This is a genomic window from Burkholderia sp. SR8 (assembly GCF_052851275.1).
This window is the reverse complement of record NZ_JAULUC010000003.1, coordinates 169,869-226,842: the sequence shown is the minus strand read 5'-3', so window position 1 is coordinate 226,842 and position 56,974 is coordinate 169,869. Positions and strand designations below refer to the sequence as shown.

Here is a 56,974-nt window from a genome sequence, read left to right as displayed (position 1 = left end):
AGTGGCGCGCGAGCGCATCGCCGAGGCGCACGTCGCCGATGCCCGCGATCGACACCGGCGCGTCGGCTTTCAGCGCGGTAACCGACAGCAACTCGTCGACCAGCTCCGGGCAGTTGGTCGGCCACACGCCAAGCGCGTCGCCGGCTTCGTATTCGAGATTTGCGCCTTCGGTCGACAGCGACACGTAGCGCGTGTCCTTCGCCGCGCCCGGGCGGTTCAGCCGCAGGTTCGCGACGAGCTTCGACGGCGCCGGATGCGCCTTGGTCGGCAGCAGCCCGGACGGGCTCAAGCCGGTGGACGGCACCGCGTGCAGCGCCGCATCCGCTTCCTTGATCCGCGCGACCACGCGTTCGAGCCACTGGTCGGCGTCGCGCTGGAATTCGACGTCGCAATCGACGCGCGCACACAACCGCGCCGCGCCGAGTTCGGCGAGCCGCGCATCGAGCCGGCGGCCGTGTCCGCAGAACTGGTCGTAGTTGCGGTCGCCGAACGCGAGCACCGCGAAGTGCACGCCGTCCAGGCGCGCGGCGCTGCCGGCCTGCAGCGCGTCCCAGAACTCGCTGCCGTTGTCGGGCGCATCGCCGTCGCCGAACGTGCTCGTCATCAGCAGCACGTACTGCGCGCCGGCCAGCGATGCTACGGAATAGTCGGACATGCACGCGGTGCGGATCTCGAAGCCCGCGTTCATCAGCTGCGTCGCGTAATCCTCGGTCAACGATTCGATGTTGCCCGTCTGCGATGCCCACAACAGCGTGACCTTCGGACGCGTGCGCACGATGCGCACGCCGCCGGGCGCCGCGGCCTCGGCCGGCAGCGCGGATACCGCGCCATCCGCGGCGGGCGCGGGCAGCGAGCGGCTGAACAGCCCCGCGAGCATGCCGTCGAGCCAGAACCGCACCGGCGGCGCGAGCGGCGCGCCGGCCGGCAGCACCGGCACGCTGCCTTCGCGGCGGCCGGCGCTCGCCTTCAGCCCGCTGACGAGGCCGGCCACGTACAGGCGCTCCGCGTCGGAGAGCGGCGGCGGCGCGAGGTCGGCCACGCCGAGCGCGGCCGCGAAAGTGTCGAGGTCTGCCATGTCGGTTTCCTGTGATGCCGCGCTCGGCACCGTTGCGGGCGCGGGCCGCGCGTCGGCAGCGGACGCATCGGGTCGCGCCGCGTCGTCGTCGGCAGACGCGAACGCGTCCGTGTCGACCCGCGTCAGTGCGACCGCGCAAAATTTCAGTTCGGGTTGCTGCGATTCCGGATCGATCGCATCGTTGGTGACCGCGTTGATGCACAGGTCGTCGCCGTACACGTCGTTCCAGTGCATCGGCGCGAAGCAGTTGCCGCGCTGCACGCGTTCCGTCACGACGGCCGGCAGCACCGCGCGGCCGCGTGCCGAGCGGACCTCGACGCTGTCTTTCGTCGCGATGCCGAGCGCGCTCGCATCGTCCGGATGCAGTTCGACGAACGGGCGCGGATTGAGCTTGTTCAGCACGCCGACCTTGCCCGTCTTCGTCATCGTGTGCCATTGATGCTGGAGCCGCCCGGTGTTCAGCACGATCGGGAACGTGTCGTCCGGCAGTTCGGCCGGCGCGACGTGCGGCCGCGCGAAGAAGCGCGCCTTGCCCGACGGCGTCGGGAACGCGAGCCGCGGCACGTCGCGCCCGTCGGCAGCCGCGCGCGGCGTCTGGCTCACGCCGTCGTTCAGGTAGCGGATCGGGTGCCGCTCGCGCGCGGTGCCCGGCGCGACCGGCCATTGCACCGGGCCGTCGCGCAGCGCCGCGTGGCTCGCGCCGCGCAGGTCGTAGCCGGTCGCCGGATTCGAAAAGCGCACGATCTCGTCGAACACGTCGGCCGCCGACGCATAGTCGAACGCGTCGCCGAAACCCATCGCGCGCGCGACTTCCGCGACGATGCGCCAGTCCGGCAGCGCATCGCCGGGCGGCGCGATCGCCGCGCGCATCAGCGTCATGTTGCGCTCGGAGTTGATCATCACGCCGTCGCCCTCGGCCCACAGCGCGCCGGGCAGCAGGATATCCGCGTAGCGGTTGGTCTCGGTGTCGAGGAACGCGTCCTGCGCGATCACGAGCTCCGCCGCCTGCAGCCCCGCGATCACGTTCTGCCGGTTCGGCACGGTCGCGACCGGGTTCGTGCAGACGATCCAGCACGCCTTGATGTCGCCGGCCGCCATCCGTCCGAACAGGTCGATCGTGCCGTTGCCGGTTTCCTTGCGCAGCGTGCCGGCCGGCACGCGCCACAGGTTCTCCACGAAGCGCCGGTCGTCGTCCGAGGCCACCGAGCGCTGGCCCGGCAGGCCGGCGCCCATGTAGCCCATCTCGCGCCCGCCCATCGCGTTCGGCTGGCCGGTCAGCGAGAACGGCCCGCTGCCGGTGCGGCAGATCTTGCCGGTCGCGAGATGCAGGTTGCAGATCGCGTTGGTGTTCCACACGCCGTGCGTGCTCTGGTTGAGCCCCATCGTCCAGCAGCTCATCCACTCCTGCGCATCGCCGATCCATTGCGCGGCCGTGCGGAGGTCGGCTTGCGCGAGCCCCGTGATCTCGGCGACGTGCTCGGGCGTGTAGTCGGCGAGGAACGCCGGCATCGCGTCCCAGCCCTCGGTGTACGCGTCGATGAACGCGGCATCCGTGCGCCCGTTCGCGTGCAGCAGGTGCAAGAGCCCGTTGGTCAGCGCGAGGTCGGTGCCCGGACGGATCTGCAGGAACAGGTCGGCCTTGTCGGCAGTGCCGGTGCGGCGCGGGTCGACGACGATCAGCTTCGCACCGGCCTTCACGCGATCCATCATCCGCAGGAACAGGATCGGGTGGCAGTCGGCCATGTTCGCGCCGATCACGAAGAACAGGTTCGCGCGGTCGAAATCCTGATACGACCCGGGCGGCCCGTCCGCGCCGAGCGACTGCTTGTAGCCGGTGCTCGCGCTCGCCATGCACAGCCGCGAATTCGACTCGATGTTGTTGGTGCCGACGAAGCCCTTCGCGAGCTTGTTCACGAGGTATTGCGCCTCGATCGACATCTGCCCCGACACGTAGAACGACAGCGCATCGGGCCCGTGCGTGTCCAGCACCGCGCGCAGCCGCCGCGCCGTCTCCGCGATCGCGTCGCGGGCCGGCAGCGGCACGAGGTCGTCCTCGCGTGCGCGCCGCACGAACGCGCGGTCGAGCCGGCCCGAGCGGCGCAGCGCGACGTGCGCGGACGAGCCCTTCGTGCACAGCCGCCCGAAGTTCGTCGGATGGTCGGAGTCGCCGGACACCTTGACGACCTCGCCATCCTCGACGTGCAGCACCATCCCGCAGCCGACGCCGCAGTACGGGCACACACTTTTGACGGGGGTGGCGGTCATGCGCGTTCCTCGACGGTCAGGCGGCGATCCACACGAAACCGTCCTCGACCCGCGACGGATACGCGCTCACCGATTGCTCGGGCGATTCGAGGCATTCGCCGGTCCGCAGGTCGAAATGCTGCTTGTACAGCGGCGACGCGACGACGACGCGCTCGCCGAGGCTGCCGATCAGTCCGCGCGACATCACGGCCGCCTGCGACACCGGATCGACGTTGTCGATCGCGAACACGCCGCCTTCGGCATGCGCGACATGAAACACGGCGACCTGCTCGCCGTTGACGAGCGCGCACACGCCGGTGTTCGGCACGATGTCGTCGAGCGGGCACACGCGGGTCCAGGACAGGGGAAGACGATCGTTCATGATGGGCTCCTTGGAAAAGACGCTGGTGTCGGTCAGGGTCAGACGGTTGCGGGTTCGGCGACGACCGGAATCGCCACGGGCTTGCCGCCCACGCGCTCGTCGGGCGTCGCGGGACGGATCTGCCCGCGGGTCTCGACGAACGCGATGGTCGTGTCGGGCGCGTCGCTGTTCACGAAGTGGCGGAAGCGCTTGCGCGTTTCCGGATCGGTGACGGCCTTCTTCCACTCGCATTCGTACGTGTCGACCACGTGCTGCATGTCGGCCTCGAGTTCGGCCGCGATCCCGAGCTTGTCGTGCACGACGACGTCGGTCAGGTAGTCGAGCCCGCCTTCGAGGTTGTCGCGCCACACGCTGGTGCGCTGCAGCCGGTCGGCCGTGCGCACGTAGAACATCAGGAAGCGGTCGATGTAGCGGATCAGCGTGTCGCGGTCGAGGTCGGATGCGATCAGTTCCGCGTGGCGCGGCTTCATCCCGCCGTTGCCGCACACGTACAGGTTCCAGCCCTTCTCGGTCGCGATGATGCCGACGTCCTTGCCTTGCGCTTCCGCGCACTCGCGCGTGCAGCCCGACACGCCGAACTTGATCTTGTGCGGCGCGCGCAGGCCCTTGTAGCGGTTCTCGATGTCGATCGCGAGGCCGACCGAATCGTCGACGCCGTAGCGGCACCACGTCGAGCCGACGCACGACTTCACGGTGCGCACCGACTTGCCGTACGCGTGGCCCGATTCGAAGCCGGCCGCGATCAGCTCTTCCCAGATCGCCGGCAGTTGCTCGACGCGCGCGCCGAACAGGTCGACGCGCTGGCCGCCGGTGATCTTCGTGTAGAGGCCGTACTTCTTCGCGACCTGGCCGACCGAGATCAGCCCTTCCGGCGTCACCTCGCCGCCCGGCATCCGCGGCACGACCGAATACGTGCCGTCGCGCTGGATGTTCGCGAGGTAGTAGTCGTTCGAGTCCTGCAGCCCCGCATGCTCCTTCTTCAGCACGAACTCGTTGAAGCACGACGCGAGGATCCCGGCGACGGCCGGCTTGCACACGTCGCAGCCGAGGCCTCGGCCGTGCTTGTGCAGCAGTTCGTCGAAGGTCGTGATGCGCTCGACGCGGATCAGGTGGAACAGCTCCTGGCGCGAATGCGGGAAGTGTTCGCACAGATGATTGTTGACCGCGAGGCCCTGCTTCTTCATCTCGGCCTTCATGATCTGCGTGACGAGCGGCACGCAGCCGCCGCACGACGTGCCCGCGCCCGTGCACGACTTCAGTGCGCCGAGGCTCGTCGCGCCGTCGGCCACCGCCGCGCAGATCTGCGACTTCGACACGTTGTTGCACGAGCAGATCTGCGCGCCTTCCGGCAGCGCGTCGACGCCGATCGCGGGCTTCGCCGCGCCGTCCGACGACGGCAGGATCAGGAATTCCGGCGACTCGGGCAGCTCGATGCGATTCAGCATCATCTGCAGCAGCGTGCCGTATTCGGTTGCGTCGCCGACCATCACCGCGCCGTGCAGGAACTTGCCGCAGTCCGACACGACCAGCTTCTTGTAGACCTGGCGCCGCTCGTCCGCGTACTGGTACGTGCGGCTGCCGGCCGTCGCGCCGTGCGCGTCGCCGATGCTCGCGACGTCGACGCCCATCAGCTTCAGCTTGGTGCTCATGTCGGCGCCGGCGAACGCGGCGGCCGCCGCTTCGTCGGCATCGCCCGCGAGCTGCTTCGCGACCACGCGCGCCATGTCGTAGCCCGGCGCGACGAGGCCGTACACCATGCCGTTCCACGCCGCGCATTCGCCGATCGCATAGATGTCGGCATCGCTCGTGCGGCATGCGTCGTCGATCGCGACGCCGCCGCGCGGGCCGATGTCGAGGCCGCATGCGCGGGCCAGTTCGTCGCGCGCGCGGATGCCGGCCGAGAACACGATCATGTCGGCGTCGAGGTGCGAGCCGTCGGCGAACGCCATCCGGTGCACGCCGTCTTCGCCGTCGGCGATCTCGAGCGTGTTCTTGCCCGTATGCACGGTCACGCCGAGCGCTTCGATCTTCGCGCGCAGCATCCGGCCGCCGCCGTCGTCGACCTGCACGGCCATCAGCCGCGGCGCGAATTCGACCACGTGCGTATCGAGCCCCATGTCGCGCAGCGCCTTCGCGCACTCGAGACCGAGCAGCCCGCCGCCGACCACCACGCCGCGCTTCGCACGTGCGCCTGCCGCCTGCATCGCTTCGAGATCCTCGATGGTCCGGTACACGAAGCAGCCTGCGCGGTCGTGGCCCGGCATCGGCGGCACGAACGGGCGCGAGCCGGTCGCGAGCACCAGCTTGTCGTACGCGAGCGTCTCGCCGGACGCGAGCGTGACCGTGTGCGCGGCGCGGTCGATCGATGCGACCTGCGCGTTCAGGCGCAGATCGAACTGCGGATGCCGTTCGAAGAAGCCCGGCTCGACGAGCGACAGGTCGTCCGCCGACTTGCCCGCGAAGAATTCCGACAGGTGCACGCGGTCGTAGGCCGGGCGCGGCTCCTCGCCGAGCACCGTGACCTGCAGCGTCTCCGCCGTGCCGACTTGCGCCGCGACGCATTCAAGGAGCTTGTGGCCGACCATCCCGTGGCCGATGACGATGAGTTTCATGGTGAGGTTCCTTCGGTCGATCAGTTCGCGGCGTTCGCGGCAGCCAGCGCGCGATCGCGCAGCTCGGCCTCGCGTGCCTTGTGTTCTTCGCTGAAGCGCACGGCCATCGCGCACAGTGCGGTCGCGGTGACGACCAGGCCGAGCACGCTGAGCGTGTACTGCACGTCGCCGAGGCCCTTCAGCAGGAACGCCGCGGCCACCGCGCCGACGTTGCCGCCCGCGCCGACGATCCCCGCGACGCCGCCGAGCGCCTTGCGGTCGATGAACGGCACGAGCGCGTAGGTCGCGCCGCAGGCCATGTGCGTGAAGAGGCCGAACGTCAGCATCGCGACGAGCGCCATGCCGATGCCTTGCGCATGCGAGAACCAGATGAGCCCGAGCCCTTCGCCGACGATCAGCGCGCACAGCAGCATCGCGCGCACGTCGAGACTGCGCCGCGCGGCGACCTTGTCGGACAGCCAGCCGCCGAGCGCGCGGGCGAACAGCGCGAGCAGGCCGAACAGCCCGACCGCGAAGCCGGCATCCTTCAGCGACAGCTTGAAGTGGTCGACGTAGTACAGCGCGGCGATGTTGTGGATGAAGACCTCGACGCCGAAGCACGCGCCGTACGTGACGAACAGCATCCACACGCGATAGTTGCCGCATGCGGTGAAGAAGCTCGCCCAGCCGCCCTTCTTGCCGCTGTCGACCGTCACGCCCTGCTTGCGCAGCGCGACGAAGTCGCCTTGCGGGCAGTCCTGCGTGAAGCGCCAGTACGCCCACGCCATCGCGAGCATCGCGACGCCCGGCACGATCAGCGCGATGCGCCACGATGCGTCGTCGCCGAAGCCGAGCATCACGCCGGCGGCAACGAGCAGCGGCATCATCGCCTGCGTCGCGCCCGCGCCCGCGTTACCCCAGCCGGCCGACGTCGCGTTCGCGGTGCCGACGACGTTCGGCGCGAACATCACCGACGTGTGGTACTGCGTGATCACGAAGCCCGCGCCGATCGCGCCGATGCCGAGGCGGCAGATCAGGAACGACAGGTAGTCGTGCGTGAACGACACGGCGAACACGGGAATCGCGCCGACCAGCAGCAGGCACGCATAGACGCGGCGCGGGCCGAAGCGGTCGCACATCGGGCCGACCAGCAGCCGCACGGCGATCGTCGCGGCCACCGCGGCGATGTTGATGTTCGCGACCTGCGCCGCGGTGAGATGGAATTCGCGCGAAATCAGCGGCATCAGCGGCGCGCACGCGAACCACGCGAAGAAGCACACGAAGAATGCCATCCACGTCATGTGGAACGCGCGCATCGGCGCGGTGCGGAAGCTGAAGAGATCGATACGGGTTGCTTTGTCGGTCATGTCATCCGCCAAACGAAAAACGGCGTCCTGCGCACCCGGTCTCGTCGAGAGACCCGATGCGTAGGACGCCGTTGCCCATGAAGCCCGTTGCCGGGCACGTCGGTATTCGGTACTGCGGACGGATCGCCGTTGACCCGTCCGAACGAGCTAATGCAAGCACCGTGCCATGTCGACGCAAATCGCTCGGAGAACCCCGCCGCACAAGGCCCGCCGTCGAACGACCGCGCCGGCGAGGTGCGCGCGCTGCCACGCGTCGGAATGCAGCGAGGCACAGATGTGGTGCGCTGCAGCACTGTCGCCGTGCGACATCGCGGTGCGCGCCGACGGGGCGCGATGCACGCCGATGCGGCATCGCGTGCGCCGCGGCCTGCCGGCTGCATGCGCATTTGCGGCCGACGCGCCGCTCGCACGGCCCGTGGCGCGCCGCGCGCTCACGGTTCGCGCAAGTTGGCCCGGATATTGCTGAATCTGCTGCATACACCGGCAACGGCGCCGGTGGGCAGTCCCCCTCGATGCAGGCCCGCCGTCGCAGGCGGGCGCAGCAAACCCGGACAACGACGTCCGCCCGTGCACGCACGGCCGGATGCCGCGGTCGCCTCGACCGCCCGCCAGCGCCGCGCAACGACACGCAATCGACCGCCGCACGCACGCGGCACTGGAACACGACATGACGACAGGCAAAGTCACGCTGCTGGGCGCCGGCCCCGGCGATCCCGATCTCCTCACGCTGAAGGCCGTGAAGGCACTGGCGGCCGCCGACGTGCTGCTGCTCGACGACCTCGTCGCGCCCGGCATCGTCGAACTCGCACCGCAGGCGCGCGTGATCCGCGTCGGCAAGCGCGGCGGCTGCCGCTCGACGCCGCAGGCGTTCATCGAGAAACTGATGCGCCGCTACGCGTTGCGCGGCGCGCACGTCGTGCGCGTGAAAGGCGGCGACGCGCTGCTGTTCGGCCGCGCCGGCGAAGAACTCGCGACGCTGCGCGCGGCCGCGATTCCGGTCGACATCGTCAACGGCATCTCGTCGGGCTTCGCGGCCGCCGCGAGCCTCGGCATCTCGCTCACGCATCGCGAGCACTGCCAGGGCGTCACGTTCGTGACCGCGCACCGCCAGGATCACGGCGAGCCCGACTGGGCCGCGCTCGCGGCGACCGGCACCACGCTCGCGATCTACATGGGCATGAGCCGCGTCGACAGCATCGCGGCCGGCCTGCTCGCCGCGCTGCCCGCGTCGACGCCCGCTGCCGCCGTGCAATGGGCCGGCACGCCGCACGAGCGCCGCTGGACCGGCACGCTCGGCGGCCTCGCGCATGGCGTCGCGGCAGCCGGGCTCGGCAGCCCGGCCGTGATGCTCGTCGGCGGAGCGATCGGCGAAGCGTCCGTGCAAGGGACCGATGCCGCCGGCGACGCGATGCTGTCCCGGGCCGCGTAATGCGGCACGTCATGCGCGATGCAATGCGCGACGCCAAGTCATGCCTTTCGCAGGCCCTTTCCGTTCACCGCAGTCGCGCCCGCGCGCGCTGCGGGGGCGCCGGACGCGATGTTCCGCCTGCGCGGGCATCGGTCCGCACCCCGCCGACATCGTTCAACCGTTGCATCGAAGCCAGTCCGTCCCCGTTCGCGTCATGAGTTCGTCCGCCCCGCCCGCACGCCTGCGCGTGCTGCTCGTCACCGATACCGACAAGCCGATCGGCGAACTCGGCGACGCGCTCGCGCGCCTCGGCTACGAGATGCTGAACGACGTCGCGACGCCCGCGCGGCTGCCGGCCGCCGTCGAGGAGCAGCGCCCCGACGTCGTGATCATCGATACCGATTCGCCGTCGCGCGACACGCTTGAGCAGCTGGCCGTGATGCATGCGACCGCGCCGCGCCCCGTGGTGATGTTCAGCCACGATGCCGATCAGGCGCTGATTCACGCGGCGGTCGGCGCGGGCGTCAGCGCATATCTCGTCGAAGGTCTGTCGGCCGAGCGTCTCGCGCCGATCCTCGAAGTCGCGCTCGCGCGCTTCTCGCACGACGATGCACTGCGCCGCCGGCTCGCCGACGTCGAGCGCGAGCTCGCCGAACGCAAGCTGATCGATCGCGCGAAGCGCCTGCTGATGGACCAGCGCCGCCTGTCCGAACACGATGCGTATGCGCTGCTGCGCAAGCGTGCGATGGATCAGGGGCTGCGCATCGTCGACGTCGCGCGGCAACTGCTCGACGCGCCACCTCATTGATCGCCATGAACATTTCATCTCCCGCCGCGCCGGAACGCGCGCATCTTCGCCTCGGCTTCGTCGCGCTGAGCGACGCGGCGCCGCTGATCGTCGCGCAGCGGCTGAACCTCGGCGCGCGCCACGGGCTGACGCTGCAGTTGAGCCGCCAGCCGTCGTGGGCCGCCGTGCGCGACAAGCTGCTGACCGGCGAGCTCGACGCCGCGCACGCGCTGTACGGGCTCGTGTGCGGATTGCAGCTCGGCATCGGCGGCCCGCAGGCCGACATGGCCGCGCTGATGGTGCTGAACCGAAACGGCCAGGCGATCACGTTCGCGCGCGGCCTCGCCGACGCATACCGCGCGAGCGGCGACGTGCGCGCGGCGTTGGCGACGCTCGGCCGCAAGCCGCTGCTCGCGCAGACCTTTCCGACCGGCACGCACGCGATGTGGCTGAACTACTGGCTCGCGTCGCACGGCATCGATCCGCTGCGCGACGTGCGCAGCGTCGTGATCCCGCCGCCCGAGATGGTCGCGGCGCTCGCGAGCGGCGAGCTCGACGGCTTCTGCGCGGGCGAGCCGTGGCACGCGGTGGCCGACGCATGCGGCGCGGGCCGCACCGTCGCCGTCACCAGCGAGATCTGGCCCGATCATCCGGAGAAGGTGCTCGCGACGCGGCGCGAGTTCGTCGCGCTGTATCCGGCCGCCGCCCGCGCGCTGATCCGCACGCTCGTCGATGCCTGTGCGTGGCTCGACGATCCCGCGCACCGTCGCGACGCGGCGGGCTGGCTCGCGTCGCCCGATGCGCTCGGCGTGCCGGCCCGGCTGATCGCGCCGCGCCTGCTCGGCGATTACGGCGCGGGGCCGTTCGCGCAGCCGCCGCTGCCGATCCGCTTCCACGACGGCGGCGCCGTGAACCGGCCCGATCCGCGCGACGGCCAGTGGTTCCTGTCGCAGTACCGGCGCTGGGGCATGCTCGACGGCTCGCACGACGACGCAGCAATTGCCGCGGCGATCGCGCAGACGGCGTTGTATGATGCTGCGGTCGCCGCAGGCGGTGCAGCGGCCGCGTGATCCCGACCCGGGATGCCGGGGCGGCCGCGCAGCGCCATCTTGCGCGCTGCGGAGGGCCTGACGCGACGTGGCGCCCCGCACCGGCGCGCCGCGCCGCATGGATGCCGTTGCGTCCGTGCGGCCATTCCGTCCCCGTTCAGAATCGATGCCGAAACGACCGCGCACGCCGCTCGACGTGCTGCTCACCGAAATCCGCGCGTGCCGCGCATGCGAAGCCGACCTGCCGCTCGGCCCGCGCCCCGTCGTGCGCGCGCATCGCGACGCGCGCATCCTGATCGTCGGACAGGCGCCCGGCGCGCGCGTCCACGCGAGCGGCATCCCGTGGGACGACGCGAGCGGCAAGCGGCTGCGCGACTGGCTCGGCGTCGACGCCGACACGTTCTACGACGAGACGCGCTTCGCGATCGTGCCGATGGGCTTCTGCTACCCGGGCCGCGGCGCGAGCGGCGACAACCCGCCGCGGCCCGAATGCGCACCACTGTGGAGCGCGCGGCTGCTCGCCGAACTGCCGTCGATCCGGCTGACGCTGTTGATCGGCCAGTACGCGCAGCGGTACTTCCTGCGCGACACGCGCAAGGCCACGCTGACCGACACCGTCGAGGCGTGGCGCGACTACGGCCCCGGCGTGCTGCCGCTGCCGCATCCGTCGCCGCGCAACCAGGCGTGGTTCAAGCATCATCCGTGGTTCGACGCCGAGATCGTGCCCGAACTGCGCCGGCGCGTCGCGCCGCTGGTCGCCCGCTGACCAAGGCGAGCGCCCCACTCCGTACCCGAATGACTCAGAACGACATCGATTTCTCCTGCACCGGCTGCGGCCGATGCTGCCATGACCTGCGCATTCCGCTGACCGTCGCCGAGGCGATCGCTTGGCTGCAGCGCGGCGGCCACGTCGAGCTGCTGTGCGACGCGATGCCGTGGCCCGTCGAGCCCGCGCCCGACGACGCATTCGCCGCGTACAAGCGCGCGCGTTCGTCGCCGGCGCTCAGCGGCTCGCTGCCGATCCGCGTCACCGTACTGCTCACCGCATCCCATGCCGGCCCGTGCCCGAACCTGCTCGACGACCTGCGCTGCAGGATCTACGACGAACGGCCGCTGGTGTGCCGCGTCTATCCGGCCGAAGTGAATCCGTTCGTGCCGCTGACGCCGGACGGCAAGCAGTGCCCGTCCGACGCGTGGCAGCACACCCCGCTCACGCGCGGCGGCACGATCGTCGATGCGCTCACGCGGGAGAACATTGCGCGCGCCCGAGCTGCGAGCGAGGCCGAGACGCCGTTGCGCATGCGACTTGCCGCGGCGCTCCGAATCGATATGGCGGCCGTCGCGAACGAAGGCTTCGCGATTCATGCGCCACGAGCCGACGCGTTGCTGGCCGCGCTGCACGCACTCGGCGATGCGCGCGACGCGACGGCGGCCGGCGAATCCGCGCCGATCGCATGGACGCTGCTGACGAATCGCACCGCGACCGACGACACGCTCCGATCGGTCGGCGCGTTCAGCCGGGTCGCGACCGACGACGCCGGCGCGCGCTGCCGCTATCTGGGTTTCCATCCGGCCGCCTGATTCCGCGGCCGGCGCGCCGCGCGCACCGCGCCGTCCTCGCTCGGTTGCCGCGCGCCCGGCGACCGCGGATCGCCCGTCGGATTCCGGCCGCGCGCGGTTCGCTGTACCATCGCGGCTCAACCGCGTCACGACCAGCAGAATCCTCCATGCCCTCCACCGCCCCGCCGCGCCTGTACGGGATGCCCGAACGCAGCGACCGGCTCGACTTCTACATTCGCGACCAGGCGTCGCGTCACGCGATTACCGAGCCGCACCGGCACGCGTATTTCCAGATCCAGTTCAACCTCGGCGGCGACACCGAGCAGCGGATCGGCGGCGTCACGCGGCCGTTTCCGCGCGGCGCGCTCGCGTTCGTGCTGCCGCATCGCGAGCATCTGATTCCGCATCCGGCAGGCGCGCACTTCATCGTGATCAACTTCAGCCAGGCGTTCCTGCGCGCCGATCTCGACGTCGATCCGCTCGATCTCGAGGATGTGCCCGCGCACCGCTTTCCGGAGCTGACGCCGTTCCGCTTCCAGGAGCATCTCGACTTCATCCTGACCGGCGACGCGTTCGACGAGGCGCGCCGCCTCGCGCTGTGCATGCTCGACGCCGACCGCGTGCGCACCTTCGGCTCGACCACGCTGCTGCGCGGCTACCTGCTGCAGTTGATCGGGCTCGTCTGCACGCAGTACGCCGGCGCACTCGACAAGCTCGCGCAGCGCGGCGCCCAGCGCGCGGGCCGGCGCGACGCGCTCGCGCGCGTGCTGCGCCACGTGCGCGCGAACCTGACCCGCGAGGACCTGACGCTCGCGGCCACCGCCGAGGCGGCCTTCCTGTCGCCGAACTACCTCGCGCACCTGGTGCGCAAGGAAACCGGAAGCACCTTCACCGATCTCGTGACCGAGCGCCGGATCGCGCTCGCACAGTCGCTGCTCGCGCATACGAGCCGGCGCATCGCGGACATCGCGCGCTCGGTCGGCTTCCGCGACGAAGGGTATTTCGCGCGGCGCTTCCGCGCGCGGGTCGGCGTGTCGCCGAAGGCGTACCGCGATGCCAACGCCGCGCTGCCGGACACCGCGGAAACGCCGGCGGCCGGCGACGCGTAGTTTTGTCCGGTTAAAGCGCAGTTGCGTCGCATCCCGGCCGGCCAGCGTCGGGTATCGTTCCATCCATGCCGGCCCGCGGTCCGTTGCGCGGGCACCGGCATCCATCTTCCTGTCGAACGAGGCCTTCCGATGTCCGCATACGTCATCGACGCTTCCGAGCGTCCTTCCGTCGAAGTCGAACAGTCGTCCGCGCGCTTTCCGGTGCGCCGCGTGTTCTGCGTCGGCCGCAACTACGCCGATCACGCGCGCGAAATGGGCGCCGATCCCGACCGCGAACCGCCGTTCTTCTTCACGAAGCCGGCCGACGCGATCGTGCCGGCCGGCGGCACCGTCCCGTATCCGCCGCTGACCGGCGACCTCCATCATGAAATCGAGCTGGTCGTCGCGATCGGCAAGGACGGCCGGTCGATCGACCCGGCCGATGCGCTCGCGCACGTGTGGGGCTACGGCGTCGGCGTCGATCTCACGCGCCGCGACCTGCAGGCCGAAGCGAAGAAACTGAGCCGCCCGTGGGACTGGGCGAAGGGCTTCGATGCGTCGGGCCCCGTGACCGCGCTGCGCGCGGCGAGCGCGACCGGCCATCCGGCAAGCGGCCGAATCTGGCTCGCGGTGAACGGCGAAACGCGCCAGCAAGGCGATCTCGCCGACATGATCTGGCCCGTGCCGGACGTGATCGCGTACGTGTCGCGCTCGGTCGAGCTGAAGGCAGGCGACCTGATCTTCACCGGCACGCCGGCCGGCGTCGGCGCGCTGCAGCCGGGCGATCGGGTGACGGGCGGCGTCGACGGCGTCGCGGCGTTCGAGTTCGTGGTGGGGGCGAAGCCGTAAGGATCGTGCACGCGCACGCGACGGGCGGGTCGTTCATCGGGCGGTCGTCGTGTCGTGTCGACTACTGTCGAGTGTGGACGGCGCCGCCGCGTTCGAGTTCGCGGTGGGAGCGAAGCCGCAAGGATCGAGCACGTGCACGCGAGGGCCGGGTCGTTCATCGGGCGGCCGTCGTGTCGATTGCTGCCGAGCGTCGACGGGCCGCCGCGTTCGAGTTCGTGGCGGGGGCGAAGCCGTAACGGACGAGCACGCGCTCGCGACGGGTGGGTCGTTCGTTCGGCCGTCGCGTCGTGTCGCGTCGACTGCTGCCGAATCCGGCGGCAAAGCCGTCGCGCGGAAATCTGCCGGCCATTCTTCCTGTCCGGTCGATCGCATGTGCTCTTCACGTGCGTCGAAGCCTCGCACCCACACCGTGAAAGCCAGCGCCATGAGACCGGACAGCATCATCATGACGAGCGGCTGCTGACCTGAATCCGCGAGCGATCGGCACCGCCGCACCAACGCACTACCGTGCCCGCACCGACACGAACTTCCGCGCGTTGTCGCGCTGGATCAGCACGGCGATCACACCGCCCTTCGCTTCGAGCATCGGCACGTCGTCCGGCGTTTCGAGCAGCGTGTCGTTGAGTTCGAGCACGACGTCGCCCGGCCGAATACCGGCCTTCGCCGCCGGCCCGTGCACCGCATCGACCATCATTCCGACCGCAAGACCCGTCGATCGCCGTTCGGCATCGCTCAGCGGATGCATCGTCAGCCCGAGCCGGTCGCCGGAGTCGGCCGGTCGGGCGGCAGCCATCGTCACGCCGGCGGCAGCAGCGGTGCCGACCGTGCCCGCGGTAGCCGCCGTACCTACGGCGCCCGCACTGCCCACGCCACCCGCGCCACCCGCTACGGCCGCGTTGTCGATCGCATCGCCGGTCGCCTCGCCCGTTCCGGCCCCCGTGACCGTCAGCACCATCGGTATGCGATTGCGAATCAGCCGCAGCGGCACCTTCGCGCCCGGCGGCAACGCGGCGGCCAGGTCGTTCAATTCGGACGACCGGCCGATCGGTTTGTCGCCGAATTTCACGATCACGTCGCCGGCCTTCACGCCGGCCGCGGCCGCGGGCGAGCCGGGATCGACGCCGTTGACGAGCGCGCCCGCCGGACGCGGCAGGCCGAACGCGGCGGCCAGCCCCGCCCCCACATCCTGCACGTCGACGCCCAGCACGTTGCCGGACGATGCGCGCTGCGCCTGCGCATTGGCCCGCATCTGCGCCTGTACCTGCGCTCGCACCTTCGTCGCGAGGGCGATCGGAATCGCGAACGTCGTGCTCGCGTAGCGGTCGGCGCCGGTGTAGACCTGCACCGCGATGCCGATCACGTCGCCCGCGCGGTTGAACACGGGGCCGCCCGAATTGTCCGGATTCACCGCGATGTCGGTCTGGAAGAACGGAAACGCGCTGCCGTCCGGCAGCGGATGCGCCGTCGCGCTGACGATGCCGGCCGTGACCGTGTTGCCGGAACCGTCCGGCGCACCGAGCGTCATCACCGGTTCGCCGGCGCGCACCCGCGACGAATCGCCGATGCGCACGACCGGCAGCTTCGTCGCGTCGACGTGCAGCACGGCGACGTCGGTCTGCGGATCGACGGCCAGCACCGTCGCCTTCAGGTCGCGACGATCGGCCAGCCGCACGGTTACGTCGGTTGCATCGGCGACGACGTGCGCGGACGTCAGGATCAGCCCGTCCGCACTGACGATGAAGCCCGAGCCGCTGCCCGCGATCGCGCGCGGCGACGCATCGGGCGCCGGTGCCTGCGGGCCCTGCATCGACGGCGGCGGCGCGCCGCGCCGGAAGAACGCGGCGAGCGGATCGTCGGGATCGAGGATCGCAAAGGACGGGCCGCCGGCCTGCTGATCGGGCGCGGCGGTCATGACGGTCACGACCGCCGGGCCGTAACGGTCGACGATCGCCGGGAAGTCGACCGGCATCGCGTAACGCGGGGCGACCGGACGCTCCTTCGCGACAGGCGGTGCGGCGGGTGGCGCGACGGTCGCGGCAATGGTGGATGGCGGCAACGACAAAAAGGCGGCAAACACATTCCCGATCAACGCGGTGCGAAGCACGGCGCGAGCAAGCGTCTGGCGAACCACGGCGCACCTCCCTGGGCAGTCGCGGCGCCAACCGGCGCAACACGCGCGGACGCCCGACAAGCACTGGTACACCTCTCCATTTATAGTCCACGCCGCGTCGCGGACGATACGACTCGAAACCCGCATGCCGCGCCGCCGCGCGGCGGCTGAACCGCGAGCGCGCGCCTTCCGGACAAAGTCCGCGGTTCGTCAATCCGAACATCCACTGCACGGCGAACGCAATTCCTCGTGTTCACGTGCGCCGATCGACATGACGAAACCGTCTGCGTGAAGCGCGCGTTTTACGGGTCAATGCCTGTTCAGCGGAGCGACCTGCTCGACCGATGCCGACACGACGCTCAGCACGTGGCGCACGACTTCCTCTTCCGTCATTCCGGAATCCAGGTACGCGCGCACGCTCATGGACCGGGGCTGACGGGACCCGTATTCCTCGTCGACGATGTAGATCTTCGCCGTGTCCGTACCCTCCGGCAAAAATATCTGGACGGTTCGATTGCCGACGACCCTGCACATGCTCAAGGAACCCATCTTGCGTCTCCGGTCATTTGGTAATGGACAAAGTATGCGCGGGAACGACGGGCGTAATTCACCTATAAGCGCGTACTTTCGGCTTCCCTGTCGGTAAATTCGCCCTCGTGCCGTACTTTTTGACTTGCTTGCCCCGGCCAGTATCCGCGCGTCCTGCCGCACGCGCGGCATGGCGTTCGGGGCCCGCCGAGCATCGCGGGCAGGTCGACGAGGGGCAGTTCATCAGCCATGCTGACGGTCATCCCGCTGTGCCGGCGCACGGAATACGCTTGACAGCAGCAACATCGCCGCGTATCGTGCGCCACTGAAGTTTTCAAGAAGCGCGATAGCTGCTCGTCACCGACCGCCCCGCCGCGGTACTCGTTGTTCTCTCCCTCCTTGACCTTTTCCGTGCCCCGTCCGGCGGCTCGTCACTCTGCACGCGTGCTCGATGGATCTTCGTGAATCGGCTTTTCGGCCGCATTCCGAACGTCCGACGTAAAACCGCGTGCTGCGTCTGCGAGCCAGCCTGCCGGGCCGACCGCTGTTCGGCGACATTCGCCATAACAAAAGGAATCCTGACTATTTGTCGGCCGCCGGCTGCGCGTGCGCCATTGCCGCCGTCCGTGGTCGAACCGTTGTAGCACCATGCAAACACTTACTATCAAACATTACTGCGGCTATGCCGTGTCGCCCTCCGCCCATCGCCTTCCGGATGGCAGTTTCTCGTCCAACCTGACACTTCGCCGCACCGGGCCGCGCACCGACGACGCGCTGTACGAGTTTTATTCGCTCGATTACTTCAACAACGAGGAAGCGGCGCTGCGTCACTCCGACGCCTGGGCGCGCAACTGGATCGACGCCCGCGGCTGAACGCCCTGCCATTCGGGTCGAGACATCGCACGCCGGATCTTCGTCCGGCACAGCGACACGCGCGGCCAACCCGCGCCCGCCACACCTGCCGAGACACGTCGCCGTGACACGTCACGGCAACCGCAAAGAAATCGGCGCGCAGCGTGCAGATGCGCGTATGATGAATTTGACTTGCCTGCCAGCGGCCCACTACCGCGCCCGCTATCGCCCCTTACCGTATCGCCCCCGTCCTCTCGCTCACCTCGACGTTCGTTGCGCGTCGCCGCGAGCCGGAATTCAACCGTAACTGGAGACGAAAAACATGAGCCGGTACTGCGATGTGGAGCGCGAACTGATCCATATTCGAGGCGCGATCGGGCAACTCGAGCAAGCGCAACACGCGTTCACCAACAGATCGGCGGTCAGCGATCCTTCGTATTGGCGCGTCAGGCTCGATGGCCTTCGTGCACGATCCGAGCGACACGCGGGGCTCGAAAGGCAGGTCGACGAACTGGTCGTCCGACTCGAGCGCATCCGCGATTCGCGCGTTCGCAAATAGGGATCCTCAAGTCAGCACGTCCACAACCAGATCGATCCGGCATCCCTGTCGCTTCGGCGTTGCGCATTCGGCACGTCGCGAAACGAGATCGCCCCGGACGTTGGAGCAACATCATGATCGACACCGGCCCGACCAGCACGTTTCGGCATCTGCCCCTTACGCTCGAACAAGACGCGGAAATCCGGCACTACATCAAGCGGAAAAAGCAACGCAGCGAGCCCTGGGACACCGCCGAGCTGGCGACGATGCTCGCGGACATGCTCGATCCTCCCCCGAACGACGACGAGGAGCCGGTAGCCGACGTCGACGGCGCGAGGCTGGCATGCGAATATGCATTGGCGTCGGTCGACGAGGCGATGGAGTCCTTTGCCGCGAGCGAAGAACGACTTGCGGCGATGGAAGCCGAGGCAATGAAACGCCCGCAGCGATAGTGCGGCATGCGCGCCGAGCACACGACTCGATACCCAACCGCATCGCGTTGCATCCGTTCCGCGCGGATGTCCGTCTTGACGGAAGATCGAGCGCCACAGGTTTCACCGGCTCAACACGAACACCCCGAACAATCGGAGCCCGCATGGAAATCGATCGCCATTCCGTTCCCTGCTATCTCGTCCTTCGGGCTGGGTGGCCGCCGTATGTGCTGAATGCGGACCGTCTGGTGCTCCGTCGCGATGCGAGCCCGCTGCTGCGGGCGTTCGCGCGAGCGCGCGGCAGCTTCGCCCATGTCGACGATGCCGACTGGAACCTGTTCTCCGCTGCGGAAGGCCTGTCGACCGTGGAGCGTCGGGAGACGGGGTGTTATTCGTTGATCACCGGAACCGAGACCGAGCATCAGTTGCGCTTGCTGTCGGCGCTTTGATGCTTCATCGGAAAGGGCGATGTGCGCACGACGCGCATGACACTGCGCGAACGCCGCATGTACCGACCCCGGATCAAAGCGCTTGACGCAGTCATGGCCGAGGCGTAGCGTCGGTCAGTGAAGTATTCAAGAAGCGATTGCTGCTCATCATCGACCGCGGCCCGCGGTATTCGTTGTCCTCTCCCTCCTTGATTCTTTTCCCGCGTCCATGCGACGCGCACATGATCGTCCATCGGCAGGAGCGCTACATGGATACCGGTACCGTCAAGTGGTTCAACGACGCCAAGGGCTTTGGCTTCATCACGCCCGACAGCGGCGGCGACGACCTGTTCGCACATTTCTCGGAGATTCGCGGCGACGGCTTCAAGACCCTCGCCGAAGGCCAGAAGGTCAGCTACGAAACGAAGAGCGGCCCCAAAGGCCTGCAGGCGTCCAACATCACGCCGCTGTAACCGCGCGCCTTCCACCGGCGCGTTCGCGGTGCGGCACGTCATTGCGGTCGCTGCGTCATTGCACACGCAGCGCCGCGCCGCGACAGTCGCGCGGCTCGATCGAGGCGACGGATCGCGGTCCATTCACCGTCTTCGCGAGCGAATCCGGTCATTGCCCTGCGGCGGGCCAGCACACCCGGCTACGCCAGCAACAGGAAATTCCGCACCACCGCCGACGGATCATCGCGCCGCGATGCAATCGCGAGTTTCGCGCGCAGCGCGTCGCCTGCGACCGGCCGGTACACGACGCCCGCGACCTGCACCTGCGTGATCGCCTTCGGCACGATCGACACGCCGAGGCCGGCCGCGACGAGCGTCACCGCCGACGCGATCTGCGGCGCCGGCTGCGCCATCCGCGGCTCGAAGCCCGCGGCATTGCATGCGGCGACGATATCGTCGAACAGCGCGCTGCCCGCTTCGCGCGGCACCTGCACGAACGCCTCGTCGGCGAGCGCCGCCAGTGCGATCCGGCGCCGCTGCGCGAGCGGATGCGCGACCGGCACCGCGACGAACATCGGCTCTTCGTCCCAGTCCGCTGCCACCAGCGTATCGGCGATACGACGCTCCGGGCGCACGATCGCGACATCGAGGCGCCCGGCCTCGAGCGCTTCGAGCAGCACGCCGGAGGTTGCCTCCTGCAACGTCAGCTCCGCATCCGGAAACGCTTCGCGAAACCGGCGAATCAGATCGGCCACTTTCGAATTGAACGCCGCCGTGCCGGTAAAGCCGACGCGAAGCTGCCCGATTTCGCCGCGCGCGGCGCGCCTGGCGGCTCGCGCTGCTCGCTCCGCGTCGTCGAGCACGCGCCGCGCCTCTTCGGCGAACACTTCGCCGGCCACGGTCAGCTCGGCGCCGCGTGCGGTGCGCTTGAACAGTTCGACGCCGAGCTCGTTCTCGAGCGCCTTGATCTGCTGGCTCAATGGCGGCTGGCCCATGCCGAGCGTCTCCGCCGCCTTCGTGAAGTTCGATGTGGCGGCAACGGCCAGAAAGTATCGGAGATGCCGAAGTTCCATGCGCGAAGTGATCTCGATTCAAGGGGATGAGCGGCAGCAGCGGCCCGCGACCCAGTGGAAAAACGTATCGCTACGGTTTCTTTCATATATTGGACATATGTTTGCGCGTGCGCAAGAATTCGGGTATTCCCTGACCCAACGGGTGCATACCATGTCTTCTCCTGCGATTTCGCCCGCCGCGACGCGCGCGGCCGGCGCCGCCGCCGACGCGCTGCCCGCCGGCGTGTCGCCGCGCTCGGCCGCGTACAAGCGCATCGCGCTCGCGCTGTTCCTCGCCGGCTTTTCCACTTTCTCGCTGCTGTACTGCGTGCAGCCGCTGCTGCCTGCGTTCGCGCGCGAATTCGGTATCGGCGCGGCGTCGAGTTCGCTGTCCCTGTCGCTGTCGACCGGAATGCTCGCGGTGTCGATCCTGTGCGCCGGCGCGCTGTCGGAGCGCGTCGGACGCCGCGGACTGATGTTCGCGTCGATGACGCTGGCCGCGGTGTTCAACCTGCTGGCCGCGATTTCGCCGCACTGGAACGGGCTGCTCGTGTGGCGCGCGCTCGAAGGATTCGCGCTCGGCGGCGTCCCGGCGGTTGCGATGGCCTATCTGGCGGAGGAAATCGCCGCCGACGGGCTCGGCCTGTCGATGGGGCTCTATGTCGGCGGCACCGCGTTCGGCGGCATGATCGGACGGATCGGGATGAGTGCGCTCGAAGAGTATTTCTCGTGGCGCACCGCGATGCTGACGATCGGCGTCGTCGATCTCGTCGCGGCGATTGCGTTCGTGATGCTGCTGCCGCAGTCGCGGCGCTTCGTGAAGCGGACCGACCTGACGCTGCGCCATCACTTGCGGCTGTGGAACGCGCAGCTGCATCACGCGCGGCTGCCGTTCGTGTTCGCGATCGGCTTCCTCGTGATGGGCGCGTTCGTGACCGTGTACAACTACGCCGGGTTCCGGCTGACCGCCGCGCCGTTCAACCTGAGCGCGACCGCCTGCGGGCTGATCTTCGGCGCCTACCTGTTCGGGATGGTGGCGTCGTCGAGCGCGGGCGCGCTTGCCGATCGGCTCGGACGCGCACCCGTGCTCGTCAGCGGCATTCTCGTGTTCGCGGCCGGCCTCGCGTTGACGCTGTCGCATTCGCTCGTCGCGATCATCGTCGGGATCGTGCTGATCACGATCGGTTTCTTCGTCGCCCATGCGGTCGCGAGCGGCTGGGTCGGGCATCTCGCCGGTTCCGCGAAGGGGCATGCGGCTTCGCTCTATCTGCTCGCCTATTACGTCGGATCGAGCGTGCTCGGCTCGGTCGGCGGCGCGTTCTGGCAACACGGTGCGTGGCGCGCGGTGGTCGCGTACGTGACGGTGCTGCTCGTGCTGTGCCTGGTGGCGGCGCGGACGATCATGCGGGCGGAACGCGGGCGGTGAACGGTTCACGATGCGCCGCATCGGCCTGCAAGCAGTAGCCCGGCTCATTGCGGCGATGCACCGATCGCCGCAGGGGTTCACCGACTGTCGGCCGGCGTATCGCGCCGGCGCGACACGAATCAACACGAATCAATCGTCTCCGACCCGCCGCGCGATCGCCGACAACGTCCGCAGCATCGGCGCGAACGCGTCGGCCGACGTATTGCCGAACCCGAGCACGAGCCCGTTCGCCGCGGACGTCGCATGGATCGAAAACCCCGACAGCGGAAACGGCCCGATCCCATGCTCGCGCGCCGCTTCGACGATCGCGCGGTCGCGATAGCACGCCGGCAGCCGCAACGCCAGATGCAATCCGCACGGTCCGCCCTCGACCTGGTGCGGCACGGTGAACGCGTCGTCCAGCGCGGCGAGCAGCGCGCGCCGCCGATCGCGATACAGCCGGCGCATCCGTCCGAGATGCCGGCCGTATTCTCCCGTCTCGATGAAATCGGCCAGCGCGAGCTGCACGTGGCGCGTGCCGCCGCGCAGCATCTCAGGCAGCGCAGGCCGCACCGCGGCCAGCAACGCGTCCGGCAGCACGAGGAAGCCGATCCGCAGCGCCGGAAACATCGTCTTGCTGAACGAGCCGAGATAGACGACCGGCGAATCGGCCGCGAGCCCGTGCAGCGCGCCGATCGGCTCGCCGGTGTGACGGAACTCGCTGTCGTAGTCGTCCTCGATGATCCACGCGCGATGCCGGCGCGCGGCGTCGATCAGCGCGAGCCGGCGCGAGATCGACAGCACCGCGCCGGTCGGAAACTGGTTCGACGGCGTCGTATAGACGAGCCGCGGCGTGCGTTCGCGCCAGTCCGCGTCGTCCGCGCGCAGCCCTTCCGCGTCGACCGGCATCGGCACGACGTCGAGATCGGCCGCCTGCATCGCGCTGCGTGCGCCGCGATAGCCGGGCTCCTCGACCCACACCGTATCGCCGGGGTTCGTCAGCAGTTGCGCGCATAGCGCGATCGCGCCCTGCGCGCCTTCGGTGATCACGATCTGTTCGGGATCGCAGCGCACGCCGCGCGTCACGGCCAGATGGCGCGCGATCGACTCGCGCAGCGCCCGCTCGCCGAGCGGATCGCCGTACGCGAGCAGGTCGCGGCCGGCGCGGCGCAGCGCGCGGTCGATCGCGTGCCGCCATGCGTCCACCGGGAAATGCGACAGCGCGGGCACGCCCGGACGGAAACCGTCCGACTCGCCGGTGCCGATCAGACTCGGACGAATCCGGCCGAGCCGTTGCGCGACGGCCGGCGGCGCAGCGCGCCGGCGCGGCGCGGCCGGCCGCGACAGCCCGACCACGCGCGTGCCGCGACGATCGGATTGCAGGAAACCTTCGGCGACGAGCTGTTCGTACACGGCTGCCGTCGTGTTGCGCGACACGCCGAGCGTCTCGGCCAGCGCGCGCGTGCCGGGCAGCCGCGTGCCGGCCGGCATCGCGCCGCCGAGAATCGCGTCGCGCACGCGGCGCAGCAGTTGCCGCTGCAGCGAAGGCGCACCGGCCGTGCGGGCGAGCGGCGCATCGAGCGGCAGCAGCGGCGCGGCGCCGGAAGGAAGGGCAGTCGTCATCGGAGTATCGCGGCTCGGAAATCCTGGTGTAAGGCACCACCGGCATGGCCGTTGCGTGGCACCATAAATTTGCCATAGTCTGGCGCTTTTCATGGTACCTCGCCGCGGCTACGATCGTCTGCATGCCGGCATGTCGCCGGCCGCCAACCGAAGCGAGATCGACCTTGTCCACGCTTACCAACGACTTCCAGCAGCCGATCGGCCGCCCCGTTCCCGACTGGTCCGCGCGCCCGCGCCCGGAGCGCATCGTGCTCGAAGGCCGCTACTGCCGCCTCGAACCGCTCGACGCCGACCGCCATGCGGCCGACCTGTACGCCGCGTACGCGCAGGCGCCCGACGGCAGCGACTGGACCTATCTCGCGCACGGGCCATATGCCGACGAGTCGAGCTACCGCGACTACGCACGCGGTGCGGCGGCGAGCACCGATCCGCTGCACTACACGGTGATCGATCGCGCGACGAACCGCGCGGTCGGTACGCTCGCGCTGATGCGCATCGATCCGGCCAACGGCGTGATCGAGGTCGGCTCCGTCACGTTTTCGCCGCTGCTCAAGCGCACGCCGATTTCGACGGAAGCGCAGTACCTGCTGATGAAGTATGCGTTCGACGCGCTCGGCTACCGGCGCTACGAATGGAAGTGCGACGATCTCAACGAACCGTCGCGCAAGGCGGCCGCCCGGCTCGGCTTCCGTTACGAAGGCACGTTCCGGCAGGCGATCGTCTACAAGGGCCGCAACCGCGACACTGCATGGTTCTCGATCGTCGACGGCGAATGGCCGGACGTGCGCGCAGCGTTCGAAGCATGGCTCGCGCCGGAGAACTTCGATGCCGCCGGCGCGCAGCGCGAATCGCTCGTCGCGCTCCGCCACGCGCAGTCGCGAGCGCGCGACGCGGCCGGCCGCGCGGACGATGCGACGCGCGTCACGGTCCGGCCGCTCGTGGCCGCCGACGAAGCCGCATGGCGCCCGCTGTGGCGGGACTATCAGACGTTCTATCAAACCGCGCTGAGCGACGCCGTGTTCGCGACGACATGGGCGCGGCTGATGGATCCCGCCGAACCGATGTTCGTGCTGGGCGCGTTCGACGCGTCCGGTACGCTGGTCGGCATCGTGCACGCGATCTACCACCGCTCGTGCTGGACCGAAGGGCCTTACTGCTATCTGCAGGACCTGTTCACGGCGGCCGACGCGCGCGGCCAGGGCGCCGGCGGCGCGCTGATCGAGGCCGTGTACGAGCGGGCCCGCGAAGCCGGTGCGAGCCGCGTGTACTGGCTCACGCACGAAACCAATACGACCGCCCGCGCGCTGTACGACAAGCTCGCGAACAATGCCGGGTTCATCCAGTACCGGAAGGACCTGAAGTAACGCGGCAGCGTCGGCCGGGTTATCGGCGTCGAGTTCGTTACGCCGGACGGTGCTGGGTGGTGCGTGCGCTGTCGGTCGCCGTCGGTCGCTGTCGGTCGCTGTCGGTCGCTGTCGGTCGCTGTCGGCCGCCGTCGGCCGCCGTCGATCGCCGTCGGTCGCCGTCGGTCGCCGTCGGTCGCCGTCGGTCGCCGTCGGTCGCCGTCGGTCGCCGTCGGTCGCCGTCGGTCGCTGTCGGTCGCCGTCGGTCGTCGTCGGTCTCTGTCAGTCGCCGTCAGTCGCCGTCAGTCGCCGTCAGTCGCTGTCAGTCGCCGTCAGTCGCTGCCGGTCGCAGTCGCGCGCACTCGGGCGCTGCCAAGCGGCCGCCGAGCGCTGTCGGGCAGAAGGATTTCACGTCGAAAGACTGCGTAACCGCGTCGCGATTCGGCCCGCCACGTCGGCTACATCCGCAACGTCGTGGCCGGCGTCCGCGCCCACGCCCGGGCGGCCACCTGCCGCACCCGGCACCGACGCCGGGCAGATCATCTCGTCGGCATTGGCCGGCACGGGCCGCCGTACCGGCCGGAACACCTGCTCGCCCGGCTCGATCGGGCGCCCCGAAATCGCGCAGCGCCCGGCCCTCTGCGCGACCCGCAAGCGCCAGCGTTGCTCGCCGTAGTGGCAGCGGCCGCTCTCGACCCAGCGCACCAGCAATCCGTCGTCGCCGGCTTCCAGCACGGTGACGAACAGTTGCGGCCGCAACGGCGACAGCGCCGCGGCACCGCGCGGCCGCTCGCGGCCAGAACCCATCAGGCTCGCGAGGGCTGCAACCGGATGCGCGTCGCGATCGGCACCGGGCGACGGCATCGCGCCTTGTACGTCAGGTACGTCCGATACGTCCGGCGCGTCGAATGCCGACGCGGCGCACGACAAGTCTTCTTCGCAGATCAGGCTATCCATGATGTCCGGCAGGTTTGACGAAGGGTTGAGGCGGGTCGGCCCGCGGCGCTCGGCGCCGATCCAGCGGTTCGCGCAGCAGTGCAGCGCCGGCCGCCGCGCCGACTGCCGTGGCGACGAGCATCAATCCGATGCCGCCCGACCAGCCGAACGCGTGACGATCGCGCCGCTCGCCAGCGGCTCGCTCACCTGGCCCGGATAGCTGACGTGCACGACCCAGCGATGTTGAGCGGCACAAGCGCAGGTGCCCTGGCGCGAATTGCGGTGCGTCCGCGCAGATCATCCCGGGCAGCATCCCGGCGCCGTCACGCACCCCGCACGATCGGACTGCCGCAGATGATACAAATTGAAGTTCACTTCAAGTAAAGGGGGAACTTGCGCAACGATGCGTTTCGCCGATCGTCGCAATGGTCCGCGACGACGCTGCCGACAGCGACACCGACCGCCCGCGCAGACCGGACCCGTCGACCGAGCCGCGCGTCTCGCTTTTCGTCTCATACCGGTGAGACGAACGTCCCGGCGTCTCACCACGGCGAACCCTCGCAATCGCAGCAATTTCCACGGGTCTTAGACGAAGCACCGTGTGACTCCAACGCCAGGCAGCCTGCTGCACCGCACACCATCCGCTCGCCTCCGTCGCCGCCCGAGCGCGCATGCGGGGCTGGCCCCGTTCCTGCATATCGGTCGCTCGCGCATTCGCGCGACGGACGCGCCGGCCCCTCGCCGCGCGCCCGACGACAACCTACGGAGACAGCAACGTGAGTACACCGGCACTGAACACCGCTCCCAGCATGAAGGCCGCCGTCTGGCACGGCCGCAACGACATCCGCGTCGAACAGGTTCCCGTTCCGGCGCACCCGCCGGCCGGCTGGGTCCAGATCCGCGTGCACTGGTGCGGCATCTGCGGCTCGGACCTGCACGAATACGTCGCCGGCCCCGTGTTCATCCCGGTCGATGCGCCGCATCCGCTGACGGGCCTGAAGGGCCAGTGCATCCTCGGCCACGAGTTCAGCGGCGAAATCGCGGCGCTCGGCACCGGCGTGTCGGGCTTCGCGGTCGGCGACCGCGTGACGGCCGACGCATGCCAGCATTGCGGCACCTGCTGGTACTGCCGGCACGGGCTCTACAACATCTGCGAGAACCTCGCGTTTACCGGGCTGATGAACAACGGCGCGTTCGCCGAATACGTGAACGTGCCGGCCGAGCTGCTGTACAAGCTCCCCGACAACTTCCCGACCGAGGCCGGCGCGCTGATCGAACCGCTCGCGGTCGGGCTGCACGCGGTGAAGAAGGCCGGCAACATCGTCGGGCAGACCGTCGTCGTGGTCGGCGCCGGCACGATCGGCCTGTGCACGATCATGTGCGCGAAGGCCGCGGGCGCCGGCCGCGTGATCGCGCTGGAAATGTCGGCCGCGCGCAAGCAGAAGGCGCTGGAGGTCGGCGCGACGGTCGTGATCGACCCGAAGGCGTCCGACGCGATTGCGGAAGTCAACGCGCTGACGGGCGGCTACGGCGCCGACGTGTCGTTCGAATGCATCGGGCACACGGCCACCGCGCAGCTCGCGATCGACGTGATCCGCAAGGCCGGCAAGTCGGTGATGGTCGGCATCTTCGAGGAGCCGACGTCGTTCAACTTCTTCGACATCGTGTCGACCGAGAAGGAAGTGATCGGCTCGCTCGCGTACAACGGCGAATTCGCGGACGTGATCCGCTTCATCGCGGACGGCCGCATCGACGTGCAGCCGCTGATCACCGGACGCATCGCGCTCGGCGACATCGTCACGCACGGCTTCGAGGAGCTGGTCAACCACAAGGACCGCAACGTGAAGATCATCGTGCAGCCGGCGACGACGTGACGACGCCTGTCCCTGGAACGATCGGCGCGTGACGGCCGAGGCGCATGACGGCCGGGCGCCGCAGCAGGCGCTCCCGGCCCGCCGTCACCCGTCGCCGCCGGGCCGCCCCGCGTGTGCGGCCCGGCCCGCGTGCCCGCCCGCTCTCGACCCGCGCACGACGGCGCCACCCGCCACACGCAGGATCGGACTTCGATATACTCGAAGCGACCTCACCGCCGCGCGCCGCCCGCGCGCCCGCTTCCGTGAAACCACGAGCCGGCCTGATCCTCGAACTCGTCGTCAACCTGCTGCTGCCCTGGGTCGCGTACCGGGTCGCGCACCCGTATTTCGGCGAAACCGGCGCGCTGTACGCGTCGGCGGTTCCGCCGATCGTCTGGTCCATCGTCGAATTCATTCGCTCGCGGCGCGTCGATGCGGTGGCCGCCGTCGTGCTGCTCGGCATCGCGCTGTCGATCGCCGGGATGGCGCTCGGCGGCAGCACGCGCACGCTGCTGATGCGCGAATCGCTGGCGTCCGGCACGATCGGCGTCGTGTTCCTGCTGTCGCTGTTCCGCGATCGCCCGCTGATCTTCTATCTCGCCCGCGCGACGGTCGCCCGCGAAATGACCGGCGGCGCCGCCCGTTTCGAGACGGTGTGGGCCGAGCAGCCGGGGCTGCGCCAGATGCTCAGGCTGATGACGTTCGTGTGGGGCGCGTGCATGACGCTGGAGATGCTCGCGCGCCTGTGGATGGTCGTCACGTGGCCCGTCGAGCGCGTGCTGGTCGTGTCGCCGATCATGGGCTACACGGTGTTCGGCACGCTGATGGTGTGGACCTTCTGGTACCGGCGGCGCATGCGCGAGCGCAACAGCGTCGACATCCCGACCCGCGACGGCGTCACCGAGATCGCCGGCCGCTAACCGGTAGCCCTGCCCGTCGCGCACGTTCGGGCCGGCGGCATGTCACGGCCGCTGGGGTATGATGCGCGGCGTTTCGTCTGCCCGATGCGTTGCCCCATGTCTCTTTCGCTTCTCCCGTGTGCCACGATCTGGCTCGCGCTGTTCGCGGCCGCCGCGTTCGCATGGCAGCGTCCGCTGCACGGCCTGAGCATCGCCGTCGCCGTGCTCGGCTACGCGGGCGCGCTCGCGTTCGGCAAGCTCGACCCGATCGTGCTCGCCCCGCTCGCGCTGCTCGCGGCGGCCGGCTGGGGCGTCGCGCCCGGCCGCCCGCTCGCGGTGCGGATCGGCGCGCACGTCGCGTTTGCCGCGCTCGCGATCGCGCTGAGCCTGCACCTGCTCCCGGGCTTCCACAATCCGCGCGTGATCGAGCCGACGCGTTTCACGCCGGACGCCGTGCCGTTCACGATGTACCTGAATTTCGACAAGCCGCTGGTCGGTCTGTGGCTGCTGTGGGCGTTGCCGTGGGTCGCGCCGGACGTCCCGCCGGCGCGCGCGCTGCGCACCGGCGCCGTGGCGGCCGCTGCAACGGCGGCCGCGTGCCTGGCCGGCGCACTCATGTTCGGGATGGTCGGCTGGGCGCCGAAATGGCCGGCGTCGGGCTGGATGTGGCTCGCCAACAACGTGCTGCTCGTGACGCTCGCCGAGGAAGCGCTGTTCCGCGGCTACGTGCAAGGCGGGCTCACGCGCGTGCTCGGCCGGTTCGAATGGGGGCCGTGGGTCGCGCTCGCGACCGGCGCGGTGCTGTTCGGCGCCGCGCACGCGGCCGGCGGCTGGCACTGGGTCGTGCTCGGCACGGTGGCCGGCGTCGGCTACGGCCTCGCGTGGCGGCGCGGCGGTCTGCTCGCGTCCGCGCTCGCGCACGCGGGGCTGAACGTCATCCACTTCGGGCTGTTCACCTACCCGATGCTCGCCGCCGCGCGCTGAACGCCGGGCGCCGCGCGCCGCGCGCCGCCGCGGCATGCCGCGGGCCGCTTCGCTCGTCAATTGAAGCCGGCCACCGCGTGCGGCACGTACGGGCCTTCGAGCGCCGCGATTTCGTCGTCGGTCAGCTTCAGCTGCAGCGCCCCGAGCGCGTCGTCCAGATGGTGCGGCTTCGAGATGCCGACGATCGGCGCGGTGATCCCGCGCTTGTGCGCGACCCACGCGAGCGCGACCTGCGCACGCGGCACGTTGCGCGCGGCGGCGATCTTCGCGACGGCGTCGACGATCGCGCGGTCGGCATCGGCCGTCGCGTCATAGAGCCGCTGCCCGACGTCGTCGCTCTGCTGCCGGCCGGTCGACTCGTCCCAGTTGCGCGTGAGCCGGCCGCGCGCGAGCGGGCTCCACGGGATCACCGCGATGCCCTCCGCCTCGCACAGCGGCAGCATTTCGCGTTCTTCCTCGCGATACAGCAGGTTCAGGTGGTTCTGCATGCTGACGAAGCGCGTCCAGCCGTGCTGCTTCGACGTGTACAGCGCCTTCGCGAACTGCCACGCGAACATCGACGACGCGCCGATGTAGCGCGCCTTGCCGGCCTTCACGACGTCGTGCAGCGCCTCGAGCGTCTCCTCGATCGGCGTGCCGTAGTCCCAGCGGTGGATCTGGTACAGGTCGACGTAATCGGTGCCGAGCCGCTTCAGGCTCTGGTCGATGTCGGTCATGATCGCCTTGCGCGACAGCCCCGCGCCGTTCGGCCCCGGCCGCATCCGGTAGAACACCTTGGTCGCGATCACGACGTCGTCGCGCTTCGCAAAGTCGCGCAGCGCGCGACCGACGATCTCCTCGGACGTGCCGTCCGAGTACATGTTCGCGGTATCGAAGAAATTGATGCCGGCCTCGATCGCACGCTGGATGATCGGGCGGCTTTCCGCTTCCGGCAGCGTCCACGGATGCGTGCCGCGCGACGGCTCACCGAACGTCATGCAGCCCAGCACCAGTTTCGACACGTCCATCCCGGTCGACCCGAATTTCACGTATTCCATCGCATGCCTCGCCATTGAAGTGGGATTGCGGCCGGAGCCGCGTCGCGGTTCGGTGCGCCGTGCACGAACGCCGCGCTGCATCCGCCGGACGTCGCATGGTATCCCGCGGCGCGCAAACGCGTATCGGCGGCCGCCGGTCATCCGGCCGGGCCGGGCAGACGCTCGGGAACCGCAGGTTTGATGCGCCGAAGCCCGGCTTCGACAGGCACGCCGACGGGCCGTGCCGCGGCGAACGCGCGCACGCGCTGCGCGACGCCGCGCCGGGCCGCGCGCCGAAGGACGAACGGGTTACTTGATCTGGTCGGCGAGCGGCTGCAGGAATTCCGAGAAGCCGGCCAGCATGATCTGCACGCCGATGCACAGCAGCAGGAACGCGGACACGCGCTTCGCGACCTTGGTGCCTTCGGTGCCGAGATAGCGCGACAGCAATGCGGCACGGCTGTAGGTCAGCCAGATCACGACCGCGACGAGCGCGGACACCGCGATCGACACGATGCTCGACAGCATGAATTCCGACAGTTTGTGCGTGCGGTTCGCGTTCAGCGCGATCGCGGTGGCGATCGAGCCGGGACCGACCGTCAGCGGCATGGTCAGCGGAAAGAACGCGCGGGTCATGATCGCGTTCGCGTCGATCGGCTTGATCGGCGTATCGCCGCCGGCCGCCGGCCCGTCGGGCTCGTTCAGCATCTGCCAGCCCGCGACGGCGACCGCGAAACCGCCGCCGATCCGCAGCGCTTCCATCGAGATCCCGAAGAAATGCAGCACCGGCGTACCGGCGAAGAACGCGACCAGCAGCACGATGAACGCGTTGAACCCGACCTTCTTCGCGAGCAGGTCGCGCTCGTGCTCGGTCAGCGCCTCGGTGCGTTCGAGAAACAGGAACGCGATGCCGATCGGATTGATGATGCCGATCAGGCCGGTGAAGCCGAACAGGATCTCGGAGATAAGGCGATTGACGATCATCGGGGCGAAGAGACGGTCGGGGCTGGGCCGGCAACAGTCGGGCTGGGCCGGGGGTCACGCATTGTAGTGCAAGCGCCCGCGCCCGAGACGCAAATCGCGGCCCGCGCCCGCCGGGCCGCACCGCCGCCCTATTCCGCGGCCGGCTCCCACGTCGGCGGCCGCTTCGCGAAGAACGCGGCGAAGCCCTCCTTCGCTTCCGGCGTCGCGCGCACGCGCGAGATCGTCTGCGCGGTGAACGCCGCGCGTTCGTCCGACGGCGGATACTCGCCGATCGCGTCGAAGAAGCGCTTGATCTCCATCAGCGCGTTGGGCCCGTTGCGGCTCAGCTCGGCGAGCGTCTTGTCGAGCGCGGCATCCAGCGCGTCGATCGGCACGGCCTGGTGGATCAGCCCGATCGCGACGGCGTCGGCGGCCGCGAGCTGCGTCGCGGTCAGCGCGAGCCGGCGCGCCTGGCGCTGGCCCACCGCTTCGACCAGATACGGGCCGATCACCGACGGCAGGATCCCGAACCGCGCCTCGCTGACCGAAAAGCGCGCGTGATCGCTCGCGATCACGATGTCGCACGCCGCGCACAGGCCGACGCCGCCGCCGAACGCGTGACCCTGCACGCGCGCGACCGTCGGCTTCGGGCACTGCCGGATCGCGCGCATCATCGCGGCGAACCGCTCCGCGTCGCGCAGGTTCGCAGCCGCGTCGTTCGCGCTCGCGCGCTGCATCCACTGCAGGTCGGCGCCCGCGCAGAACGCGCGGCCGTCCGAGCGCAGCACGATCGCGCGCACGTCGTCGCGCCGGCCGAGCGTCGTAAACGCGTCGGTCAGCTCGGCGATCATCGTCTCGTCGAACGCGTTGAGCACGTCGCCGCGCTGCAGCGCGACGGTCGCGATGCCGCGCGCATCGACGGCCACGGCCAGGGTCTTCAATCCATCCATCGAACAGGTTTCCTCACGGTAGAACAGGGAATGGCGCAAACGCACGACTCAGGCGGCCTGCCGGCGGTCGACCACGCGCCGCGCCTTGCCGGTCGCGCTCGCCGGAAGGCCGCCCGCGGGGAGCACGGTCACGCCGGCCGACACGCCGATCATCGTCTTGATCCGGTGCTGCAGCTCGCGCGCGATCGCCGCGCGATCGCCGTCGGTCATCCCGGCGGCGGCTTCGGAGCGCAGTTCGACCGCGAGGTCGAGCCGGTCCATGTGGCCGTCGCGCGAGATCGTGACCTGGAACAGCCCCGATAGCTTCGGCTGCGCGACGACGATTTCCTCGATCTGGCTCGGGAACACGTTCACGCCGCGCACGATCAGCATGTCGTCGGAGCGGCCGGTGATCTTCGCGAGCCGGCGCATCGCGCGCGCGGTCGGCGGCAGCAGCGCGGTCAGGTCGCGCGTGCGGTAGCGGATCACCGGCATCGCCTCCTTCGTCAGCGACGTGAACACGAGCTCGCCCTGGCTGCCGTCGGGCAATACTTCGCCGGTGACCGGGTCGACGATCTCCGGATAGAAATGGTCTTCCCAGATCACCGGGCCGTCCTTCGTGTCGACGCATTCGCACGCGACGCCCGGGCCCATCACTTCCGACAGCCCGTAGATGTCGAGCGCGTCGATCCCCACGCGCGTCTCCACTTCGTCGCGCAGCGCCTGCGTCCACGGCTCCGCGCCGAAGATGCCGATCTTCAGCGACGACTCGGCCGGGTCCATCCCCTGCCGCACCATCTCGTCGATCAGGTTCAGCATGTACGACGGCGTGACGAGGATGATCTTCGGCTCGAAATCGCGGATCAGCTGCACCTGCTTTTCCGTCTGCCCGCCCGACATCGGCACGACCATGCAGCCGAGCCGCTCCGCGCCGTAATGGATCCCGAGGCCGCCGGTGAAGAGCCCGTAGCCGAACGCGTTGTGCAGCGTGTCGCCCGGGCGGCCGCCGGCCGCGCGGATCGAGCGCGCGGTCACGTTCGCCCACGTGTCGATGTCGCGCGCGGTGTAGCCGACCACCGTCGGCTTGCCCGTCGTGCCGCTCGACGCGTGCACGCGCACGACCTGCTCGCGCGGCACCGCGAACAGGCCGAACGGGTAGTTGTCGCGCAGGTCGTTCTTGGTCGAGAACGGGAATTTCGCGAGATCGGCGAGCGATTTCAGGTCGTCCGGGTGCACGCCCGCCGCATCGAACGTGCGGCGATAGTGCGCAACGTTGTCGTACGCGTGGCGCAACGACCACTTGAGGCGTTCGAGCTGCAGCGCCTGCAGTTCGTCGCGGCTGGCGGTCTCGATCGGGTCGAGGGCGGCGGCAGGATGCGTCGGGTGGGTCATCGGGTGCTCCTCCAGTGGAGTGATGTCGTTGTCGTATTCGAAGTAGCGGGGCCGGCGGCTACGAACGGAACGTGCGGCCGGCCGCGTGCAGTGCGGCGATGCGCGGCGACACGCGATAGCGGTCCTCGCCGTAGCTCGCCGCGAGGTTCGACAGCACGCGATGCACGCGGCCGATGCCGATCGCATCGGCCCATGCGAGCGGGCCGCTCGGGTAGTTCACGCCCTTCTCCATCGCGAGATCGAGATCGGCGGGCGAGCACACGCCCTGGTTCACCGTGTCGGCCGCCTCGTTCGCGAGCATCGCAACGGTGCGCATCGCGACCATGCCCGGCACGTCGGCGATGCCGACGACGCGGAAACCCGCTTGCTGGAACAGGCCGACCGCGTCCGCGTACGCGGCGTCGCTGCACTGGAGCGCGCGCGTCAGCGCGATCAGCCCGGCCTGCGCGTAGTCGCGTGCGAGATCGACGAGTACGAGGTCGGTCACGCCGGTTTGCGCGGCACGCATCGTCGCGGTGCGGCCGTCGGTCAGCGCGATCGACGCGCGCCCGGCCACGGCGAGCAGTTCGTCCGGATGCGCGCCGTTGCGCCGCGCGTTCGCGATGCGTTCGACGAAGCGCGCATGCAGCGCGGCGGCCGGGCCGTCCTGCGCGAACAGCGCGACGTCGGCCGGTGCGGCGCGCGCGGCTTCGAGTTCCGGCGCGGGCGGCGGCGCGCCGTCCGCATACGAATAGAAGCCGCGCCCCGACTTGCGCCCGAGGAAGCCCGCGTTCACGAGTTCCTGCTGGATCAGCGACGGCGTGTAGCGCGGATCGTTGAAGTACGCGCGGAACACCGATTCGGTGACCGCGAAGTTCACGTCGTGGCCGATCAGGTCCATCAGCTCGAACGGACCCATCCGGAAGCCGGCGGCGTCGCGCATCACCGCGTCGATCGACGCCGGCGTGCCGCCCTGCTCGTTCAGCACGCGCAGCGCCTCCGCGTAGTACGGCCGCGCGACGCGGTTCACGATGAAGCCCGGCGTCGATTTCGCCATCACCGGGCGCTTGCCCCACGCGGCGGCCGTGTCGTACAGCGCTTGCGCGACGTCCGGTGCGGTCGCGAGCCCGCTGACCACCTCGACGAGCGCCATCAGCGGCGCCGGATTGAAGAAATGCAGCCCGGCCACGCGCTGCGGCGCACGCAGCCCGGCCGCGATCGACGTGATCGAGATCGACGACGTGTTGGTCGCCAGCACGCAGCGGTCGTCGACGTGGCGCTCGAGCGTCGCGAAGATCTCGCGCTTCACGTCGAGCCGTTCGGCCGCCGCCTCGACGATCAACGCGGCACCGGCGAAATCGGCCAGCGCACGCACCGCGCGGATCCGGCTGCCGGCCGCGTCCGCCTGCGCAGGCTCCATCCGGCCTTTCTCCGCGAGCCGCGCGAACTGCGCGCGGATGCCGGCCAGCGCCTTGTCGCACGCGGCTTCGTTCAGGTCGTACAGCAGCACCGGATGACCGGCCGCCGCCGCGACCTGCGCGATACCCGCGCCCATCGCGCCCGCGCCGATCACGCCGACGACCGCCGACGGCGCCAGCGCGCCCGAATTCACCGAATGTGCAGAAGAAACAGCCATCGCTTGCGATCCGTCATGAGGTGGAAGTGCGAGCGATTATAAACCGACCGGTCGGTAGATTTATGTCAGGGCGAGCCCGAATTCGTCGGGCAAGAGACCGTTACGGAAACTGCAAAGATAAAAAATTGAACGATCCGGGCACTTTTTGTAAACCGAAAGGTCAATGAAAGCGTTCGAATATGAGATAGTGACCCCGGTACGCCTGATAAAATTCGACAAATCGCCGGATTTCAAGGGGAAACCGCGTGTCACGCCGCTGCCGTCCATCGTCCGCGCGCTTTCGGGGCCGGTTCGGAATCGCCCGGCCGCCCGTCGTCACGTGCCCTCGCGCTTCCGTCGGCACCCCGTTACCTCGAACCGTTTCATCCCGCGGCGAGCCCCGGCCCGCCCGCGCCCGTCGCGGCCTCACGGCGGCGAACCGCAGGCAGCACTGCTCCGCGCTGCCGCCCGTCAGCATCATCGTCCTCGTTCGGCGGAATATCCGGCCGGGCTTCGTCAACCCGTGACGGCGCGTCGCGCGCCGCCACTCGCATAGGAAACCATCCATGCCGATCTCGTCCAACCAGCTCCCGCGCTGGACCCTCTGGGCCCCGCTTGCCGCGTGGCTGGTACTCGCGCTGTCGCGCGTCGTGCCGGCCGAAGGCCTCGTCATCGCGCTGTTCGCCGCCGCGCTCGCCGGCGTCGTGTTCGCCGCCGTCCACCATGCGGAAGTCGTCGCGCACCGCGTCGGCGAACCGTTCGGCACGCTGGTGCTCGCGGTCGCCGTGACCGTCATCGAGGTTGCGCTGATCGTGTCGGTGATGCTCGGCGCCGGCCCCGAGAAATCGGGCCTCGCGCGCGACACCGTGTTCGCCGCCGTGATGATCATCTGCAACGGGATCGTCGGCCTCTGCCTGCTGGTCGGCGCGTGGAAGCACGGCGAACAGGACTTCCAGGGGCGCGGCGCGAGCAAGGCGCTCGCGGTGCTCGCGTCGCTGTCGGTGCTGTCGCTCGTGATGCCGAACTACCTGAGCGCCGCACCGGGCCCGTTCTTCTCGAAATCGCAGCTCGCGTTCGCCGGCGTCGCGTCGCTGGTGCTGTACGGCGCGTTCGTGTTCGTGCAGACCGTGCGCCATCGCGACTACTTCCTCGCCGCGCACGACAGCGCGAACGAAGCGGTGCACGCGGCCGCGCCGAGCAACCGCACCGCGATGATCAGCATGGTCCTGCTGTTCGCGAGCCTCGTCGCGGTCGTGCTGCTCGCGAAGCTGCTGTCGCCGGCCGTCGAGCACGCGGTGATGAAGCTCGGCGCGCCCGAGGCGGCGGTCGGCATCGTGATCGCCGCGCTGGTGCTGCTGCCCGAAGGGCTCGCCGCCGTCACCGCCGCGCGCGCGAATCGGCTGCAGACCAGCATGAACCTCGCGCTCGGCTCGGCGCTCGCAAGCATCGGGCTCACGATCCCGACCGTCGCGGCCGTGTTCATCTGGGTCGGCCAGCCGCTCACGCTCGGCATCGGCGCGATGGAAACCGTGCTGCTCGCGCTGACGCTGCTCGTCAGCACGTTGACGTTGAGCCAGGGGCGCACGACGGTGCTGCACGGTGTCGTGCATCTTGCGTTGTTCGCGGCCTATCTGTTCCTGTCGGTCACTCACTGACGTCACCGGCGCGCGGCACGGCGAAGCGATTCCGCCGTGCCGCGTGCGGTGCTTCACCCCCGCCCCATCTCCCCTTTGCGCGCTGCGGCCGTCGCCGCCGGAAGCGCGGAATAGTCGCCGGCGAGCGCGTTCGGCGAATCGCCGATCTTCATCGCATACGGATGCCGGCGTTCGTTCGATGCATTCGGGATCGTCACTCCCGACGCACAACCAGAGCACGTGCGCAACGATCCGCCCGCACCCCAACACTTCGTTCAGCGTTCGTCGCCTGCAGGTTCAAGGTCCGTCGCGTTGCAACGGCGCGCCGATCGAATGCTCAGAACCCGTACAGCACCGCCGGGTTGTCGACGAGAATCGCACGGGCGACCGCATCGTCCGCCGCGCACGCGTGCAGCCAGCCGAGCAGGCTCGCATCGTCCGGCAGCGGCGCCGCGTTCGGATGCGGCCAGTTGCTGCCCCACACGCAACGCGCCGAGTGCTCGCGCGCGAGCACGGTCGCGAGGCGCGCGACGTCGTCATAGCCGGGTGCGCCGGACTGCGACGTCTCGTAAGGCGCGGACAGCTTCAGCCACACGTGCCCGCGATCCAGCAGGCGCCGCAACGCAACGAACGCCGGCGCGTCCGGTGCGACCGGCGTCAGGAACTTGCCGGTGTGATCGATCACGACATGCGCCGGCAGCGGCGCCAGCATCGCGTCCACGTCGGGCAGCGTGCGGCCGTCGAGCTGCAGATCGATGTGCCAGCCGAGCGGCGCGATCCGCGCGGCCATCCGTTCGAGTTCGTCCCATCGCGCGACGCCGCCTGCCAGCGTCATGAACCGCACGCCGCGGATACCGGCCGCGTGCAGCCGTTCGAGCTCGGCGTCCGGCACGTCGACCGCCAACGTCGCGACGCCGCGCGCGTGCGGGCCGAATGCGGCCAGCGCATCGAGCGTGCAGCGGTTGTCGAAGCCATAGCCGGTTGGCTGCACGACGACCACGCGGGTGAGGCCGAGCGCCTGCTGCACGCGCCGATACGCATCCACCGGCGCATGCGGCGGGCGAAAGGTCGCCGTCGGCGCGAGCGGATACGCATCGTCGTAGATGTGAATATGGCAGTCGCACGCCTGCGGCGGTCGGATGCCGTGCGCGTCGCGCATCATCGCGTGCCCGGCGCGGCGGCCGCGGCGGCCGACCGCCAGCGTTCCAGCCGCGTCGCATGCGCGGCATTGACGGCGCCGTTCGGCACGCGTCCGTCGAGCAGCGCGGCGAGCTGGTCGACCGTCTCCAGCGCCTGATGCTCGACCGCCGGCCGCGTGAGCCCGCCGACATGCGGCGTCGCGATCACGCGCGCATGCGCGGCAAGTGCGGGCGTCGGCATCTGATCCGGCGCGCGGCCGACATCGAGCGCGCAGCCGGCGAGCCCGCCGCGGTCGAGTGCGTCGGCAAGCGCCTGCTCGTCGACGAGCTCGCCGCGCGATGCGTTGATGAAACACGCACCCGGCTTCATCGCGGCGAATGCACGCGCATCGAACAGGTTCGCGGTGGCCGGCGTCGCGGGCGCGAGGCATACGACGTAATCGGCGTCGCGCAGCAGGGTCGCGCGCTCGACCTGTTCGATCGGCGGCGCATCGACCCGCACGTACGGATCGCACACCAGCACGCGCATTCCGAACGCCGTCGCGATCGGCGCGAGATGGCGCGCGATCTGTCCGTAGCCGACCACGCCGAGCGTGCTGCCGCGCAATTCGCGGCCCATCCGCGGCACCGGCGGCGTGCCGCGATGGTACGCGCCGGCATACGCGCCGATGCCGCGTGCGAGGTCGATCATCGCACCGATCACCCATTCCGCGACGGCCGGGCCGAAACCGGGGCTCGCCTGCGTGACCAGCACGCCGCATTCGCTCGCCGCATCGACGTCGACGGTCCGAATGTCGACCGCGCAGCGCAGGAACGCGGCAAGCGCCGGCAGCCCGGCGAACAGCGCGCGCGGCGCCGGCGTCTGCCGGTACGCGATGATCGCGTCGTGTCCGTGCGCGGCGGCGATCAATTCGTCCGTGCCGAGTTCACGGTCGAACGGATTGCACGTGACGTCAGCAATCGCCTGCAGCGCGCGCAGCGCCTTCGCGCCGAAGTAGTAATCGAACATCCCGGACGGATGGGTCACGTAGACGCGCGTCATGCGTGGTCTCCGTTCGACGCGGCCGCACGCGGCGGCGGCGCGACCGACGCGCGCTCGACGAGCGTGACGCCCGGGAACACGCACTGCCCGGCCTCCAACGACGACGACGATGCCGAATCGCCGTCGTGCCGCATCACGCGCCGCACCATCTCCGCGGCCATGTCGGTAACGGGCAGCTGCACGGTGGTCAGCGCCGGCGACGAAATCGCCGACAGGAAATGGCCGTCCATCCCGACGACCGACACATCGTCCGGCACGCGCAAGCCGCCGTCGCGCAGGCCGGCCATCAGGCCGAGCGCGAACAGGTCGTTGACCGCGACGATGCCGGTCGGCCGTGCGGGATCGGCCGCGAGCTCGGCACCGAGCGCGCGCCCGACGTCGACGATCACCGCGTCGCCGTATTCGTTTGCCGGGCCGCCGTCGAGCACTTGCGCGTCGGCGCCTGCGTCGTGCGCGACCGCGAGAAAGCCGCGGATCTTGTCGCTGCGGCTCACGGTGATGCCGGCCACCGTCGCGAACGCGAGCCGCGTATGGCCGGCGGCGACGAGGCAGCCGGTCGCGAGCCGCGCGGCCGCCTCGTTGTCGGCGGTCACGTGATCGACCTTCGATTGCTCGCCGGGCGTCGCGCGGCGGTCGTAGCTGACGACCGTCATCCCGCGTTCGGCCGCGCGCTCGAGGTGGCTTTCGTCGGCGAGCGACGAGATCACGATCACGCGCCGCACGCCGTGCGCGAACAGGTCGTCGAAGAACGACGCCTCCTTGCCCGCATCGCGATACGTGTTGCCGATCAGCACGCGATGGCCGTACTGCTCCTGCGCGCACGCTTCGATCTCGCGTGCGATGTAGCCGTACATCGGATTCGCCATCGACGGCACCAGCAGTCCGACGAGCGGCGTCTGCCCCGTCTTCAGCTGGCGCGCGAGCGTGCTCGGACGATACTGCAGCGCATCCATCGACGCCTTCACGCGTTCGAGCGTCTCCGGCTTCATCTGGTCGGTGCGGCCGTTGAGCACGTTCGAAACCGTGCTGACCGAAACGGCCGCATGACGGGCCACGTCCTGAATCGTACTCATGTCGTCTTGCATTGAACGGGCTACAGGCCGAAATGGGCCGGCAGCCACAACGAAAACGCCGGTGCGAAGATCAGCGCCACGAGGGCGGCGAACAGCACCAGCAGGTATTTCACCATCGGCCGCGCCACACGAGCGACCTCGGTCCCCGTGATCGCGCAGGTCGTGAACAGCCCGAGCCCGACCGGCGGCGCGAACAACCCGAGCCCCATCGCGACCACCACGACCGTGCCGAAATGCAGCGGATTGATCCCGAGCCGCAGCGCGATCGGCGCGAGCAGCGGCCCGAAGATGATCAGCGCCGGCGCGCCTTCGAGCACGGCGCCGAACACGATCATCAGCAGCGCCGCCAGCAGCAGGAACGCGGTCGAGCCGTACTGATGCGCAAACGCGGTCATTGTGCCCGAGACGAGCGCCGGAATCTGCTCGATGGACAGCGCGAACGACACGCTCGACGCCGCCGCGACGATGAACAGGATACTGCTCGCCATCGACGCCGCCCGCACGAACACGCGGCCGACCGAACGCCAGGTCAGTTCGCGGAATGCCGTCCAGCCGACGACGAGTGCATAGACCACCGCGAACGCCGACACTTCCGTCGACGTCGCGATGCCCGACGTCACGCCCTTGCCGATCATCGCGACCATGATCAGCGCGACGAGCGCGCCGCCCGCGAGCGGCAGCCACGCGCGGCGCTCGGTGAACACCGCGTCGACGTCGATCCGTCGTCCGCAGATCACCGTCACGACCGCCAGCGACGCGGCGAGCACGGCCGCCGGCACGATCCCGGCGACGAACAGCCCGGCGATCGAGATGTTCGCGACGAAGCCCATGATGATCATGTTCACGCACGGCGGGATCGTCTCGGCCATCACCGCGCTGCACGCGAGCAGCGCCGCGGTTTCGTCGGGGTCCTGGCGCGCGCGGCGCACGGCCGGCATCACGACGCCGCCTACTGCCGCGATGTCGGCCAGCTTCGAACCCGACACGCCGGAAAAGCATGCCGTCGCGAAGATCACGATCAGCCCGAGGCCGCCGCGCACGCGTCCGAAGAGCCGCAGCAGCAACTCGACGAGCCGCGCCGACATCCCGTTCGACTCCATCAGCAAGCCGGCCAGCACGAAGAACGGCACCGCGAGCAGCACGAAGTGATCGGCGCCGGCCATCACCTGCTGCGAGTAGACGAGCAGCGGCAGCGTCGGGTCGGCCAGGAAGTACAGCAGCGCGGAGAACGCGAGCACGAAGCCGATCGGCACGCCGAGCACGAGCCCGCCGACGAAGCCGGCGACCAGCAGCGCGCCCGGCGCGATCGCATGCTCGGGCCGCAGCGCGTTCCAGCCGTACACCGCGAGCGCGACGGTCACGCAGCACGCGAGCGTGCCGAGCACGCGGCGGCGCGGCGCGTTCAGCGCGTTCGCGAGCGCGAATACGCTCATGAACAGCGCGCCGAACATCATCGGGTACACGTTGATCCAGCCCGGCAGGCCGCCGGTGGTCAGCTGGTCGTACGAATCGCCGAGCAACTGCCACGACGACGCCAGCAGGTTCAGCGACACCGCCGCGACGACCCAGTGGCCGATCTGCACGAGCGCGCCCTGCCAGCTTGCCGGCAGCCAGCCGCGGAACAGGTCGATGCCGACGTGCTGGCTGCGCCCGAGCACGGTTGCCGCGCCGAAGAACACCAGCACGATCATCAGCGCGCTCGCGACTTCCTCGGCCCAGTCGACCGGGTCGTGCAGGAAATAGCGGAACACGACCGACACGAACACGACGAGCACGTCGACGGCCAGCACCGCGGCCGACACGTATTCGATCGAGCGCATCGCCGCCTCCAGCGCGCGGGCGACCGCGCGCACGGGGCGGCCTGCGCCGGCAGCCGGCACGGCGCCCGACACGGAACTCACGGAACCCACGGAACCGGTCTTCATCGCTCAGCCTCGCGCCGCGGCGATCGCCGGAAACAGCGGCGCGGTGGCCGGATACTGCTTCGCGAACGCGACGTAGAGCCGGTCGTGCATCGCCTGCCGCAACGCGGTGCGCTCGGCGTCGGCCATCGGGTGGAACGTCATCCCGTGCTGCTTCAGCGCCGCCTCCGCCTGCGCGGCCTTCTGCGTCGCGATCGCGCGCTGCTGCGCGGTCGCATCGGCCACCGCGCGGTCGAACGCCGCGCGCAGGTTCGCCGGAATCCGGTCGAGCGCGCGCCGCCCCATCACGACGGTCATCGCCGCGAACACGTGATGCGACTGCCAGCACGACTTCACGATCTCGTCGAAACGGCTCGCGAGCACGGTCGCCGGATCGTGTTCGAGCCCGTCGACGACACCCGTCTGCACGGCCATGTACAGCTCGCCGAACGGAATCGGCGTCGGCACTGCGCCCATCACCTTGAAGGTGTCCATGAACGCCGGCGTCGGCAGCACGCGCAGCTTCGTGCCCTTCACGCCCTGCAGCGCCGTCACCGGCTGCTTCGTGAACACGCAGCGCCCGCCGAAATGCGAGCCCCACGTCAGCACCGAACAGCCCGAGCGCTTTTGCAGGAGCGCGTTCAGGCTCGCGCCGACCTGGCCGTCGAGCACCTTCGCGACGTGCGCATAGCTGTCGAACAGGTAGCCGAGATCGAGCATCCCGAGTTCCGGCGCGACCGTGGCCCAGATCGACGAGCCCGCGATCATCATGTCGATCGCGCCGATCTTGACCTGCTGCGCGACGTCGCTTTCCTTGCCGAGCTGGCTGTTCGGAAAGTAGTCGACCCGGATCGCGTCGCCGACGCTCGCCTTCAGGTTCGCGGCCAAACGCTCGTACCACACGTAGTGCGCGGCGTTCTGGTCGGCCGGCATCGACGACGAGCAGCGCAGCGTCACGGCCGGCTGGGCTGCGCGGACGATGCTCGGCACGCCGCCCGCAGCCGCCAGCGTGGCGGCGGACGCGGTTTGCAGAAAGCGCCGCCGGGTGAAGGTAGTCATGGCCGTCTCCTTTGCGAGTGCGCCTGCGGGCGCAACTGTATCGATTTAGTGTATCGATACAGTAATACGACGACCGACGAGAGAAAAATGGGGGTTTTCCCGTGACGGCGACCGTCCGGTGTACGGTGGAGGGGAATTGCGGGCGGGAACGCCGGTCGGCGTGGGGCTTTGGCGGGTTTTGCGGCCGCGCTCCTCGTTCGATCGCCGACGCCATTGTCAGACAACTGACTGTCCGGACGACGCGCGCCGTCGGCGGCGCGATCCTGTCGGAGCGCGTGCCGCTGCGCCCGCGCTCCGCTTTGACACGTTCGATGACGCACGCCACATCGCGGCTCCGGGTTTACCGGCTCACGCGCCAGCCCGGCGCGCACTACTCCGCCCTATGCGACAGCACCCTCCGCTCCTTCGGTCAGAAACCGTTCGACCATCGCGTTGAACACCGGCAGTGCCGGGTTGTCGTTGTCCGCCCGCCATGCCAGATACAACTCGGCCGCCACGTCGACGCCCGCGAGCGGCCGGAACACCACGCCGTCCACATGCAGTTCGCGCGCCGATGCCGGCACCAGCGCCGCACCGAGCCCGGCGCGCACGAGGCCGAGGATCGTATGCGTCTGCCCGACGTAATGCAGGTAGTTCGGCAGCCGCCCGGCGCTCGCGAACATCCCCGAGATCATGTCGTGGAAGTACTTCCCCTCGTTCGGCGAATACGCGATGAACGGCTGCCGGTCGAGCTCGTCCGGCCCGATCCGTTCGTATGCGGCCAGCGCCGCGCCCTGCGCGACCGCGACGAGCATCGGCTCGCGCTGCACGAGCCGGTATTCGAGCGGATGACGTGCGGCGCGCTGGCGCACGAACCCCGCATCGAGCATGCGCGACGCAAGCGCGTCGATCTGCACGGTGGACACCATTTCGCGCAGCTCGACGTCGACGTCCGGCAGCGCATGCGCCGCATGCGCGAGCAGCACCGGAATCATCCGGTACGCGCTGACGGCCGTGAAGCCGAGCGTGATGCGCCCGGCCCCGCCGTGCGCGACGCGTTGCGCGGCCTGTTCGGCCCTCGCGGAAAACTCGAGGATGTGGCGCGCATCGCGCAGGAAGCGCTCGCCGGCCGCGGTCAGCCGGACCTGCCGGCTGCTGCGTTCGAGCAGCGCGATGCCGAGCGCATGTTCGAGCAGCTGGATCTGCCGGCTCAGCGGCGGCTGCGTCATGAAGAGCCGCTTGGCCGCGCGGCCGAAATGCAGCTCCTCGGCCACCGCGACGAAGCAGCGCAGCTGGTTCAGTTCAATCATTCAATTCCTGGATCAATCGATAGTCTTTTGATGTTAGACCAACATCGATCCGCTTCCTATACTCGGTTGCACCTGATGCGCGGCCCGCGCCGCACACGACGACCGAGACCTTCATGACCATCGATATCCTGCTCACCCAGCCGCTGCCCGACGCCATCGACGCCGAACTGTCCACCCGTTACGCGGTGCATCGCCTGTACGCGGCCGACCAGCCCGCCGCGCTGCTCGATCGCGTCGCGCCGCGCATTCGCGGTGTCGTCACCGGCGGCGCGAACGGCCTGTCCGCCGCGTTGATGGACCGGCTGAGCGCGCTCAAAATCATCGCGATCAGCGGCATCGGCACCGACGCCGTCGATCTCGAGCGCGCCCGCGCGCGCGGCATCCACGTGACGACGACGCCCGACGTGCTGACCGACGACGTCGCCGACATGGCGATGGGCCTGATCCTGATGACGCTGCGCGATCTCGGCGCCGGCGAGCGCATCGTGCGCGCCGGGCGCTGGGGCAAGGTCGCGCAGCCGCTCGCGACGCAGGTGACGGGCAAGCGGCTCGGCATCGTCGGGCTCGGCCGCGTCGGTCGCGCGATCGCGCAGCGCGCGCAGGCGTTCCGGATGCCCGTCAGCTATTTCGGCCCGCGCGAGCACCGCGACAGCGGCTATCGCTACGTCCCCGACCTGGTCGCGCTCGCACGCGACAGCGACGTACTGGTGCTTGCGGCATCGGCCGACCACGGCAACGTGCTGGTGACCGCCGACGTGCTCGCCGCGCTCGGCCGCAAAGGATTCCTGATCAATGTCGCGCGCGGCAAGCTCGTCGACGAAGCCGCGCTCGTGCGCGCGCTCGCGGACGGCACGATCGCCGGCGCCGGCCTCGACGTGTTCGTCGACGAGCCGCACGTGCCGCCCGAACTGTTCGAACTCGAACGCGTCGTCGTGCAGCCGCATCGCGCAAGCGCCACGCACGAGACGCGCGAGCACATGGGCCGGATCGTGCTCGCGAACCTCGCGGCATGCTTCGCCGGCCAGCGCCCGCCGACCACGGTCACCGGCTGAGCGCCGCAACCCGACTTTCACTACGACACCAAACGAAACGCCTCCGCCCGACGGAGGCCAGGAGACTCGCATGCCCCATCGATCCAGCGGCACCGCCGTCGCAGCAGCGCCTGCGTCGCCCGCCTCATCCACCGCGTCGCGCGCGATCGGCCGCGTCCGTTTCACGGTTCTCGCGCTGATCTTCGCGGTCACCGTCGTCAACTATGCGGATCGCGCGACGATGTCGATCGCCGGCACCGGCGTCGCGCACGACCTCGGGCTCACGCCCGTCCAGCTCGGCGTCGTCTTTTCCGCGTTCGCGTGGGCCTATGCGATCGGGCAGATTCCCGGCGGCTGGCTGCTCGACCGCTTCGGCGCGCGCCGCGTGTACGGGCTGAGCCTGCTGCTGTGGTCGGTGTTCACGATGCTGCAAGGCACCGTCGGCTGGTTTGCCGTGCAAGGCGCGACCGCGACGCTCGCGCTGTTCGCGATGCGCTTCATGCTCGGCCTCGTCGAATCGCCGGCGTTTCCCGCCAATTCGCGGATCGTCGCGTGCTGGTTCCCGACCGCCGAACGCGGCACCGCGTCGGCGCTGTTCAATTCCGCGCAGTACATGGCTGTCGTGCTGTTCACGCCGGCGATGGCGTGGCTCACGCATGCGCTCGGCTGGGAACACGTGTTCCTGTGGATGGGGATGCTGGGCGTCGCGCTGTCGGCGCTGTGGTTCGCGTGGTATCGCGAGCCGCACGGCCATCCGCGCGTGAGCGACGCCGAACGCGACCATCTGCGTGCGCATGGCGCGCTCGTCGATCTCGAGGCGAACCGCGTCCGGCAGCGCACGCACGTGTCGTGGCACGATGCGTCGCACCTGTTCCGCCACCGCAACCTGTGGGCGATCTATATCGGCCAGTACTGCATCACCGCGCTCACGTACTTCTTCATCACGTGGTTCCCGATCTACCTGATCAAGGGGCGCGGAATGACGATCATGGAAGCCGGCTGGGTCGCCGCGCTGCCGGCGCTCTGCGGGTTCACCGGCGGCGTGCTCGGCGGCGTGCTGTCGGACTGGCTGATCCGGCGCGGCGTGCATCCGTCGCGCGCACGCAAGACGCCGTTCGTCGTCGGGATGGCGATGGCGACGCTGCTCGTGCTCGCGAACGGCGCGTCGTCGAACGCGGTGGTGATCGCGCTGATGACGATCGCGTTCTTCGGCAAGGGGCTCGCGGCGGTCGGCTGGGCCGTGCTCGCCGACACCGCGCCGGAAGGGATGGTCGGCCTGAGCGGCGGCGTGTTCAACGGCCTCGGCAATATCGCGGGGATCGTCACGCCGCTCGTGATCGGCTACTTCGTCGCGCACACCGGCTCGTTCGCGGGCGCGCTGTGGTTCGTCGCCGCGCACGGGCTGATCGGCATCGCCGCTTACACGTGGCTCGCCGGCCGCTTCGAGCGGATTCGCGTCACGCCGGACGCGTGACGCCGGGCGCCCGGCGGCGCACGTCGCGCGCGCCGACCGCATCACGCGCGCTGCCGGCCTGCCGGCGGCTGCTCGACCGCGAGCCGGTCGAGTTCGCGCAGGTCGTTTTCCAGCGCGGGCGTGAGCGTCGTGCGCAGATGATCGAGGAACGTGCGGATCTTCGCGTCCAGATAGCGGCGCGTCGCATAGACCGCATACACGCTGACCGTCTGCAGCCGGTACTCGGGCAGCACGCGGATCAGCCGCCCTTCGCGGATGTCGTCGAGCACCGTATACAGCGCGACGCACGCGATCCCGCGGCCGGCCCGCACCGCGACGCACAGCGCATCCGGCACGTTGACCTGGAACGGCGCCGGCTGCAGTTCGTAGACCATCTCCTCGTCGTCGCCGCGCTCGAGCCGCCATTCGCTCGCCGGCGACGCGGGCGTGTCGAGGCGCAGGCACACGTGGTTCGGCAGGTCGTCCGGCGTCTTCGGCGTGCCGTGCCGCGCCAGGTACTCGCGCGACGCGACGAGCACGCTGCAGGTCGTGCCGCAGGTCTGCGCGACATACCCGGAATCAGGCAATTGCGACGCGGTCACGATCGACACGTCGTAGCCTTCCTCGACGAGGTTCGGCATCCGCTGCGCGAGCGTCAGCTCGACCGACACGTCCGGATTGTCTTCCTGATAGCGCACGATCGACGACACGACGTGACTCTGCCCGAGACCCGTCATCGCATGAATGCGCATCTTGCCGCTCGGCCGCAGCAGCGCATTGCGCGCCTCGGCGTTCGCATAGTCGATCTCGGCGAGGATCGATTTCGCACGCTCGAAGTAGCGCTCGCCGCTTTCGGTGAGACCGAGGTGGCGCGTCGTGCGATGCAGCAGGCGCGTCTGTACGTGGGCTTCGAGATTCGAGACCGCGCGCGACACCTGCGCGGTAGTCGCGTCGATTTCTTTCGCGACCGCGGTAAAACTGCCGGCTTCGACAACGCGCACGAACAGGCGCATGTTTTCGAGCATGTCCATTGGATTGGCTTGGGGAGTGTCGGTGGGGAAACGTCGGCGGCGCTCGCTTCAGACGGGAATCGGTGCGGGCGCGCGAGCCACGCGCACGCGGTCACCTTGCCGGAGAACAGGCGGGAGAGCGGGCATCGCGTGCGTGGTTGTGGCATATCGGGGAATTGAGTGGCCGAATTGTACGCCGCTGCAGACAAATATGCGCGCTACGCGGCTTCCCGCCTCCCAACCGGTGAAAGGTTTTTGCAAGATCGGCGCGTCGCGCGCATGCAACGCGTTGATGCAGCGCGACAATTTGTATCACGACGCGATATAATTTCGGTTTTCTTGCGCGGCATCAACCGCGCCGCCATTCTTACCGCTTACCGTCCATGTCGTCAGGCTCCTCTCCGTCGCGCCGCACGTTCCGGCAATGGCTGCACAGCTTCATTCCCCACCCGATGACGCTCGGCTGGCGCGAGCGCATGCGCTCGTGCACGGGCGCGCTCGTCGGCATCGCGACGGTCGGCGTGACGATGCGGCTGCTGCCCGGCGTGCCGGGCCTCGTGCCGCTGCTCGTCGCGCCGATGGGCGCGTCGGCCGTGCTGCTGTTCGCGGTGCCGGCGAGTCCGCTCGCGCAGCCGTGGTCGATCATCGGCGGCAACCTGGTGGCGGCGACCGTCGGCGTCGCCTGCGCGCAATGGATCGCCGATCCGATCACGGCCGCCGCGGTCGCGGTTGCGCTCGCGATCGGCGGCATGTTCGCGCTGCGCTGCGTGCACCCGCCGTCGGGTGCGGTCGCGCTGACGGCGGTGCTCGGCGGCCCGGCGATCCATGCACTCGGCTTCGGCTTCGTGGTCGAGCCGATTGCGCTGCAATCGGCGATCCTGCTGTCGGCCGCGCTCGTGTACCACGCGCTGACGGGCCATCGCTATCCGCACGGCGGCGTGCGTCCGGACGCGAAGCCGCAGGGCGGCAGCGCCGCGCCCGCGCGTGGCGGCTTCACGCGCGCCGACCTCGACGCGGTGCTGAAGCGCCGCGGCGAATGGCTCGACATCGATCCGGACGACCTCGAAATGCTGCTGCGCGAAACGGAAATGCAGGCGTATACGCGCACGTTCGGCCAGCTCACGTGCGCCGACCTGATGACGAAGAATGCGATCGAGGTGGCACCGTCGACGTCGGTGACGGCCGCGCTGACGCTGCTCGACCGCCATCGCGTGAAGGCGCTGCCCGTCGTCGACGGCGACGATCGCCTGATCGGCATCGTCACGCGCGCGGACCTCACGCGCCAACTGCGTCGCCCGACCCCGCTGTGGCAGCGGCTGTCCGCGCGGCTGCCGCAGTCGCTCGGCGGCCAGCCGGCCAGCGTCGCCACCGTGATGACGCGCGACGTCGCGTGCGTGCCGCAGACGATGCCGATCACCGCGCTGGTGCCGTTGTTCACGCATTCGGGCCACCACCATATTCCGGTCGTCGATTCGTCGCGCCGCCTCGTCGGGATCATTACGCAGACGGATCTCGTCACGGGCCTGTACCGGCAGACGCAGATGCTCGAGGCCGCATAACGCCGACGAATAGCGCGCAACGAACGACGCAATGCAGGTCGTGTCGCCAAGATTCGGCCATTTATATCATGTTGTGATATATTGCGCGCTACCGAAACCGCCTGCCCGACCGACCGCAATGACCGATACCCGCCGCGCGCTTGCCAAAAGCGATTTTCAGCAACTGTCCGAGTTCCGCTATCAGATGCGCTGCTTCGAGCGCTTCTCCGAACGCGCCGCGCAAAGCGAAGGCGTGACGCCGCTGCAATACCTGCTGCTGTTGCACATCAAGGGCTACCCGCACCGCGAATGGGCCACCGTCGGAGAACTCGCCGAGCGGCTGCAGGCGCAGCACCACGGCGTCGTCGCGCTGGTGACGCGCTGCGAGGCGCTCGGGCTCGTGAAGCGCAAGACGAGCGAAGCGGACCGCCGGCAGGTCGAAGTGCACCTCGAAGAGGCCGGCGAAACGCTGCTCGCGCGGCTCGCCGCCCTGCATCGCGCGGAACTGAAATCGCTGAAGGATGCGTTCCAGGTTCCGCAGATCGATTACTGACCCAAGTTTTCCCGACCTTTCCTCACACCGATGAACGCACCACACAAACGCGATTTCTCGACCAACGAACGCCTGCCCAGGATCGCGTTGCTAGCGGCCGTGATCGGCCTGCTCAGCACGCTGGCGGCGTTCGTGCTGTTGAGCCTGATTCACCTGTTCACGAACCTGTTCTTCTTCCAGCAGTTTTCGTTCGCCGACCGCTCGCCCGCCAGCAACACGCTCGGCGCGTGGGTGATCGTCGTGCCGGTGATCGGCGGCCTGATCGTCGGGCTGATGGCGCGCTTCGGTTCGGAGAAGATCCGCGGTCACGGGATCCCCGAAGCGATCGAGGCGATCCTGTTCGGCAAGAGCCGGATGTCGCCGAAGGTCGCGATCCTCAAGCCGCTGTCGTCCGGCGTCGTGATCGGCAGCGGCGGCCCGTTCGGCGCCGAAGGCCCGATCATCATGACGGGCGGCGCGCTCGGCTCGCTGATCGCGCAGTGCGTGCACGTGACCGCCGCCGAGCGCAAGACGCTGCTCGTCGCCGGTGCGGCCGCCGGCATGACCGCCGTGTTCGGCACGCCGGTCGCCGCCGTGCTGCTCGCGGTCGAACTGCTGCTGTTCGAATGGCGCCCGCGCAGTTTCCTGCCGGTCGCGCTCGCATGCGCGGTGGCCGGGTTCGCACGCGCCGTGTTCTTCGGCGTCGAGCCGCTGTTCCCGCTGACGACCGCATCGCCGACGCCCGTCGCGCTGCTGTCGTGCATCGTCGCGGGCCTGCTGTCGGGCGCGCTCGCGTGCGGCCTGTCCGCTGCGCTGTACCGCATCGAGGACGGCTTCGCGAAGCTGCCGGTGCACTGGATGTGGTGGCCGGCGCTCGGCGCGATCGTGATCGGCGTCGGCGGCTGGCTCGAGCCGCGTGCGCTCGGCGTCGGCTATGACGTGATCGGCGACCTGCTGCACCAGCACATCGCGCTGAAGATCGCGCTGGCGCTGCTCGTCGTGAAGGCCGTGATGTGGGTGATCGCGCTCGGCTCCGGCACGTCGGGCGGTGTACTCGCCCCGCTGCTGATGCTCGGCGCGGGCCTCGGCACCGTGCTGTCGCCGGTGCTGCCCGGCGGCGACCCGGCACTGTGGCCGCTCGTCTGCATGGCCGCGACGCTCGGTGCAACGCTCGGCGCGCCGCTGACCGCGATCGTGTTCGCGTTCGGCCTCACGCACGACGCGAACGCGCTGCTGCCGCTGCTCGCCGCGACGCTCGTCGCGCACGGCTTCGCGACGATCGTGATGAAGCGCTCGATCATGACGGAAAAGATCGCGCGCCGCGGTTATCACATCTACCGCGAATACGGTGTCGATCCGCTCGAACGGCATGACGTCGCCGAAGTGATGACGTCCGCCGACGCGCTCGTCGCGATCGACGGCACCATGACGCTCGACGCGGTCGAGTCGCAATACTTCGGCGCGAAGCAGACGCACCGTGCGTATCCGGTCGTGCAGAACGGCCGCCTGCTCGGCCTCGTCGATCGCGCGACGCTCGACGCGCATCGCGTGCAGGCCGGCCCCGGCGCGACGCTTGCGAGCGCGTTTGCCGACCGCACGCCGGCCGTCGCGCAGGCACACGAAACGTGCCGCGTGGTCGCCTCGCGGCTCGCGATGCTCGGCCTCGAGCGCCTGCCGGTCGTCGACGATCCGCAATCGCTGCGCATCACCGGCATCGTGTCGCGCAGCGACCTGATCAAGCCCGCGCTGCAGCACTTCGACGACGAACAGAAGCGCGAGCGCTTCCGTCCGATCGTGCCGGCGAATCTGCGCGACCCCGGCGCCCGCAAGGCCGGCTGACCGTTTCAGCATGCATGGCGCGCATGCCGTGCACCGGCTCCCGCCGCATCGCCCTGCCTTCCGAAACGGCGCGCTCGCAGCGCGCCGTTTTGCATTGCGCCGCGTCCGGCGTTTAAACTTCGTTGACAATTCCTCCGACGAAAGTTTGTCATCATGGTGCTCATGCGACGGGGCCACCATTCAGCCATTCCATCTCGTCATCCAATAAAGAAGCGTCGCGGCGCGACCTGCAGACACATGCAGCACGCCGCGGCCGTCACTCCACCACACCCACGGGCAGCGCGCCGACCGTACGACGCATGACGTCGTAGTCGCGCCCCCCCCGCCTCGACGCGGGCGAGCGCGGCATGCCGCATCGCAGCAGAACGAACAGCATCCCGATCGTCGTTTGGCAAGCGCGTTAACAACTTGTTTCGGAATCGCCGGAACCGCATTTGTCGGATGCAATCACACAGAGACGCAGTTCCAGTTTTGCTGCGCATCCCACTCAATCAATCACGACTCGAGGGAGATAAAACGTGAACGTGAAATACTTACCGCTCATCGCATTGACCGTGGCAATTTCTGCTCACGCGGCCGATCCGGCCGTGCAGAACGTGGGGCAAAGCCAGAAATCCGCTCAGGACGTGTCGGCCTGCATCGCCAAGACCTGGGCCGACAAGTCGCAGCAGCAGGTGATCTCGCAGAACGTGCTCGCCAACGGCCTCGCGACCGACGTGTACGCACCGGGGCAGCAACCGCCGAACGGCGCGGCCGCGATGGTCCGCCCGTCGTGGAAGCCGGGCGCGAAGACGTGGGTCGGCGTGCGCGGCGATGCCGCTTCGGCCGGCGACATCAACGCCTGCCTGTAACGCGCGCGCCGGACGGCCTCGCGCCGTCCGCATGCGACAAGCCCCGCTTCGGCGGGGCTTGTCGTTTTCGGCGCGGCAATCGCCGCGGGCGCGGCGGCCGCGATCAGCGCCGATGTGCGTACTTACAGGTAGCTGCAGACGTAGTCGAGCGTCTCGAGCACTTCGATGTCGAAGCGGCTCTTGCCCGGCACGGAGAACGAGTCGCCGGCGCCGTAGGTCTGCCATTCGCTGCTGCCGTCGAGCTTCACGCGGCACTTGCCGGCCTGCACTTCCATCAATTCGGGGGCGTCCGTGCCGAAGTTGAGCGCGCACGGCAGGATCACGCCGAGCGTCTTGCGCGTGCCGTCCGGGAAGAGCACGGTATGCGACACGCACTTGCCGTCGAAATAGACGTTCGCGCGCTTGACGACCGATACGTTGTCGAATTGGGTTGCACTGGTCATGTGATGCCTCTGATTGCTGGATGCCGGATGGCGTGTTGTCGGAAGCCGGCCGGGGGCGGCAGGCCGGCCGCTATGATACCGGCTCGCGGCGGGCGCGCCGTAACTGCGTGCCATCGACGTGACTTGACGAAGGCACGCACAGCATTGTCAGGACGACTATTCGATTCGGCGCGTGTACCCGCGTGCACCGGCTCATCCTAGCCCCTTGCGCCGCGCCGAATCGCGCAGGCAGTCGAGCAACATCGCCGCGGCGGGCGTGAGCGGACTGTCGCGGCGCGTGATGACCTGCACGGATACGGCCGGCAGCCGCTCGCGGATCGGCAGCACCGCGAGCTTGTCACGCGCCCACTCGCCCTGCAGCAGTTGCTCGGGCATCGACGCGATCAGGTCGCAGCCGGTCATCAGGCTGTGGGCGAGCCCGAAGCTCGGGCATTCGACGACCCGCTGCGGCACCGGCAGCCCATACGCGACGAACGAATTGAACAGCACCTGGGTCGAGCTTTCCGGCGACGGATTCATCAGCCAGTCGGCCTCGACGAGATCGGCCAGCGACGTGGCCGACGCGAGCGGGTGCTCGTTGCGCGCGACGATCAGCGACCGGCTCGCATACAGTTCCGCGTGATCGAACTCGGCGGCCAGCAGCTCGGGCACGACGACGGCCACCGCGAAATCGAGCGAGCCGTCGTGCAGCCGCGGCAGCGCGACACGCGGAAACCCTTCGATCAGATTGACGCGTGCAACCGGAAAGCGCCGCCGGAACGCGCGGAACGCATCGGGCAGGATCGTCACCGCGGCGGCCGGCGTGATCGCGGCGGCGACCGAGCCCGTCATCGCGCCCTGCGCCTGTTCGATGTCGTCACGCGCGCGCTGCATCTCGGCGACGATCAGCCGCGCCCGCACCTGCAATTGCTGGCCGAACGCGGTGAGCTGCACGCCGCGTGCGGTGCGCACGACGAGCGACACGCCGAGCGCGATCTCCAGTTCCTTGACCGCTTTCGTCAGCGCCGCCGGCGACACGTTCAGACGCCGCGCAGCCGCGCGGATGCTCCCTTCTTCCGCGACGGTGACGAACGCTTTCAGCTGATGGTATTTCATGACGGCATGCGTGATTCGTGGAAACCCGACACCCGCCCCCGCGCAGCGGCTCAGGGTATTCCCGAGCGGCAACCGGTGGTGAGCACCAAAGCAATTTAGCAGCTTCTGGTACCCGACAGAAATTTATATGCTTGGCCGTCATATGCGCGTCAAACGCCCATCGGCCCCACCTGCCCCACAGGAGACACCATGCTGCAAGCCGTGAACCCCGTGATCCCCGGCATCGCCGCGATCGCCCCCGACCTGATCGAAGTACGCCGCCGCATCCACGCGCATCCCGAGCTCGCGTTCGAGGAAACGCTGACGAGCGATCTCGTCGCCGAGCTGCTCACCGGCTGGGGTTATGACGTACATCGCGGGATCGGCAAGACCGGTGTCGTCGGCGTGCTGCGCGAAGGGCAAGGCACGCGCACCGTCGGGTTGCGCGCCGACATGGACGCGCTGCCGCTCGCCGAAGCCACCGGCCTGCCGTATGCGAGCCGCCACGCGAACAAGATGCACGCATGCGGCCACGACGGTCACACGGCGATGCTGCTGTGCGCGGCGCGCCATCTCGCAGCCACGCGCCGGTTCTCCGGCACGCTGAACCTGATCTTCCAGCCGGCCGAGGAGAATTTCGGCGGCGCGAAGTCGATGATGGACGACGGCCTGTTCGACCGCTTTCCGTGCGACGCGATCTTCGCGATCCACAACATGCCGGGCCGCGCCGCCGGCGACATGGCGTTCCGCACCGGCGCCGCGATGGCATCGGCCGACCGCGTGACGATCACGCTGCGCGGCGTCGGCGGCCACGGCGCGATGCCGCACTTCGCGCGCGACCCGATGTCGGCCGCGGGCAGCATCATGGTCGCGCTGCAGACGATCGTCGCGCGCGAGGTGGACGCGCAGCACGCGGCGGTGATCACGGTCGGCAGCGTGCAGGCCGGCGAGACCTTCAACATCATTCCCGAAACCGTCGTGATGAAGCTGTCGGTGCGCGCGCTGCTCGCACGCCGCATCGCAGCGCTCGCGAAGGGCCAGGCGGAAAGCTTCGGCGTCGCGGCGGAAGTCGATTACGACTATGGCTACCCGGTGCTCGTGAACCATCCCGAGCCGACCGCGTTCGCGGCCGACATCGCGCGCCAGATGCTCGGCGACGAGCGTGTCGAAACCGACGCCGCGCCGCTGATGGGCAGCGAGGATTTCGCGTTCATGCTCGAAGCGCGCCCCGGCTGCTATGCGTTCATCGGCAACGGAATCGGCAGCAAGGGCGGCTGCATGGTGCACAACCCCGGCTACGACTTCAACGACGACATCCTCGCGATCGGCGCGAGCTACTGGGTCCGCGTTGCCGAAGCCTGGCTCGCGGCCTGACGGCCCTTCATCACGCAGTTCCGTGCCTTGGCAGGGGAACCCCATGGAAACGTCCGCCCTTTCGTTCGCCGGCTCGCCGGCCGATGCCCGCGCCGCGGCGAAGAAACGCCGCCTGATCGCGGCGGCCGCCGTCGGCAACGCGCTCGAGTTCTACGACTTCACGGTCTACAGCTTCTTCGCGATCCTGATCGGCAAGCTGTTCTTTCCGGTGCATTCGTCGTTCGGTCAGCTGATGCTCGCGGTCGCGAGCTTCGGCGTCGGCTTCGTCACGCGCCCGCTCGGCGGCCTCGTGATCGGCATGTACGCCGATCGTGCCGGCCGCAAGAAGGCGATGATCCTGACGCTGCTGCTGATGGCGCTCGGCACCGCGACGATCGCGGTCGCGCCGACCTTCGCACAGATCGGCATCGCCGCGCCGCTGCTGCTCGTGCTCGCGCGGCTGCTGCAGGGGTTCGCGTCGGGCGGCGAAGTCGGCGCGTCGACGACGCTGCTGCTCGAACAGGCGCCGCAGCACCGCCGCGGTTTCTACGCGTCGTTCCAGTTCTCGAGCCAGGGGCTCGCCGCGCTCGCGGGCGCGTTGACCGGCGTCGCGCTGACGTCGACGCTCGATGCCGCACAGCTCGAAAGCTGGGGCTGGCGCGTGCCGTTCATCATCGGCACGCTGTTCGTGCCGCTCGGCTACTGGCTGCGCCGTACCGTCGAGGAAGTGCCGGCCGCCACGCCCGCTGCCGCACACGCGTCCGTGGAACCGGTCGCATCGCTGCCGCTCGCCGACGTGCTGCGTCATCACGGCAAGGCCGTGTTCGCGGGCCTCGGCGTGACGATCGGCGGCACGTCGATCCACTACATCATCGTGTTCTACATGGCGATCTACGGCGTGCAGGTGCTGCATCTGCCGACCTGGCTGTCGATGACGGCCGGCTGCGTCGCCGGCGCGATCCTGATGCTGGTGACGCCGATCGGC

Annotated in this window: 49 protein-coding genes (2 of these 49 only partly in view); 26 read left to right on the top strand and 23 right to left on the bottom strand. The window is 69.3% G+C overall.

Features of this window, described 5'->3' with window-relative positions:
• The 4 genes in view from Q3A80_RS05200 to Q3A80_RS05185 are tightly spaced (at most 38 nt apart) and all read right to left on the bottom strand, a layout consistent with a single transcriptional unit that may run on beyond the window.
• Positions 1-3,340: the 5' portion of a molybdopterin-dependent oxidoreductase gene (locus tag Q3A80_RS05200; protein ID WP_446327999.1), read on the bottom strand. Its footprint begins 848 nt before the window's first position; 3,340 of the gene's 4,188 nt are visible here — the first part of the coding sequence; it begins with the start codon at positions 3,338-3,340; the stop codon falls past the left edge of the window.
• Between the two features lie 16 nt (positions 3,341-3,356).
• Positions 3,357-3,701 (bottom strand): nitrite reductase small subunit NirD, encoded by a 345-nt coding sequence (nirD, locus tag Q3A80_RS05195; protein WP_446327998.1) that lies wholly within the window; start codon positions 3,699-3,701, stop codon positions 3,357-3,359.
• A 38-nt stretch (positions 3,702-3,739) separates the two neighbouring features.
• Positions 3,740-6,313 (bottom strand): nitrite reductase large subunit NirB, encoded by a 2,574-nt coding sequence (gene nirB, locus Q3A80_RS05190; RefSeq protein ID WP_446327997.1) that lies wholly within the window; start codon positions 6,311-6,313, stop codon positions 3,740-3,742.
• A gap of 20 nt (positions 6,314-6,333) precedes the next feature.
• The gene (locus Q3A80_RS05185) at positions 6,334-7,659 is read right to left on the bottom strand and encodes an MFS transporter (protein WP_446327996.1); all 1,326 of its coding nucleotides are present in this window, start codon (positions 7,657-7,659) and stop codon (positions 6,334-6,336) included.
• Between the two features lie 667 nt (positions 7,660-8,326).
• Here Q3A80_RS05185 and cobA point away from each other — a divergent pair.
• From cobA to Q3A80_RS05150, 7 genes are all read left to right on the top strand, one after another.
• Positions 8,327-9,088, top strand: coding sequence for a uroporphyrinogen-III C-methyltransferase (gene cobA, locus Q3A80_RS05180; protein ID WP_446327995.1), 762 nt, complete (start codon positions 8,327-8,329; stop codon positions 9,086-9,088).
• A gap of 193 nt (positions 9,089-9,281) precedes the next feature.
• Entirely contained in the window at positions 9,282-9,875 is a 594-nt protein-coding gene (locus tag Q3A80_RS05175) for an ANTAR domain-containing response regulator (protein ID WP_446327994.1), read from the top strand.
• A gap of 5 nt (positions 9,876-9,880) precedes the next feature.
• Positions 9,881-10,924, top strand: a complete 1,044-nt coding sequence (locus Q3A80_RS05170) for a CmpA/NrtA family ABC transporter substrate-binding protein (RefSeq protein ID WP_446327993.1) — start codon at positions 9,881-9,883, stop codon at positions 10,922-10,924.
• A 145-nt stretch (positions 10,925-11,069) separates the two neighbouring features.
• Entirely contained in the window at positions 11,070-11,669 is a 600-nt protein-coding gene (locus Q3A80_RS05165; protein ID WP_446327992.1) for a uracil-DNA glycosylase family protein, read from the top strand.
• Positions 11,670-11,698: 29 nt separating this feature from the next.
• Positions 11,699-12,484, top strand: a complete 786-nt coding sequence (locus Q3A80_RS05160) for a YkgJ family cysteine cluster protein (RefSeq protein WP_446327991.1) — start codon at positions 11,699-11,701, stop codon at positions 12,482-12,484.
• Between the two features lie 146 nt (positions 12,485-12,630).
• Entirely contained in the window at positions 12,631-13,572 is a 942-nt protein-coding gene (locus Q3A80_RS05155; protein ID WP_446327990.1) for a helix-turn-helix transcriptional regulator, read from the top strand.
• 129 nt (positions 13,573-13,701) lie between these two features.
• Positions 13,702-14,400: a fumarylacetoacetate hydrolase family protein gene (locus tag Q3A80_RS05150; RefSeq protein WP_446327989.1), complete on the top strand. Its 699-nt coding sequence runs from the start codon at positions 13,702-13,704 to the stop codon at positions 14,398-14,400.
• Between the two features lie 502 nt (positions 14,401-14,902).
• Here the strand turns inward: Q3A80_RS05150 and Q3A80_RS05145 are convergent.
• Together Q3A80_RS05145 and Q3A80_RS05140 are read right to left on the bottom strand one after the other, a co-directional pair.
• Positions 14,903-16,531: a trypsin-like peptidase domain-containing protein gene (locus tag Q3A80_RS05145; RefSeq protein WP_446327988.1), complete on the bottom strand. Its 1,629-nt coding sequence runs from the start codon at positions 16,529-16,531 to the stop codon at positions 14,903-14,905.
• Between the two features lie 288 nt (positions 16,532-16,819).
• On the bottom strand, positions 16,820-17,059 hold the full coding sequence (locus Q3A80_RS05140) for a hypothetical protein (RefSeq protein WP_446327987.1): 240 nt from the start codon (positions 17,057-17,059) through the stop codon (positions 16,820-16,822).
• A 627-nt stretch (positions 17,060-17,686) separates the two neighbouring features.
• Here Q3A80_RS05140 and Q3A80_RS05135 point away from each other — a divergent pair.
• The 5 genes from Q3A80_RS05135 (at position 17,687) to Q3A80_RS05115 (ending at position 19,760) form a co-directional block, all read left to right on the top strand.
• Entirely contained in the window at positions 17,687-17,911 is a 225-nt protein-coding gene (locus tag Q3A80_RS05135) for a hypothetical protein (RefSeq protein WP_446327986.1), read from the top strand.
• A 301-nt stretch (positions 17,912-18,212) separates the two neighbouring features.
• Positions 18,213-18,449: a hypothetical protein gene (locus tag Q3A80_RS05130; protein WP_446327985.1), complete on the top strand. Its 237-nt coding sequence runs from the start codon at positions 18,213-18,215 to the stop codon at positions 18,447-18,449.
• Between the two features lie 113 nt (positions 18,450-18,562).
• Complete coding sequence (locus Q3A80_RS05125) at positions 18,563-18,880, top strand: hypothetical protein (RefSeq protein ID WP_446327984.1); 318 nt, start codon at positions 18,563-18,565, stop codon at positions 18,878-18,880.
• A 143-nt stretch (positions 18,881-19,023) separates the two neighbouring features.
• Positions 19,024-19,308, top strand: coding sequence for a hypothetical protein (locus Q3A80_RS05120; RefSeq protein ID WP_446327983.1), 285 nt, complete (start codon positions 19,024-19,026; stop codon positions 19,306-19,308).
• Between the two features lie 248 nt (positions 19,309-19,556).
• Positions 19,557-19,760 carry a cold-shock protein gene (locus tag Q3A80_RS05115; protein WP_264257273.1) on the top strand — a complete coding sequence of 68 codons (204 nt, stop codon included), beginning with the start codon at positions 19,557-19,559 and terminating at the stop codon, positions 19,758-19,760.
• Between the two features lie 179 nt (positions 19,761-19,939).
• Here the strand turns inward: Q3A80_RS05115 and Q3A80_RS05110 are convergent, their stop codons facing one another.
• Positions 19,940-20,812, bottom strand: a complete 873-nt coding sequence (locus Q3A80_RS05110; RefSeq protein ID WP_446327982.1) for a LysR family transcriptional regulator — start codon at positions 20,810-20,812, stop codon at positions 19,940-19,942.
• Between the two features lie 151 nt (positions 20,813-20,963).
• Between Q3A80_RS05110 and Q3A80_RS05105 the strand changes: the two genes are divergently transcribed.
• Complete coding sequence (locus tag Q3A80_RS05105; protein WP_446327981.1) at positions 20,964-22,217, top strand: MFS transporter; 1,254 nt, start codon at positions 20,964-20,966, stop codon at positions 22,215-22,217.
• A gap of 129 nt (positions 22,218-22,346) precedes the next feature.
• Here Q3A80_RS05105 and pdxR read toward each other — a convergent pair whose 3' ends face one another.
• Positions 22,347-23,819 (bottom strand): MocR-like pyridoxine biosynthesis transcription factor PdxR, encoded by a 1,473-nt coding sequence (gene pdxR / locus Q3A80_RS05100; protein ID WP_446327980.1) that lies wholly within the window; start codon positions 23,817-23,819, stop codon positions 22,347-22,349.
• Between the two features lie 164 nt (positions 23,820-23,983).
• Between pdxR and Q3A80_RS05095 the strand changes: the two genes are divergently transcribed.
• Positions 23,984-25,183, top strand: coding sequence for a GNAT family N-acetyltransferase (locus tag Q3A80_RS05095; RefSeq protein WP_446327979.1), 1,200 nt, complete (start codon positions 23,984-23,986; stop codon positions 25,181-25,183).
• A 387-nt stretch (positions 25,184-25,570) separates the two neighbouring features.
• Here the strand turns inward: Q3A80_RS05095 and Q3A80_RS05090 are convergent, their stop codons facing one another.
• Positions 25,571-26,131: a DUF3331 domain-containing protein gene (locus tag Q3A80_RS05090; RefSeq protein ID WP_446328134.1), complete on the bottom strand. Its 561-nt coding sequence runs from the start codon at positions 26,129-26,131 to the stop codon at positions 25,571-25,573.
• A gap of 776 nt (positions 26,132-26,907) precedes the next feature.
• Between Q3A80_RS05090 and Q3A80_RS05085 the strand changes: the two genes are divergently transcribed.
• The 3 genes from Q3A80_RS05085 to Q3A80_RS05075 all read left to right on the top strand — a co-directional run bounded on the left by Q3A80_RS05085 (position 26,908) and on the right by Q3A80_RS05075 (position 29,834).
• A complete protein-coding gene (locus Q3A80_RS05085; RefSeq protein ID WP_446328133.1) occupies positions 26,908-27,972 on the top strand; it encodes a 2,3-butanediol dehydrogenase in 1,065 nt (354 codons plus the stop codon).
• Between the two features lie 242 nt (positions 27,973-28,214).
• The gene (locus Q3A80_RS05080; RefSeq protein ID WP_446327978.1) at positions 28,215-28,871 is read left to right on the top strand and encodes a VC0807 family protein; all 657 of its coding nucleotides are present in this window, start codon (positions 28,215-28,217) and stop codon (positions 28,869-28,871) included.
• 96 nt (positions 28,872-28,967) lie between these two features.
• Positions 28,968-29,834: a CPBP family intramembrane glutamic endopeptidase gene (locus Q3A80_RS05075; RefSeq protein WP_446327977.1), complete on the top strand. Its 867-nt coding sequence runs from the start codon at positions 28,968-28,970 to the stop codon at positions 29,832-29,834.
• Positions 29,835-29,890: 56 nt separating this feature from the next.
• Here Q3A80_RS05075 and Q3A80_RS05070 read toward each other — a convergent pair whose 3' ends face one another.
• From Q3A80_RS05070 to Q3A80_RS05050, 5 genes are all read right to left on the bottom strand, one after another.
• A complete protein-coding gene (locus Q3A80_RS05070; protein WP_446327976.1) occupies positions 29,891-30,871 on the bottom strand; it encodes an aldo/keto reductase in 981 nt (326 codons plus the stop codon).
• 288 nt (positions 30,872-31,159) lie between these two features.
• Positions 31,160-31,834, bottom strand: coding sequence for a MarC family protein (locus Q3A80_RS05065; RefSeq protein WP_446327975.1), 675 nt, complete (start codon positions 31,832-31,834; stop codon positions 31,160-31,162).
• Positions 31,835-31,962: 128 nt separating this feature from the next.
• Positions 31,963-32,763 carry an enoyl-CoA hydratase-related protein gene (locus Q3A80_RS05060; RefSeq protein WP_446327974.1) on the bottom strand — a complete coding sequence of 267 codons (801 nt, stop codon included), beginning with the start codon at positions 32,761-32,763 and terminating at the stop codon, positions 31,963-31,965.
• A gap of 48 nt (positions 32,764-32,811) precedes the next feature.
• Positions 32,812-34,134 carry a phenylacetate--CoA ligase PaaK gene (gene paaK, locus Q3A80_RS05055; protein WP_446327973.1) on the bottom strand — a complete coding sequence of 441 codons (1,323 nt, stop codon included), beginning with the start codon at positions 34,132-34,134 and terminating at the stop codon, positions 32,812-32,814.
• Positions 34,135-34,192: 58 nt separating this feature from the next.
• Entirely contained in the window at positions 34,193-35,749 is a 1,557-nt protein-coding gene (locus Q3A80_RS05050) for a 3-hydroxyacyl-CoA dehydrogenase (protein WP_446327972.1), read from the bottom strand.
• A gap of 545 nt (positions 35,750-36,294) precedes the next feature.
• Between Q3A80_RS05050 and Q3A80_RS05045 the strand changes: the two genes are divergently transcribed.
• Positions 36,295-37,383, top strand: a complete 1,089-nt coding sequence (locus Q3A80_RS05045; protein WP_446327971.1) for a calcium:proton antiporter — start codon at positions 36,295-36,297, stop codon at positions 37,381-37,383.
• A 316-nt stretch (positions 37,384-37,699) separates the two neighbouring features.
• Here the strand turns inward: Q3A80_RS05045 and Q3A80_RS05040 are convergent, their stop codons facing one another.
• The 6 genes from Q3A80_RS05040 to Q3A80_RS05015 all read right to left on the bottom strand — a co-directional run bounded on the left by Q3A80_RS05040 (position 37,700) and on the right by Q3A80_RS05015 (position 44,865).
• Positions 37,700-38,524 carry an amidohydrolase family protein gene (locus tag Q3A80_RS05040; protein WP_446327970.1) on the bottom strand — a complete coding sequence of 275 codons (825 nt, stop codon included), beginning with the start codon at positions 38,522-38,524 and terminating at the stop codon, positions 37,700-37,702.
• A complete protein-coding gene (locus Q3A80_RS05035; RefSeq protein ID WP_446327969.1) occupies positions 38,521-39,543 on the bottom strand; it encodes a hydroxyacid dehydrogenase in 1,023 nt (340 codons plus the stop codon). The genes Q3A80_RS05040 and Q3A80_RS05035 overlap by 4 nt, the downstream gene beginning before the upstream one ends.
• Positions 39,540-40,628, bottom strand: coding sequence for a LacI family DNA-binding transcriptional regulator (locus Q3A80_RS05030; protein WP_446327968.1), 1,089 nt, complete (start codon positions 40,626-40,628; stop codon positions 39,540-39,542). Before Q3A80_RS05030 ends, Q3A80_RS05035 begins: the two co-directional genes overlap by 4 nt.
• 8 nt (positions 40,629-40,636) lie before the next feature.
• Positions 40,637-42,541, bottom strand: coding sequence for a TRAP transporter large permease (locus Q3A80_RS05025; RefSeq protein WP_446327967.1), 1,905 nt, complete (start codon positions 42,539-42,541; stop codon positions 40,637-40,639).
• A gap of 3 nt (positions 42,542-42,544) precedes the next feature.
• Entirely contained in the window at positions 42,545-43,576 is a 1,032-nt protein-coding gene (locus Q3A80_RS05020) for a TRAP transporter substrate-binding protein (RefSeq protein ID WP_446327966.1), read from the bottom strand.
• Between the two features lie 380 nt (positions 43,577-43,956).
• The gene (locus Q3A80_RS05015) at positions 43,957-44,865 is read right to left on the bottom strand and encodes a LysR substrate-binding domain-containing protein (protein WP_446327965.1); all 909 of its coding nucleotides are present in this window, start codon (positions 44,863-44,865) and stop codon (positions 43,957-43,959) included.
• A gap of 113 nt (positions 44,866-44,978) precedes the next feature.
• On the opposite strand from Q3A80_RS05015, the gene Q3A80_RS05010 reads away from it, so the two are divergent.
• Together Q3A80_RS05010 and Q3A80_RS05005 are read left to right on the top strand one after the other, a co-directional pair.
• Entirely contained in the window at positions 44,979-45,917 is a 939-nt protein-coding gene (locus Q3A80_RS05010; RefSeq protein WP_446327964.1) for a 2-hydroxyacid dehydrogenase, read from the top strand.
• Between the two features lie 70 nt (positions 45,918-45,987).
• Entirely contained in the window at positions 45,988-47,370 is a 1,383-nt protein-coding gene (locus tag Q3A80_RS05005) for an MFS transporter (RefSeq protein WP_446327963.1), read from the top strand.
• Positions 47,371-47,411: 41 nt separating this feature from the next.
• Here Q3A80_RS05005 and Q3A80_RS05000 read toward each other — a convergent pair whose 3' ends face one another.
• A complete protein-coding gene (locus Q3A80_RS05000; protein ID WP_446327962.1) occupies positions 47,412-48,380 on the bottom strand; it encodes a LysR family transcriptional regulator in 969 nt (322 codons plus the stop codon).
• A 362-nt stretch (positions 48,381-48,742) separates the two neighbouring features.
• Between Q3A80_RS05000 and Q3A80_RS04995 the strand changes: the two genes are divergently transcribed.
• The 4 genes from Q3A80_RS04995 (at position 48,743) to Q3A80_RS04980 (ending at position 53,119) form a co-directional block, all read left to right on the top strand.
• A complete protein-coding gene (locus Q3A80_RS04995; RefSeq protein WP_446327961.1) occupies positions 48,743-49,918 on the top strand; it encodes an HPP family protein in 1,176 nt (391 codons plus the stop codon).
• A 118-nt stretch (positions 49,919-50,036) separates the two neighbouring features.
• Entirely contained in the window at positions 50,037-50,450 is a 414-nt protein-coding gene (locus Q3A80_RS04990) for a MarR family winged helix-turn-helix transcriptional regulator (protein ID WP_446327960.1), read from the top strand.
• A gap of 30 nt (positions 50,451-50,480) precedes the next feature.
• Entirely contained in the window at positions 50,481-52,268 is a 1,788-nt protein-coding gene (locus Q3A80_RS04985) for a chloride channel protein (protein ID WP_446327959.1), read from the top strand.
• A gap of 518 nt (positions 52,269-52,786) precedes the next feature.
• Positions 52,787-53,119 carry a hypothetical protein gene (locus tag Q3A80_RS04980; RefSeq protein WP_174904677.1) on the top strand — a complete coding sequence of 111 codons (333 nt, stop codon included), beginning with the start codon at positions 52,787-52,789 and terminating at the stop codon, positions 53,117-53,119.
• Positions 53,120-53,241: 122 nt separating this feature from the next.
• Here Q3A80_RS04980 and ppnP read toward each other — a convergent pair whose 3' ends face one another.
• Together ppnP and Q3A80_RS04970 are read right to left on the bottom strand one after the other, a co-directional pair.
• The gene (ppnP, locus tag Q3A80_RS04975) at positions 53,242-53,562 is read right to left on the bottom strand and encodes a pyrimidine/purine nucleoside phosphorylase (protein WP_446327958.1); all 321 of its coding nucleotides are present in this window, start codon (positions 53,560-53,562) and stop codon (positions 53,242-53,244) included.
• Between the two features lie 192 nt (positions 53,563-53,754).
• A complete protein-coding gene (locus Q3A80_RS04970) occupies positions 53,755-54,657 on the bottom strand; it encodes a LysR substrate-binding domain-containing protein (protein WP_446327957.1) in 903 nt (300 codons plus the stop codon).
• Positions 54,658-54,846: 189 nt separating this feature from the next.
• Between Q3A80_RS04970 and Q3A80_RS04965 the strand changes: the two genes are divergently transcribed.
• Both Q3A80_RS04965 and Q3A80_RS04960 read left to right on the top strand, forming a co-directional pair.
• Positions 54,847-56,010, top strand: a complete 1,164-nt coding sequence (locus tag Q3A80_RS04965) for a M20 aminoacylase family protein (RefSeq protein WP_446327956.1) — start codon at positions 54,847-54,849, stop codon at positions 56,008-56,010.
• A 43-nt stretch (positions 56,011-56,053) separates the two neighbouring features.
• Positions 56,054-56,974, top strand: the 5' portion of a protein-coding gene (locus Q3A80_RS04960) for an MFS transporter (protein WP_446327955.1). The gene runs 405 nt beyond the window's last position; 921 of the gene's 1,326 nt are visible here — the first part of the coding sequence; it begins with the start codon at positions 56,054-56,056; the stop codon falls past the right edge of the window.

Excerpts from the sequence above, each read along its gene's own strand:
- nirD (WP_446327998.1), bottom strand. The coding sequence starts at position 3,701 with ATGAACGATCGTCTTCCCCTGTCCTGGACCCGCGTGTGCCCGCTCGAC.
- nirB (WP_446327997.1), bottom strand. The coding sequence starts at position 6,313 with ATGAAACTCATCGTCATCGGCCACGGGATGGTCGGCCACAAGCTCCTT.
- Q3A80_RS05185 (WP_446327996.1), bottom strand. The coding sequence starts at position 7,659 with ATGACCGACAAAGCAACCCGTATCGATCTCTTCAGCTTCCGCACCGCG.
- cobA (WP_446327995.1), top strand. The coding sequence starts at position 8,327 with ATGACGACAGGCAAAGTCACGCTGCTGGGCGCCGGCCCCGGCGATCCC.
- Q3A80_RS05175 (WP_446327994.1), top strand. The coding sequence starts at position 9,282 with ATGAGTTCGTCCGCCCCGCCCGCACGCCTGCGCGTGCTGCTCGTCACC.
- Q3A80_RS05170 (WP_446327993.1), top strand. The coding sequence starts at position 9,881 with ATGAACATTTCATCTCCCGCCGCGCCGGAACGCGCGCATCTTCGCCTC.
- Q3A80_RS05165 (WP_446327992.1), top strand. The coding sequence starts at position 11,070 with ATGCCGAAACGACCGCGCACGCCGCTCGACGTGCTGCTCACCGAAATC.
- Q3A80_RS05160 (WP_446327991.1), top strand. The coding sequence starts at position 11,699 with ATGACTCAGAACGACATCGATTTCTCCTGCACCGGCTGCGGCCGATGC.
- Q3A80_RS05155 (WP_446327990.1), top strand. The coding sequence starts at position 12,631 with ATGCCCTCCACCGCCCCGCCGCGCCTGTACGGGATGCCCGAACGCAGC.
- Q3A80_RS05150 (WP_446327989.1), top strand. The coding sequence starts at position 13,702 with ATGTCCGCATACGTCATCGACGCTTCCGAGCGTCCTTCCGTCGAAGTC.
- Q3A80_RS05140 (WP_446327987.1), bottom strand. The coding sequence starts at position 17,059 with ATGGGTTCCTTGAGCATGTGCAGGGTCGTCGGCAATCGAACCGTCCAG.
- Q3A80_RS05135 (WP_446327986.1), top strand. The coding sequence starts at position 17,687 with ATGCAAACACTTACTATCAAACATTACTGCGGCTATGCCGTGTCGCCC.
- Q3A80_RS05130 (WP_446327985.1), top strand. The coding sequence starts at position 18,213 with ATGAGCCGGTACTGCGATGTGGAGCGCGAACTGATCCATATTCGAGGC.
- Q3A80_RS05125 (WP_446327984.1), top strand. The coding sequence starts at position 18,563 with ATGATCGACACCGGCCCGACCAGCACGTTTCGGCATCTGCCCCTTACG.
- Q3A80_RS05120 (WP_446327983.1), top strand. The coding sequence starts at position 19,024 with ATGGAAATCGATCGCCATTCCGTTCCCTGCTATCTCGTCCTTCGGGCT.
- Q3A80_RS05115 (WP_264257273.1), top strand. The coding sequence starts at position 19,557 with ATGGATACCGGTACCGTCAAGTGGTTCAACGACGCCAAGGGCTTTGGC.
- Q3A80_RS05110 (WP_446327982.1), bottom strand. The coding sequence starts at position 20,812 with ATGGAACTTCGGCATCTCCGATACTTTCTGGCCGTTGCCGCCACATCG.
- Q3A80_RS05105 (WP_446327981.1), top strand. The coding sequence starts at position 20,964 with ATGTCTTCTCCTGCGATTTCGCCCGCCGCGACGCGCGCGGCCGGCGCC.
- pdxR (WP_446327980.1), bottom strand. The coding sequence starts at position 23,819 with ATGACGACTGCCCTTCCTTCCGGCGCCGCGCCGCTGCTGCCGCTCGAT.
- Q3A80_RS05085 (WP_446328133.1), top strand. The coding sequence starts at position 26,908 with ATGAAGGCCGCCGTCTGGCACGGCCGCAACGACATCCGCGTCGAACAG.
- Q3A80_RS05075 (WP_446327977.1), top strand. The coding sequence starts at position 28,968 with ATGTCTCTTTCGCTTCTCCCGTGTGCCACGATCTGGCTCGCGCTGTTC.
- Q3A80_RS05070 (WP_446327976.1), bottom strand. The coding sequence starts at position 30,871 with ATGGAATACGTGAAATTCGGGTCGACCGGGATGGACGTGTCGAAACTG.
- Q3A80_RS05065 (WP_446327975.1), bottom strand. The coding sequence starts at position 31,834 with ATGATCGTCAATCGCCTTATCTCCGAGATCCTGTTCGGCTTCACCGGC.
- Q3A80_RS05060 (WP_446327974.1), bottom strand. The coding sequence starts at position 32,763 with ATGGATGGATTGAAGACCCTGGCCGTGGCCGTCGATGCGCGCGGCATC.
- paaK (WP_446327973.1), bottom strand. The coding sequence starts at position 34,134 with ATGACCCACCCGACGCATCCTGCCGCCGCCCTCGACCCGATCGAGACC.
- Q3A80_RS05050 (WP_446327972.1), bottom strand. The coding sequence starts at position 35,749 with ATGGCTGTTTCTTCTGCACATTCGGTGAATTCGGGCGCGCTGGCGCCG.
- Q3A80_RS05045 (WP_446327971.1), top strand. The coding sequence starts at position 36,295 with ATGCCGATCTCGTCCAACCAGCTCCCGCGCTGGACCCTCTGGGCCCCG.
- Q3A80_RS05040 (WP_446327970.1), bottom strand. The coding sequence starts at position 38,524 with ATGATGCGCGACGCGCACGGCATCCGACCGCCGCAGGCGTGCGACTGC.
- Q3A80_RS05035 (WP_446327969.1), bottom strand. The coding sequence starts at position 39,543 with ATGACGCGCGTCTACGTGACCCATCCGTCCGGGATGTTCGATTACTAC.
- Q3A80_RS05030 (WP_446327968.1), bottom strand. The coding sequence starts at position 40,628 with ATGCAAGACGACATGAGTACGATTCAGGACGTGGCCCGTCATGCGGCC.
- Q3A80_RS05025 (WP_446327967.1), bottom strand. The coding sequence starts at position 42,541 with ATGAAGACCGGTTCCGTGGGTTCCGTGAGTTCCGTGTCGGGCGCCGTG.
- Q3A80_RS05020 (WP_446327966.1), bottom strand. The coding sequence starts at position 43,576 with ATGACTACCTTCACCCGGCGGCGCTTTCTGCAAACCGCGTCCGCCGCC.
- Q3A80_RS05015 (WP_446327965.1), bottom strand. The coding sequence starts at position 44,865 with ATGATTGAACTGAACCAGCTGCGCTGCTTCGTCGCGGTGGCCGAGGAG.
- Q3A80_RS05010 (WP_446327964.1), top strand. The coding sequence starts at position 44,979 with ATGACCATCGATATCCTGCTCACCCAGCCGCTGCCCGACGCCATCGAC.
- Q3A80_RS05005 (WP_446327963.1), top strand. The coding sequence starts at position 45,988 with ATGCCCCATCGATCCAGCGGCACCGCCGTCGCAGCAGCGCCTGCGTCG.
- Q3A80_RS05000 (WP_446327962.1), bottom strand. The coding sequence starts at position 48,380 with ATGGACATGCTCGAAAACATGCGCCTGTTCGTGCGCGTTGTCGAAGCC.
- Q3A80_RS04995 (WP_446327961.1), top strand. The coding sequence starts at position 48,743 with ATGTCGTCAGGCTCCTCTCCGTCGCGCCGCACGTTCCGGCAATGGCTG.
- Q3A80_RS04990 (WP_446327960.1), top strand. The coding sequence starts at position 50,037 with ATGACCGATACCCGCCGCGCGCTTGCCAAAAGCGATTTTCAGCAACTG.
- Q3A80_RS04985 (WP_446327959.1), top strand. The coding sequence starts at position 50,481 with ATGAACGCACCACACAAACGCGATTTCTCGACCAACGAACGCCTGCCC.
- ppnP (WP_446327958.1), bottom strand. The coding sequence starts at position 53,562 with ATGACCAGTGCAACCCAATTCGACAACGTATCGGTCGTCAAGCGCGCG.
- Q3A80_RS04970 (WP_446327957.1), bottom strand. The coding sequence starts at position 54,657 with ATGAAATACCATCAGCTGAAAGCGTTCGTCACCGTCGCGGAAGAAGGG.
- Q3A80_RS04965 (WP_446327956.1), top strand. The coding sequence starts at position 54,847 with ATGCTGCAAGCCGTGAACCCCGTGATCCCCGGCATCGCCGCGATCGCC.